Below are 46,904 nucleotides of genomic sequence, written 5' to 3'. Positions count from 1 at the left end.
ACCCCTCAGACGGGCCAGGCCACCGGCGGGAGTAGGCGGATCGGGATGGGTCGGCCGTGGGATGGGGGTCGAGGAAGGCACTCAGCCGGTATTAGGAGTGAGCGGCGGAGGCTGCGTGGGGATTTCTCCCCACGCAGTTCGGGGTCAGGCCTTGGCGAGGGTTTGGGTTTGTTTGCCTAGGCCTTGGATTTCGCATTCGACGGTGTCGCCTGGTGCTAGGTAGGGGAAGCGGCCGGAGAGGGCTACGCCTTCGGGGGTGCCGGTGTTGACCAGGTCGCCCGGGTCGAGGGTCATGTACTGGGAGAGGTCGCGGATGATGGCGGCGACCGAGAAGATCATGTCACGGGTGTTCGAGGACTGGCGGGGCTCGCCGTTGACCCAGGATTTCAGGTCGAGTGCTTGCGGGTCGGCGACCTCGTCAGCCGGTACCAGGGCCGGGCCGAGCGGGTTGAACGTCTCGCAGGACTTGCCCTTGGACCACTGGCCGCCGGATACCTCGAGCTGGAGGGCGCGTTCGGAGACGTCGTTCGACACCGTGTAGCCCGCGATGCAGGCGAGTGCCTCCTCGTCGGAGGTCAGGTAGCGGGCGGTTTTGCCGATGACGACGGCGAGCTCGACCTCCCAGTCTGTCTTGGTGGAGTCGCGGGGGATCAGGATGTCGTCGTTCGGGCCGATGACGGTGTTCGGGTGCTTGTAGAAGACGACCGGGTTCTTCGGCGGTTCGGCGCCGGACTCGGCCGCGTGGGCCGCGTAGTTCAGGCCGATGCAGACGACGGCGCCCGGCTTCGCGATCGGGGCACCCACCCGCAGGCCCTCGACCGAGGCGACCGGGAGCGAGCCGGCGTCGAGCGCGGCCCGGGCGCGGGCGATGCCGTCGGAGGCGAGGAAGGCGCCGTCGATGTCGGCGGTGACGGAGCTCAGGTCGTAGACGGTGCCGTCGGTCGAGCGCACGTACGGGCGCTCTTCGCCGACCGCGCCGAGGCGCAGCAGTTCCACAGAACTCTCCTAGAAAGAAGGGATCACATTTTGTCGAACACAGGCCGCAACCGGGCCCGTGAGGCTTCGATGTGCGCCCGCATCATCGCGGCCGCCTCGTCCGGGTCACCCTTGCGGACCGCGGCCACCACAGCCTTGTGCTCACGCAACGCCTTGGTTGCGATCCCGCCGCCGTAGTACAGGCGAAACAGGTGCAGATGGCAGTGCGTGCGGGCGAAGGACTGCCGCGCGGTCTCGTTGCCGGACAGCTCCAGTACCAGGTCGTGGAACCGCTGGTCGTGCGCAGCCATCGCCTTGTAACTGTCGTAGTCGGGACGATCCGGTACGTCGGTGTAGCTGAGCATCTCGTCCTTGAGCCGGGCCAGATCATCCGGCTCGGTCCGCTCGGCGGCGCGACCGGCCGCCCAGGGCTCGACGTGCAGCCGGTACTCGAAGAGGTCCTCGAACTCCTCCCGAGTGAGCCGGGAGGACACCCTGTACCCCCGCAGCGGCTCCTTGATGACCAGGCCGTCGGACTCCAGCCGGGCGAGCGACTCGCGGATCGGCGTCTGTGAGATGCCGAGCTCCCGGGTCAGGGCGTCGATGTTCAGCCGGGTGCCCGGCTCGACCACGCTGTCCATGATCAGGCCCTTGACGGTCTCGTAGACGTCGTCGCTCAGTACCTGTCGCTGAGGCAGGCGCGAGAGTTGCCCCGCCAGACCCGCATGCGCATCTGTCACTGTCGCTCCTCCCGAGGTCCCTATCATGCACGACTGTCCGAAACCGGCGGCCACGGTCCGAAATCGGTCTGCCGAATTCGGTGTACGCAGTCGTTACCCGGACAAGTCTTGACGCCACCAGTGTGAAGCGGCAGCATCAGCTACGCAATATCCTATAGGATCTTTGAGGAGTCAGCGCCATGACCGTCCACTCGATCTACCGGAAAACCGCCGCCGGACTGGCCGTCGTTGCGCTGGCCGCAACCGGCTGCAGCACCAAGAGCTCCACGGGCAGTGCAAGTGGCACCTCCGGCGACGATGCTTCCACCGGTACGTCGACCGGACCGGTGGAACTCAAGGACGGCTCGAGCGTCAAGCTCGCCCTCATCCCGGGCGGCGCGCACCCCTATTTCCAGCCCTGGAAGACCACCGCCGACCTGGACAAGACCGATTTCAAGCTCGGTGGTGTGACATTCAACGAAACCGGCGAGTGGGACCAGAGCAAGCAGAACAACGTGATCAACTCGCTGGCAGCCCAGGGCTACAACGCGTTCGGCATCTTCGGCGTCTCGCCGACCGACATCAACTCCACCTTCGAGGACCTGAAGGCGAAGGGGTTCGCGGTCGGCTCGCTCGCGTCCTGCCCGGCCGGTGACACCAACGCGGCCGACTTCTGCCTGTCCACGGACGTCGAGGCAGCGGCGTACAAGGCGACCCAGGCAACGATCGAGGCGATCGGCGGCGAAGGCACGATCGTGCACCTGACCGGCAACAACGTCGACTCGAACACCCAGCGCCGGATCGCCGGCGTGAAGAAGGCGATCGCCGAGACCAACGGCAAGGTGACCGAACTACCGGTGATCACCGACATCGACAAGGACCTGCAGACCGCGCAGAAGGCCGTCGCCGACCTGCTTGCCTCGAAGGGCAAGGAGATCAAGGGCATCGTCACCACCGCCTACAACCCGGCCGTCGCCGCGGCCGACGGGGTGGCCAGCAGCAAGCTTCCGATCAAGGTGGTGGCGATCGACGACGACGCCAAGATCCTGTCCGGGATCAAGTCCGGCGGCGTCGCCGCGACGGTCACCCAGAACCCGGTCGGCCAGGCGTACGTCGGTGGCTGGCTGCTCGCCCTGCTCGGCTCCAAGCAGTGCACGATGAAGACGCCCGGCGTGATCGTCGACTCCGGCTCGTTCGTCGTCACCAAGGCCAACGTCGACACCTACGACACCGAGCGCAAGGCCAAGACGACCGCGCTGCAGAAGGACTTCGCCGCGCAGCTGAGCTGCAAGTGAGTGGACTGAAGACCTTGCCCAAGACAACGATCAGCCGCGCCGAGGCCTTCCTGGTCGACCTCGAGGTGGAGACCGTCCGGACCGACGCGGTCCAGTCCTTCCTCAAGCAGGAGACGATCTTCGTCGAGCTCGAGACCACCGACGGGTACTCCGGACTCGGCTACTCCTACACGATCGGTACCGGTGGTACCGCCGTCCTCTCGATGCTGCGCGATCACCTGTTGCCGCGGCTGGTCGGCGCCGACGCCCGCAACGTCGAGGGGATCTGGTTCGACCTGTTCGCCTCCACCCGGGCGACGACGGTCGGCGCGATCACCTCGCTCGCGCTCGCCTCGGTCGACACCGCCCTGTGGGATCTGCGCTGTCGCCGGGCGGACCAACCGCTCTGGCGGCTCGCGGGTGGCTTCCGTCAGCGCGTGCCGCTGTACGACACCGAAGGCGGTTGGTTGCACCTGACAACGGACCAGCTCGTCGCCGGCGCGCTCGCCTCGCAGAAGGCCGGCTGGCCCGGGGTGAAGCTCAAGGTGGGCAAGCCGCGCGTCCACGAGGATCTCGAGCGGCTGTCCGCGGTACGGGATGCTGTCGGTCCGGCCCTCGACATCATGGTCGACGCCAACCAGTCGATGACGTACGCCGAAGCGAAGCGCCGCGCCCGTGCATTCGAGCCGCTCGACCTGAGCTGGTTCGAGGAGCCGTTGCCGGCCGACGATCTGACCGGGCACGTCCGGCTGGCCGAGTCCACCTCGATCCCGATCGCGGTCGGCGAGTCGATGTACTCGATCTCGCAGTTCCGCGAGTACGTCGCCGCGGGCGCGGCCGGCATCATCCAGGTGGACGTCGCCCGGATCGGCGGCATCACCCCGTGGCTGAAGGTGGCGCACCTGGCCGAGACCTTCAACCTCGAGGTCTGCCCGCACTTCCTGATGGAGCTCCACGTCAGCCTGACGGCCGCGGTACCGAACGGCCGGTACGTCGAACACATCCCGCAGTTGCGGGCGATCACCAAGAGCGAGATGGAGATCGTCGAGGGGCACGCCGTCGCACCCGACGAACCAGGCCTCGGGATCGACTGGGACCGGGACGCGATCGACGACCGGCGGGTCTCGTGAGCGCACCCGTCTCGGAGACCGCCACCGCGGCGCTGCAGGAACCGGACGCACCGGTCGAGCAGCCGCGCGGTGGGCGCACTCCCTGGTGGGCCAATCAGCGGATCGGCCTGCTGATCCTGGTGGTGGCGCTCTCCGCGCTCTTCGGGATCCTCCGCCCCGCGTTCTTCAACCAGCAGCTGGTGATCTTCCCGCTGCTCCGCGATATCGCGATGTTCACCGTCGTCGGCCTGGCCCAGATGTGCGTGCTGTCGATCGGCCACATGAACCTCGCCGTCGGCCGGATGGCGGCCTTCTCGATGATGATCACGGGCATCTCGTATGACCTGTGGCACTTCAGCCTGTACGCCGGTCTGCTGGTCGGCCTGATCGCCGGTACTGCGATCGGCGCGCTCGCGGGCTGGGTGATCGCCCGGACCGGCGTGAACTCCTTCGTCGTCACGCTGGCCCTCGACTTCCTGCTGCTCGGGCTGATTCCGCTCGTCTACACCGGGCTGACCGACAACGCCGCCTTCGTCACCAAGCCGCCGGGGATGCGCGAGCTGCGCAACTACTCGCTCGCGGACGTCTGCATCGGCAACGTCTGCGGCTCGCCCGCCGTGCCGCAGCTGGCCATGTTCGCGGTGATCGCCATGATCGTGGTCGGCTGGATCTACAGCCGGACCAAGCTCGGTCGCGAGCTGTTGATGACCGGTACTTCGGTGAAGGCCGCCGAGTTGTCGGGGATCCCAACCGCTCGCCGGGTGATCACGGCGCATGCCATGTCGGGCTGTCTGGCGGCGCTGGCCGGGTTCATGCTCGCGGTGAGCACCGGGTCGATCAAGGCGACGATCGGCGAGGAGTTCATGCTGCCGTCGTTCCTCGGCCCGATCCTCGGCGGGACGCTGCTGGCCGGCGGTTTCATTTCGATCTGGGGCACGTTGCTCGGTACCGCGCTGACCTCGGTGATCCGGAAAGGCCTTGATCTGCTGGGGGTCGGGCTGGAGAGCCTGAACATCTACCTCGGGCTGATCCTGCTCGTCGCGCTCTCGACCGACCGGTTCCGAACAGTGCTGTCCGACCGGCAGGGGGTGAAGGAGAGATGAAGCCGTTCGCTCTGCGGTTCGCGAAGACGACCGAGATGACTCTGCTGGTGATCGGCGTGGTGTTCTTCATCGCTTTGGTGATCGCCTCGCACGGTGACCTGCTCGAGGCGAATTCACTGCGAGTGCTCCTTCAGTTCCTTGCGGTGCCGGTACTGATCGGATTGGCTCAGATGGTGGTCTTGGCCGTGGGTCAACTCAACCTCGCCGTCGGTGCCGTCGGCGGGTTCGCCGCGTGCGCGATGGGCGTGCTGATGGCCGACCACGGCGTGCCCGTGCCGCTCGCGCTGCTGATCGGCTTCCTGCTCGCGACGCTCGCCGGCTTGGCCAACGGGCTGCTCGTCGTGCTGACCCGGATCAACGGGTTCATCGTCACGCTGGCGACGATGACCGTGCTGCTCGGCGTGCAGTACCGGCTGGTGGGCACGCGCACGATCGACGCCTATCCCCAAGGACTGAAGAGCTTCGGCTCGTACGCCGTGTTCGGGGTGCTCCCGTTGATCTTCCTGGTGGCGCTGCTGGTGGCCGGGTTGCTCGCGCTGATGTTGCGCCGGACGGTCCCTGGGCGGCAGCTGCTCGCCTCAGGCGGGAACCCCATTGCCGCAAGGCTTTCGGGGATCTCCAACGACCGCTCGGTGATCGTCGCGCACACGCTGTCCGGCGCGATCCTCGGCGTCGCGGCGGTCCTGACCATCGCGTCGTCGCCGGGCGTGAACAAGAGCATCGGCGGCGACTGGCTGCTGCCGAGCTTCGCCGCGCCGATCATCGGTGGCGCCCTCCTCACCGGCGGCTCGGCAGTCGTGCTCGGTACGGTGCTGGCCGCCTTCATCGTGCGCTTCGTCGACACGGCTCGGGCGGAGTTCTCGCTCGAGCCCAGCTGGGTGAACTTCGTCGTCGGCACCGTCGTGCTCGGCTCGGTGGTCCTCGGCCAGGTCCGAACCCGCCGCCAGGAGCGGCGTACGGTCGTCAAAGCGCCGGACGCTGCCGTGGCAGGAGGGGTCTCATGACGCTGTTCGAAGCCTCCGCTGTGGACAAGTTGTTCCCTGGTGTCCGGGCGCTCGACGGGGTGACGCTGAAGCTCGAAGCGGGCTCGGTGCACGCGTTGCTGGGGGAGAACGGTGCCGGCAAGTCGACCCTGATCAAGGTGATCACCGGGCTCTACAAGCCGGATGGCGGGCGGCTGTTGCTGGACGGCAAAGAGGTCACCTTCGGGTCGCCGCACGAATCGGCCTCGGCCGGGATCGGCGTCGTGCACCAGGAGCGCAACCTGATCCCGGGCTTCACGATCGGGGAGAACATCCTGCTCCAGAAGCTGCCGACCTCCCGCGGACTGGTGGATCGCGGCCGGATCCGGTCCGAGGCGTCGCGCTGGCTGGCCGAGCTCGACCTGGAGCTCGACCCGGATCTGCCGGTGACGGAGCTGTCCGTCGCGCAGGCGCAGCTGGTCGAGATCGCGAAGGCGCTCTCGATCGAGAGCCGGGTGCTGCTGCTCGACGAGCCGACGGCCTCGATCACGCCGAACGAGGCCGAGCGGCTCTTCCGGGTGGTCGAGAAGCTCAAGAACGACGGGCGCGCGGTGCTGTTCGTCAGCCACAAGCTCGAAGAGGTCTTCCAGATCTGCGACACCGTCACGGTGCTGCGGGACGGTTCGTCGGTGCTCGAGTCCGGCGCCTTGTCGGACCTCACGCGTGACCAGGTCGTCGACCTGATGGTGGGTCGGGTGCACGAGGCACTGACGCTCCCGCCGCGGACGGTCGCCGCCGATGCGGCGCCATTGCTGGAGCTCTCGGGAGTCGGTACTGCGACCGGCCACGTGGGCGTCGACCTCAGCGTGCGGCCGGGGGAGATCGTCGGGCTCTACGGGCTCGTCGGCGCCGGCCGGAGTGAGCTGGCCAAGGCGCTGCTCGGGCTCGACCGGATCACGGCGGGCGAAGTACGGGTGCGGGGTGAGGCGGTGCGGATTCGGAACGTGCGGGACGCGCTGAAGAACCACAAGATCGGGTATGTCACCGAGAACCGCAAGGAGGAAGGCGTCTTCCTGGAGCAGTCGGTGCAACGCAACATCGCTGTGACGGTGTGGGATCGGCTGCAGAAGCGGCTCGGGCGGGTTCCGGGGCTGTCCTACGTGCCGAAGAAGGCGGAGTCCGCTCTGGTCGCCGAGTACGTCGAGCAGCTCGGGATCCGGATCGCGTCACCGGAGCAACTCGCCGGCACTCTGTCGGGCGGCAATCAGCAGAAGGTCTCGCTGGCGAAGTGGCTGGCGGCGAAGACCGAGATCCTGATCATCGACGAGCCGACGGTCGGTATCGATGTCCGCACCAAGGACGCCTTCCACACCCTGATCTGGGATCTGGCCGCCAACGGCCTGGCCATCCTGCTGATCACTTCGGACCTGCCGGAGATGATCACGCTGGCCGACCGGGTGGTCGTCATGCGAGATTTCCGGGTCCGTGGCGAAGTCCCGAACACCCATGACTACGACACGATGAGCCACCAGGTCATCCGCCTCATCCACGCGGAAGGAACGGCCGCAGCATGAGCGGGCGAGTTGACGCGCACCACCACGTCTGGGATCTGAGTGTCCGGGAGCAGACCTGGATGGTGGGGCCGGGGCTGGATCCGGTCCGGCGGAACTTCTCGGTCGACGAGCTTGCTCCACTGGCGGCGGAAGCCGGGGTGACGTCGACGGTGCTGGTGCAGACAGTTGGCGTGGCTGCTGAGACGCCCGAGTTCCTGGAAGTTGCTACTGGCAACGAATTGGTGGCAGGTGTGGTCGGGTGGGTTGATCTCACCGCGGCCGAGGTCAACGAGGCGTTGGCGGCGTTGAAGGAGCGGGCGGATGGTGCGTGGCTGAAGGGCATCCGGCATCAGGTGCACGACGAGCCCGACCCGCGGTGGTTGTGCCGCGACGACGTACGCACAGGGCTTGCAGCGGTCGCCGATGCGGGGCTGGTCTACGACCTGCTGACGAAGACTCCGCACCTGCCGGCCGCGCTGGAGACCGCGCAGGCTCTACCGCAACTGTCATTCGTCGTCGACCACATCTCCAAGCCGGTCATCGGCGGCGACCTCGAGCCCTGGGCTTCTGAGCTCAGAGCACTCGCTGCCCTGCCGAACGTCTCCTGCAAGCTCTCCGGCATGGTGACCGAGGCATCCTGGACAGATTGGAAAGTCTCCGACCTCCAGCCCTACGTCGAGGTGGTACTGGACGCCTTCGGCCCCGACCGAGTGATGTTCGGCTCCGACTGGCCCGTCTGCCTACTCGCCGCCTCGTACGCCGAAGTAGTCCAAGCAGCCACCGACCTGACAGCCATCCTCACCACCGCCGAACGCGAGGCGATCTTCGGCAACACAGCCCGTCGCGTCTACAACCTCACCTGACTGGCCGCTCGGGTCAGGGGAGCCGGATGAAGTCCTCGGTCGCCTTGGCGGTGATGGCAGCCAAGGCGGCGGCGTCCTGGGGACGACCGCCGGTGCTGACCTCGAACATGGTGTGGGCGGTGTCGTCGATGGAGACGAAGCGGTCGACCACCAGTCGGGGCCCTCGGTTGGGGTCTGTGTAGGTGTAGGTCAGGGTGCGATGGTGGAAGATCACGCCCTGGAAGTTCGGATTGGTCGCGCGGGTGGCGCCGGTTTCGCGAGAGATCAGTTTGAAGTCCTCGGTCGAGGACGAGGTCAGCTCGTACTTGGCGTCCGCGGCGGTCTTGATCGGCTCGTCCTTGGCCGTGGCGTCCACGCGCAGGTTCCACCGGCCGTTCGGGCTGGTGAACTTCACCTCGAACGTCGACAGCTTCACCTTCTTCCAGCCCTTCGGCGCCCAGATGACGACGCCGACCTCCGTCTTCGGGTCGCCCCAGCTTTCGTGCTGGTACCTCACCTGCGCCGCCTTGAGCGCAGGCACCTTGTCGACCGGCTTCGGCTGAGTGCCGACTGGCTTCTTCGCGGCCGGCGGCCCCTTGAGGTCGCCCCCGGCGACCACATTCCACGCACCGCCACCATCAGCGGAGGAGTGCGAGCGAGCCACGGCTGCCGTGGCCAGGCCGCCGGTGGCCAGTACGGCGAGAGCTGCGCTGATGGCGGTTGCGCGGGTCAACATACCCGTTGGACGCGTTCTTCCGGGCAGAAGTTCAGGGCCGGGGGAATTCCACCCGGACGCCGAGCAGCCGGACCGGCCGGCGTAGCTCGAACTTCTCCAGCAGGACGAGTGCCGCCGCCGCGACGACCTCAGGATCCTGGGTGATCTCGGGCAGCTTCCGGCTCTTGATCGGTGTGAAGAAGGAGGTGAAGCGAACCTTCACCGCGATCCGCTGGACGCTCCGGCCCTCGGCGACGATCTCGCGGGTGACCGTGAGTGCGATCCGCCGCAACTCGCGCTCGACCTCGGCGCGGTCGGCAAGATCGACAGCGAATGTCTCCTCATGACTCCGCGACACCGGCTCGCGCGGTACGTCGGTCACCTCGGTGTCACCGAGCCCGCGCCCGAGCGCGAGATACCACGCCCCCATGTTCGGCCCGAACCGCTTCGTCAGTACGTCGACGTCGGCCGCCGCGAGCTCCGCCACGGTGAAAAGCCCCAATTCGTTGAGGTTCTGCGACATCCGGCTGCCGATACCCCACAGCTCACGCACCGGACGCTCGTGCATCACCTCGACCCAGTTGGCGGCGGTCAACCGATAGATCCCCAAGCCGCTCCCGCTGTCCCGCTTGCCGAATCCGGTGGCGAGCTTGGCCCGCACCTTGTTGTCACCGATCCCGATCGAGCACGCCAACCCCGTCCGTTCCAGTACTGCGGCCCGCAGCTCGCCGGCCAGCGCCTCCGGATCATCCGTCGAAGCACCGACGAAGCACTCGTCCCAACCCCACACCTCGACGATCACCGGGAACTCGCGCAGCGTGTCCATCACCTCGGCCGACGCAGCGTCGTACGCCGCCGGATCGGTCGCCAGGAACACCGCGACGGGGCACTTCTTCAGAGCCGCCCGCAACGGCATGCCCGAGTGCACCCCGAACTCACGCGCCTCGTACGACGCGGTGGCGACCACTTGCCGGGCCTGGGTGGGATCACCCGAACCGCCGACGACAACCGGCAGCCCACGCAGCTCAGGCCGGCGGCGGATCTCCACCGCGGCGATGAACTGATCCATGTCGACGTGCAGCAACCACCAGCCAGGTGACGTGCTCATACCCCAGAGGTATCACAGACGGCAGAACAGGTCTTGGACTACGCAGAGCGACAGACGGAGGCTGGAGAGGACAGAAAGGGAACATTCATGAAGGTATTTCTGACCGGCGGTTCCGGCTACATCGGCCGGGCGACGATCGAGGCGCTGCTCCGGCACGGACACGAGGTGACCTCGCTGGCCCGGAGCGACCAGGCGGTCGACACGGTCACCGCCCTCGGCGCCAAGGCGGTCGTCGGCGATCTGGCCGATCTCGACGTACTGCGTACTGCCGCCGCGGCCGCCGACGGGGTCATCCACCTCGGCGCGGTCAACAGCCCGGAGGCGGGTGCCATCGACCTGGCCGCTGCCGAGGCAATGCTGGCCGGGCTCGGCGGGCGTGGGGCGTACGTCCACACCGGTGGTGTCTGGGTGTACGGCGACACGGACGGGGTGATCGACGAGACGGCGGAGATGAACCCGCCGGCGATCACGGCTTGGCGGCTGGACAACGAGGCTCAGGTGCTCGCGACGGCGGCCGAAGGGTCGCGTCCGGTGCTGGTCATGCCGGGACTCGTGTACGGGCGAGGGGCCGGGCTGATCGAGGCGTTCTTCGTGGAGCCGGCCCGCGCAGCGGGCGCAGTACCGGTGATCGGTGACGGGACGAACCACACGACCTTGGTGCACGTGGAGGACATCGCCGAGCTGTATGTGCTTGCGTTGAACGCGCCTGCCGGGGCGATGTATCTCGGTGTTGCGGAGAACGTGCAGTTCGCCAAGCTCGCTCCGGCGCTGGCCGAGGCTGCTGGGCTTCCAGGCAGCGTCGAGCAGTTGACGTACGAGGAAGCTGCTGAGCGGATGGGCCCGATCGCGGCCGCGTATGCGCTCGACCAGCGGATCAGCGGCGACCGGGCCAAGCGCGAACTCGGCTGGACCCCGAAGCACCTCGATGCGGTGGCAGACCTGGCGAAGGGCTGCTAGAGCGTCTTGCGCATCTCCTGGGTGACGACCTCGTACCCGAGGGAGTCGTAGAGGCCGGTGGCGACGCTGTTGCTGCCGAAGACGTTCAGGGCGAGGCTGTCGTAGCCGCGGCTGCGGCACTCCTCCTCGCCGGCCAGCATGATCGACCGTCCGTATCCCTTGCCGCGCTGCTCCGCGCGCACCTCGATCAAGTAGACGAACGGAACCGCCTTCTGCGTGCTGATCCACAGGCTGCCGACCGGGGTGCCCTCGTGGTAGGCCAGCCAGACCAGCTGGTTCTCGGTCGTCGGCCCGTCGGTGAGCAGGGTGTCGAACTCTCGGTAGGCGGCCTCCAACGCTGCCGCGGGATCGAGCCGGCGGGCCGGGCCGATATCGGCGGCGTAGTTCTCGCAGCTGTGGGTCTTCCAGCCGTCGTACTCCTCGGCGGTCAGCGGCCGGAGGGAGACAGGCGGTGCTTTCGGGCTGCTCATCTCCGGAAGATACCGCCGCGACAGGTCTGCCGGCAGGGTGAATATCAGGGTCGACATCGCTCGGGGTCACCGTGCGGTGACCCCGAGTGCGGTAGCCTCGCGCGGGATAGATGCCACCGGCTCCTGTCCGGCGCGGGGCCGCCGCTGCGCCGCCAGCGCCAGCCCACCCAACCGATATGGGCCCAGGAGGAAGAGTGCGCTTCGAACCCGCACGGACGACGGCCATCGGGGTCTTGAGTCTCGCGGTACTGACCGGGCTCGGCCAGTTGCCGCAGTCTGTCGCCGGACCGGCTCCGGCCGACGGTGATGCCCCCAGCGGTCCGGCCGCGGTCAAGGCCGGACCGGACGAACTACCCAACGCCCTCGAGGACAAGCGCCGTGACCTGCGCGAACGTGCCTTGGCGAATGTGCTGAACGGCACGGCGAAGGTCGAGCAGCGCGGCACCAGCAAGGTGGTCAAGGTCGGCCAGGAAGTGGCGCGCCCGGCGACCAGCGCCCGGGACAAGGTCCTGGCCAAGCGCAAGGACCAGTACGTCGAGCTGGCGCGGGAGAAGACCGACAGGATCTTCGTGATCCTGGCCGAGTTCGGCGACCAGCGGCACCCGGACTTCCCGGACAAGGACACCGACCCGGACACCGACGGGCCGGCCACCTTCGACGGTCCGGTGCACAACGCGATCCCTGCGCCGGACCGGAGTACCGACAACTCCACCATCTGGCAGGCCGACTACTCACCCGATCACTATCGCCAGCTGTACTTCGGCAAGGGCGATTCGGTGAAGACGTACTACGAGAAGCAGTCGTCGGGCCGGTACAGCGTCGACGGCACCGTCTCGGACTGGGTGAAGGTGCCCTACAACGAGGCGCGGTACGGCCGGAGCAACGGCTACCCGTGCGACGACACCATCTGCGGCAACACCTGGAACCTGATCAGCGACGCCGTCGCGCAGTGGGTCAAGGGCCAGGAAGCGGCCGGCAAGACCGACGCGCAGATCAAGTCCACGCTCGCGTCGTACGACCAGTGGGACCGCTACGACTTCGATGGCGACGGCAACTTCAACGAGCCGGACGGGTACATCGACCACTTCCAGATCGTCCACTCCGGCGGCGACCAGGCCGACGGTGACCCGCAGCAGGGTGAGGACGCGATCTGGTCGCACCGCTGGTACGCCTTCAGCAACCACACCAGCGGACCGTCGGTCAACAAGCTCGGCGGCACCCAGCTCGGCAGCACGGGGTTGTGGATCGGCGACTACACGATCCAGCCGGAGAACGGCGGCCTGAGCGTGTTCGCGCACGAGTACGGGCACGACCTCGGGCTGCCCGACCACTACGACACCTCCGGGCAGCCGAGCCAGAACCCGGTGAACTGGTGGAGCGTGATGTCGCAGTCCCGCTCCGGCGCCAAGGGTGACGTCGGCATCGGGCTGAAGCCGCAGGATCTCGGTACCTGGGACAAGCTGCAGCTCGGCTGGCTCGACTACGAGACGGTGAAGGCGGGGCAGACCAGGACGGTCGACCTCGGCCCGCACGAGTACAACTCGAAGCGGGCCCAGGGCGTCGTGGTCGTCCTGCCGAAGAAGAAGGTGACGACGCAACTCGTCAAGCCTGTCGCCGGTACCAAGTCGTGGTGGAGCGGCACGGGCGACAAGCTGTCGAACACGCTCACCCGCAAGGTCACCCTGCCGGCGGGCAAGGCGTCGCTGGACTTCCAGGCGAACTGGAAGATCGAGGACTGCGGCCCGGATGCCTGCGACTACGCCTACATCGAGGTGAACGACGGGTCGGGCTGGACGGCGATCCCGGGCAGTATCACCAAGGCGGCCGAGGCGAACGGTATCGACGGGGACAGCTCGGGCTGGCAGCCGGCGAAGTTCGACCTGTCCGCGTTCGCGGGGAAGACGATCGACCTGCGGTTCCGGTACGCGACCGACGCGGCGACGCACGAACTGGGCTTCTTCGCCGATGACATCAAGCTGACGGCGGGTGGCAAGACGCTGCTCGACGACGGCGCGGAGAGCGGCGTGAACGGGTGGACGGCGACCGGGTTCGAGCCGGCCGGCGAGTCGGTGACGCGGCAGTACGACAACTACTACCTCGCGTCGAACTACACCTACAACTCCTTCAACAAGTACCTGCAGTACGGCCCGTACAACTTCGTCGGCGCACCGCGGCCGAACTGGGTCGAACACTTCGGGTACCAGGACGGGCTGCTCGTGTCGTACTGGGACACCTCCCAGTCGAACAACGAGACGGCCGTCCACCCCGGTCAGGGGCAGTGGCTGCCGATCGACGCGAACCCGGAGCCGCGGGTCCGGCTCGACGGGGCCTACTGGCGGAGCACGATCCAGAGCTACGACGCGACCTTCGGGTTGCAGAAGTCGGATTCGCTCAACCTCACCGTGGCCGGCAAGAAGAACTACGTGCGCGGCGCGGCCGCAGTACCGGCCTTCGATGACCGGAACGACTTCTGGACGTCGAAGATCCCGTCGTACGGCGTCAAGGTGCCGCACGCCGGGGTGAAGATCCGGGTGCTGACCCAGCAGGGCACCTCGATGCGGATCGTCGTCTCGAAGTAGCCGACGTTTGACGGTGGGTACTTGGTCGGGTGCCGGCGGCTATGCAGACAGCCGTCGGGAACCCGACCAGGTACGAGGTGTCTGTGATGGCTATGAAGGCCGAACGACTCCGGATCCGCCGATGAGGCGCAAGCCGCCCGCCGGGGCGGTCACCAAAGCGCCCGAGGGCCTGCCCTCCGCGATCATCGAGAACTGGGAATGGCATGATCGCGCCGCCTGCCAGGACGTGAACCCCGAGCTGTTCTTCGCCGCCGAGTCCGAACGCGGGCTGCGCAAACGCGCCCGCGAAGTACTCGCCAAATCGCTGTGCGGCACCTGCCCCGTCCGCCGCCAGTGCGCCGAGCACGCGCTGACGGTCGGCGAGATGTACGGCGTCTGGGGCGGGATCACCGAAGAGGAACGCGAACCCGCCCTGCACGGCCGGCACCACTAGCGGCGTCGGCCGGCCGGTCAGCGGTCAGCCCGGGTCAGTCGAAGAGTTCGTCGAAGAAGGACTTCTTCTTCTTGCGCTGCGGGTACTGCTGGTAGCGGTCGCGATCGTTGTCGTAGCGGCGCTTGTCCTCGTACCGCTTCTCCTCGTACCGCGGTTGCACCTGCTGGACCGGCTGCTGGACCGGTTGCGGCCCGTTGAAGGAAATCTCGGCGTCGACGAGCTTCTCCAGCTCACCCCGGTCGAGAAAGATGCCGCGGCACTCGGTGCACTGGTCGACGGTGACGCCGCTGCGCTCATACGTACGCATCGATCCTCGGCACTTGGGGCAGGTCAGGGTCTCCATCACAACACTCTAGGTGACGAAAACCCCGAAACCCCGCGAGTTAAGGGACTTCTTAGGAATCACAGAAGGACCAGCGGAAAAGTCTGCTGGTCCTTCTGTGGTGTTCGGCTGGTCAGCTGAACTTGCTGAGGAAGTTGGCGAGGATCGGGCCGGCCGCCTTGCCGCCGGAGGCGCCGCCTTCGACGATGACGGCGAAGGCCACGTCGCCGCGGTAGCCGACCATCCAGCCGTTCGTGATGACCTTGCCGTTGGCAACTAGCTCGGCGGTGCCGGTCTTCGCGCCGACCGCGCCGTAGGGGGCCAGTGCGTGGCCGGTACCGCCGGTGACGGTGGTGCGCATGAAGGTGCGCAGTGCGGCAGTCGTTGCTGCGGGCAACGGGCTGGCGGCCGGGCCGGCCGGGTCCTTGCCCGGGACGAGCACCGGCTTCAGCGCAGTACCGTGCTGAACCGTGCCCGCCACCATCGCCATCGCCAGCGGGCTGGCCGTCACGGTGCCCTGGCCGATCATCGAGGCCGCCTCGGCGACGTCGTCCTTCGGCGCCGGCACCTCACCGCCGTACGCCGGGATCGAGAGCTTGAGGTCCTGCCCGATCCCGAACATCGCCGCCGCCTTCGTCATCCCGTCGGCCTTCAACCGGGCGTGCTGGGAGATGAACGCGGTGTTGCAGGACTGGTTGAAGGCCTTCTGCATCGGCCCGCTGCCGTACGGCGCCAGGCCGTCGTAGTTCTTGAAGGTCTTGCCGAACACGTTGATCGTGTCGGTGCACGGAAGCGCGGTCGTCGCGGTCAGCCCGCTGCCGAGCAACGCGGCAGAGGTGACGATCTTGAACGTCGAGCCCGGCGCGTACCGGCCCTGGAAGGCGCGGTTGTAGCTCGTCGGGGTCGGCCCGTTCGCCGCGGCGAGGATCTGCCCGGTCGACGGCTGGATCGCGACCAGCGATGCCGGCAGCTTGCTCGTCGCCAGGGCGGCCTCGGCGAAGCGTTGCAGGTTCGGGTCGAGGGTGGTCTTGACCGGCGTACCGGCCTTGCCCTTCTGGGAGAAGACCGTCTTGATCGTCAGCTTGGTCTTGCCGTCGCGCAACGTGACCGTTCCGCCCGGCGTACCGGCGAGCTGCTGCTGGGCCGAGTACTGCAGGCCGGTGGTGCCGACCTGGTCGGTGGCCGACGCGGTCGGTCCGGCGTTCTTGAGCGTGTCGGCGGTTGCCGTCTTCATCGTGCCGAGCACCGAGCGGGCGAAGGTCGGGCTCTCCGCGAGCGACTGCGTGCCGCCCATCGTGAGCACACCGGGCAGCTTGCCCATGGTCGGCCGGAGGGCCTCCCATTCGTTCGCGCGGATCGTGATCGCGTCCACGAACTGACCGGCCGGCGCGGCGACCGCGCGGGCCTTCAGCTTGGCGCCGTCGACCTGGAGCTTGGCGGTGAAGGCCGCGTACGTCGCAGCGGTCGCGACGTTGCCGGAGGCAACCCCGACGATCACGACCGGCCGGTTGGCGGTCAGCGCCTGGCCGTTGCGGTCGAGGATCGAGGCACGGGCCGGCATCGCCCGGACGCGCTTGAGGTAGTTCGCCTCGCCCAGCCCCGGGTAGATGGTGTCGCCGGACGCCTTGATCTTCCAGGCGTCTCCGGTCTTCACCGCGGTCGCCGTACTGGTCCACTTCATCGTGCCGATACCGCGTAGGTCGGCCTCGACGGCGAGATCCTGGGTGCAGTTGTTGTCGTCGGAGCACTTCGCGTCGCCCTGCGGCGTCACGGTGACGGACTGGGCGACCAGCGCGGTATCGACCTCGTCGAGCCGCTTGCCGAACGTGGCCGGCGTGTCGGTCAGCGCCGCGGCCTCCTCCGGTTTGCCGTTCGGCGCCCAGGCTTTGACCCAGGCGGCGGCGAAGTTCTTCACCACCTCCGCCGAGGCTTGCTTCTCGTTGTTGGGGTCTGGCTTGCCCCCGTCGCCCGACTTGCTGTCGGTACAACCGGCGGTGACAAGGACGGCACTCAGACAGACGATGGCAGCAGTTCGCTTCACGTTCTCAACTCTCGCACGGCGACGGGTACACACCTGGAACAGTCTTCGGCGTGTGGCCAGCCTGCCACGAGGGGGAAAATACTCACGCGGCAGACCCTGGACACTCCTACGACGCGCGACCGGCGCCCGAAGTTGGCCTCGGGCTCGCGATTGCCTGGGTGAATCGCCTTGATTTACAGCGCGGATCGGCCGCTACGGCTGGATCAGCCGAGCTGGATGACGGCGAACCGGGCCCCTTCGGGGTCGGTCAGGACGGCTATCCGGCCGAAGTCGGTTTCCAGCGGCTCGCCGTGGATTTCCCCGCCTGACGCGGTGGTTTTGTCGACCGTTCCGTCGGTACTGGTCACGGCGAAATACGGGAGCCAGTGCGGCGGCGTACCGGCCGGGAAGTCGGGGTGGAGTTCGCCGGTGCCCGCGACGGGTTTGTCGGCCGCGTACAGGGCGGCGTACCGGCTGTAACCGCCGATCTCCTCGGCGCGATAGCCGAAGACGGCGGTGTAGAACTCGCGCGCGGTCTCGTAGTCCTCGCTCAGCGCCTCGCTCCAGACCAGCCTGCCAGGACCGGTACTACGCTCGGTACCGATGTGGTCGGTGGCCTGCCAGAGCCCGAAGATCGCGCCGTTCGGGTCGGCGGCGATCGCCATCCGGCCGTGCTGTTCGACGTCGCGCTCGAGAAGTTTCGTCCCTTGCTGCTTCGCCACGGCCGTGAGCGTGTGATCGAGCTGATCGGTGGCCAGGTAGGTGGTCCAGCGGCTCGGGAGATGCTCGGTGCCGGGCTGCTTCGGGCCGATGCCGCCGACATCCTTGCCGTCCAGCTTGCAGACCCGGTAGTCGCGGGTGCCCTGGTGCGCGCATTCCCAGCCGAACAGGTCGGCATAGAACCGGGCTGCAGCCTCGGCGTCGTCGGCTGCCAGATCCACCCAGTTCGGCGTACCAGGCGGCCAGGGCGCGCTCCGCTCGACCATTGGTCCTCCTGCTGGGAATGCGGTGTCCAGGACAGCCCCTTAACCTGCCAGGGACCACCGGCCACGTCGAGGCGATCACGGTGAGTTCGGATAACGGTTCGGTCACTGCCCGGCGTATCCTGCACGATTGTGACCCGCCTAGCACTGCACAGCCGGCTGATCCCCGGGACCGAAGAGGCCTACGAGCTCGAGCACGCCCGCGTGTGGCCCGAACTGATCACCGTCATGAACCAGGCCGGCATCCACGACTGGAGCATCTGGCGAAGCGGCCGGGACCTGTTCCACCTGGTCGAATGCGACGACTACGAAGCCGCGGTGGCCCAACTGTCCCAAGACCCGGTCGACCGCCGCTGGCAGGACCACATGAGCCAATTCGTCGAAAGCTTCGCCCAAAACCCAGAAGGCCTGGCCGGCCAGTCATTGCGCCACGTCTGGACAATGACCGACCAAACCACCTAGGTACGTCCGCGGAAGTACCCGCCCACGCGCCCTACGCCACTCGCTCCTCCGTCGTCCGCTTGGTGTGAGCGGCCGGCCGGGTCTGGAACTACTGCAGGTATTTCGCGCATCGAGTTGCCCGCGCTGCTACAAGATTGACAAGGCGTTGTGGGAGTGAGCTGCCAAGAGCCTGCATTGCTGGATCGGCGGCTGCGGTGGAGAAAGCATCTGGCACAACAGCGATGACGCTGCCGGCGCGGCTGCGAACGACGTCCTCAGGCAGCTGCAACGCCGTCGCGAGATGACGCCAGGGGCTATTGCCTGGGTTGATGCGATAGTCATTGCCAAACTTCATGGCGAGCCGCGGCTTCTGTTCGGCGATGTCATAAGGCAGTGCGGAGGCGACGTCGTAGAACGGTGCGAGGATGACCTCACGCTTGGACAGGAGCAACGAGTAGTTCTTGGCATGTGCGTCAGTGCCTGCAATCACCCAGTTCCACACAAGCGCGTCGAGAAAGGCCTCGGTGGCTTCGCGGGCAGCCGCTCGTGGCATTACTCGACGGAACAGCTCTGCGATCTCGCGAGGGCCTGGTCCGCCCTGGTTCTGATATTTGTTCTCCGGATGCACGCCGAGCGCTTGGCACAGATCTTCTTGGTGGGTGCGGATCTGCTCGTCCCCCCGGATGGAGCGATCGTAGCGGCGGACGACGATCGCACTTTGGTCCTCGAAGCGTTCGATCCAGGTTTGCACCGCTTGCAGACCTGCAGCGCGCATCGCTGACAGGCAGAGGTGTTCGTTCAGATCGTGGTCGTCCAGGCCGGTGATGGCGGGCTTGAGGATGTGCGAGGTAGCAAGAGCCCCCAGCGGCTGCCCCCATCGCTGTCCGTCGCGGAACAGCGCTGTTTTGGCCTGCGCGCCGGCCAGACTGAATCGTCCGGTCCGGCTCGCGCCGAGCCAGGCCGTGCTATCAGTCTTGAGATCCCGGAGCCGCTGGGCCACTTGCGCCTCGGTGAGCCAGTCGATGTCAGCAGCCGACGGGGGATCAGTGCGTACCGCGTCCAGTCGATCTGGCGGAATCAACTGGACAGCTCCTGGGCAGTCCTCACCCAGGGGAGTCGCAAGGAGAGCGAAGGGCGACCTGGTGGATACCTGGAATTCGCGCGCCCATCGATTCAGCACGGCGTCGTTGTCGGGAAGTAGTCCCCAAAGCCACGGGCTGATCTGACGGTCGGTGTGCACCGCGACCTGGAGTGGCATCGAGACCGAGATCGGTGTCGCCGACTTCCTTGCGACATAGCCGGAGTCGTAGGTGAAGGACAGGGAACCCGTTGGCGTCCGACTTACTGTGCCGGCGACCTCCTGGCCCAGAAGCAAGTGGAGGTCAGGCATGATCGTCGCGCCGGGAGTAGTCCTCGAGCAGGGTGTTCAGCTCGTTGGTCTCCTGCTCTGCCGACGGCGCATGCGGGTCACCGACGCGAAGTTCGACGGTGATGCCGAGTGCTGCGATGACAGCCAGGACCAGCCCGAGTTCGACCGTGGGCTTGCCTCGTTCGAACTCGGTCAGCCACGCTCTGGAAACGCCTGCGGCTTCGGCCAAGGCTGCCTGGGTCAAGTGCAACCTTTGGCGCTGACCGCGCGCGGTTGCCCCGAAAGCCTGTGGGGTGTGGATCTCCACGCTTCGCCCCTCTGCTGACGTACGTTGACATGTCTATTTTGTCAGCGTACGTCGACACAGATAGAATGTAAACGTACGGCGACATCATAGGTATGTCGACGTACGTTGACACTTGTCTCGCGGTGGTAGGAATGCCGGATGGATGAAGCCCAGGCCTCTGCTTGGCGTGTGACCGGAGCTGGGTGGAAGGGCGGGGTTGCTCAGCTTGAGTGGGCGGGAAATGGGCAGGGGAGTCCACTGCGGCTTGGGACTGAGCTGTCTCGTGTTTGGGCGCGATCGGCGTTGTGTGGGCATTTGGCGGGCGGGGCGGCGGTTGGAGTGTTCTACGCGGACTGTGCTGGCGGCGGGTGGGCGTAGTGGGCAATGTGCTGACTGTCATGCGATGGAGCGGAGCAACTCGGTTGCCACGGATACGCGGTTGGATGATCCTCGGCGGTACTCCGTCTATCTCGCCCACCACGGGAGCGTGATCAAGGTTGGAATCACCGCCGTCGAGCGGGGTGAGGCGCGGTTGCTGGAGCAGGGGGCGTTGGCCTCGACGATGATTTCGGCCGGCAGTCTGGTGGGTGCCCGGCGGGTGGAGATTCTGCTCGGCTCGACGCTCGGTCTGCCGGATCGGGTCAGTACAAGTCGGAAGCGGGTGGCGCGGACGCGGCCGGGGGGCGTGGCGGAACGTAGTACCGGGCTCTTGTCCGTCGTTGAGCGAACGGCCGAGTTGGCCTGGCCCGATGGGCAGGTTCGGTGCGAGCCGCGAGTGAGTGATCATGTCGCGCGCTACGGACTGCCCGAGGATGGGTTGCGCGCCGAGGTGGTGATGGCTGGGCCGGTGGCCGGCGGTGTGATCGTCGGGCGGATCGTCAGCGCGATCGGGACCGATCTGTACCTCGACACGAGGGCCGGGCTGCTCCTGCTCGACACTCATCTGCTGGCCGGGTGGACGCTCGGACGGGCGCCTGCGGATGCCGAACTCACCGTCCGGCTGGAGAAACTCGACCCAGCGCCACGGCAGGACGACCAAGAGGCTCTGTTCTGACGCGATCGGGGAGACTGAGCGTATGACTGTCGAGATCCGACGGGCCGACGACCGATTCCGGACGCAGAGCGACTGGCTGGATTCGCGGCACTCGTTTTCGTTCGGGCCGTACTACGATCCCGCGAACGTCGGCTTCGGGCTGTTGATGGTCCACAACGACGAAGTGGTTGCCCCCGGCACCGGGTTTGACACGCATCCCCATCAGGACGTGGAGATCGTCACCTGGGTACTACGGGGAGCCCTGCTGCACCAGGATTCGGAGGGGCACAGCGGGCTCATCTACCCGGGCCTCGTCCAGCGGATGAGCGCGGGCAGCGGCATCCAGCACTCCGAACGCAACGACGCCGGCGACCCGGTTCGCTACGTGCAGATGTGGGTCCGCCCCGGCGAGTACGACCTGACGCCGTCGTACCAGCAGGCCGAGGTCGCCGAGTCGCTCGCAACCGGCGAACTCGTCCCGATCGCCTCCGGCCTCCGGAAGCACAAAGGCACCACTGCCATCACCATCAACCAACCCCGAGCAGGCCTCTCCGTCGCCCGACTTGCGCCAGGCCAGTCGACCCAGCTCCCACCGGCGCCCCACGCCCATCTATTCGTTGCTCTTGGCAACATCGCCGTAGAGAGTGCCGGCCACCTCGCCCACTCCGACGCGGCACGGATCACCAACGCCGACGGCCAACGCGTGACGGCAGGCCCCGAAGGCGCGGAAGTCCTGCTCTGGGAGATGACGGACTAGTAGTAGCCCGTCTCGCCGTCGAGGAGTTCGCGGATGGTGTCGAGGTGGCCGACGTGGCGGGCTGTTTCCTCGATCATGTGGAGGATCATCCAGCGCAGGGTGGCCTGGGCGGAGCCGAAGTCGGGGTGTTTGCCGGTGTCGTCGAGGGAGTGGGCGGCGGTGATCTCGTTCGACTGGGCGCATTGGGCCTCGAAGTCGTCGAGAAGCTTCGCCAGCGGTACGCCGGGGACCATCATGTCGAGGTCCTCGGGCTCTTCCTTGAACTGAGGGTTGTGCTCGAAGGACTCGCCCAGGAACAACACGTTGAACCAACAGTGCTCAGTCCAGCGCATGTGCGAGACCAACCCGGCCACCGTCATCAGCGGCGAGGTCGGCAGTACGACGCGTTGCTCGTCCGCCTCGGCGAGACCTTCGCACTTCCAGCGCACCAGCGCCCGCTGCTGATCCAGCCAGCCGACCAGCTGAGTCCGCTCATCCGCAACAAAGGGCGGCCGTTCCCGAGACATCGTCATGCGCCCGGACGCTAGCGCCTTTGGGCCTACCCCCGCACCACAATTCCCTGTGGCGGGTTTCCGACATGTCGTGGCGGCCCGATGGGTCAACCTCTACCGTGAGACATACGAAAGGTCTTTGCTTATTAAATGGGAGTGGCCATGAACCGACGGGTCGGCTTTGCGCTCGCGAGTGCCATTGCAACCGGGATGCTCCTCGCGTCGGCCGGGCTGGTGGCCCAGGCCGGCCAGTCGTCGGTACAAGTGGCGTGCACCGCTCCCGCGTGGGCCGAGGGGGTCACCTATGCAGTGGGCGCCAAGGTGACGTACCAGAACCGGTCGTACCAGGCTCGGGCCGCGCATACCGCGCATCCTGGCGCCGGCTGGAACCCCGTCGCGGCGCCCTCGTTGTGGCTCGACATCGGCGCTTGCGACGGCGCGCCACCCACCACTCCGCCGACGACGCCACCCACGACCCCTCCCACCACGCCCCCGACGACTCCTCCCGCCACGCCACCCACGACTCCGCCGACCACGCCGCCGACAACCCCGCCGCCTGGGTCGACGACCTGCCCGGTGAAGTCCAGGCCGGCCGGCAAGGTGCTGCATGGCTACTGGGAGAACTGGGACGGCGCCTCCAACGGTGTGCATCCGCCGTTCGGCTGGACTCCGATCACCGACTCGCGGATCGGGCAGCACGGCTACAACGTGATCAACGCGGCGTTCCCGGTGATCCTGTCCGACGGAACGGTGAAGTGGGAGGACGGCATGGACGCGACCGTGAAGGTCGCCACCCCGGCCGAGATGTGCGCAGCGAAGGCAGCCGGCCAGACCATCCTGATGTCGATCGGTGGCGCCACTGCCGGGATCGACCTCAGTTCGTCCACCGTCGCTGACCGGTTCGTAGCGACCGTGGTGCCGCTGCTCAAGAAGTACAACTTCGACGGTATCGACATCGACATCGAGACCGGCCTCACCGGCAGCGGCAACATCAACCAGCTGTCCGCCTCCCAGGCCAACCTGATCCGGATCATCGACGGGGTGCTGGCCCAGATGCCATCGAACTTCGGCCTGACGATGGCACCCGAAACGGCCTACGTCACCGGTGGCAGCGTCACCTACGGCTCGATCTGGGGTTCGTACCTCCCGATCATCAAGAAGTACGCCGACAACGGCCGGCTGTGGTGGCTGAACATGCAGTACTACAACGGCAGCATGTACGGCTGCTCCGGCGACTCGTACTCCGCGGGCACAGTGCAGGGCTTCGTAGCCCAGACCACCTGCCTCAACACGGGCCTGGTAATCCAAGGCGTCACGATCCGCGTCCCCTACGACAAGCAGGTCCCCGGCCTCCCAGCCCAATCCGGCGCCGGCGGCGGCTACATGTCCCCATCCCTGGTCGCCCAGTCCTGGAACACCTTCAACGGAGCCCTCAAAGGCCTGATGACCTGGTCCATCAACTGGGACGGCTCCAAGAACTGGACCTTCGGCGACAACGTCAAGTCCCTCCAGGGCCGCTAACCCACCCGCTTCCAACGTCCAGAGCCAGGGAGTCCCAGTCGAGCGGCAGGTAGGTCTGCCGCCTCGCCTGGGACTCATCGCGTCAGCTACAGGCGAGATCCGCTACCTGCTCACGAACCTGCTCGTCTACACGCAACGCGCTATCGGACACCGCCTGCCGGTCCAGAAACCGGTGGCAGGCAACGGCTTCATGGGCGATGCTGCTTAGGCCGGGCACGGGTGGCGCTGATCCGAGAAGACTCAAGGTCGTCCTCAAATATCAGCCCGAACTCTCCAGGCTTGCAGTCATCACCTTGATGTAGGCAGACAGGCCCATCGGGCTGCCGCCGCTCAAATGGGTCGCCGTAGCGGCGCCGGTCGACGGCCGAGTGCTCGCTTTGCCTCATTGGTCGACACGGCTGCGGAGTGCCCGGCTGCCTGTACTCGCAGCCTGGAGCGGCTTCGCAATGGCGAGTGGCCTAGTACTCGCGGAGTGGGCGACGTAGGAGCCCGCGATCTGGGTGGGTGGGAGCGGACGTCGGAGGGCGCGTGGGGCGTAGTACTGGGCGCAGAAACGGGACTGCGGCCGCTCGGTGGGCGGTCGCAGTCCCTATCTGGGTGGTGCTCCGCCGCCCCCGGGGGGGTGAGGGACGACGGAGGTTGGGGGTCAGCCGGTCGGGTTTCCGTTGTCGGAGCCGAGTTTGGCCTTGATTTGCTGGGATTTGCCGGCGCGGGTGAAGGTGATGGTCACTTCATCGTCCGGGCGGTGCGAACGGACCGCGGCGACCAACGCGTCCCCTGACGCGATCACCTTGCCGTCGATCGCGGTGACTACGTCACCGGTCTTCAGGCCGGCCTTGTCCGCCGCACCGCCGGACGTCACCTCGCCGATCGTCGCTCCTTGCTGGAACGCCGCGGAAGACTGCGCGTTGCCGACGCCAACTCCGAGCCGTGCATGTGTGGCCTTGCCCTTGGCCACCAGCTCGTCGATGATCGGCTTGGCCTGGTCGATCGGGATTGCGAAGCCCAGGCCGATGTTGCCGCCTTCGGATTGTCCCGATCCTCCGGCGGTCTTGATCGCGCTGTTGATTCCGACCACTTGGCCGGCGAGGTCGATCAGTGCGCCGCCGGAGTTCCCCGGGTTGATGGCGGCGTCAGTCTGGATTGCTGGGAAGACGGTCGTACTGTCCTGCTGCTCGTCGCCCGAGGTGACCGGGCGGTTCAGCGCGGAGACGATCCCGCTCGTCACGGTCGCCTCCAGCCCGAACGGCGAACCGATCGCGACGACACCCTGGCCGACACCCAGGTTGCCGCTCTTGCCGAGTACGGCCGGGGTCAGGTCCTTGGCGTCCGCCCGGATCACCGCGAGGTCGGTCAGCGGGTCGGTCCCGACGATCGTCGCGTCCAGGGTCCGCCCGTCGTTGAGCATCACCTGGATCTTGCCGCCGCTGCCGGCGCCGGCCACCACGTGGTTGTTGGTGACGATCAGGCCGTCCTTGCTGATCACGATGCCCGATCCGGTGGCTGCGCCCTGGGAGGTCGTCACGCCGATCTTCACCACGCTCGGCAGCACCTTGGAGGCCGCGTTCTGCACCGAACCGTCCGGCGCGGAGATCGGGGCCGCCTGGCCGCCGTTGAGCGGAGCGGTCACCGACGTGTTCGAAGTAGTGGAGTCGTTGGTCGCCGAGTAGACAGCCGCGCTGCCGATTCCGCCGGCGGCACCGACCAGCAACGCGGTGGCTGCCACCAGAGCCAGACCTCGCCGCTTCGGCGGCTTCGGGGGCTCTGACTGGGCCGGTTGCGGGCCGAACGGCCAGTTCGGGCCCGGTGACGCCCCCTGATGCGTCCCGGACATCCCGAACTGCCCGCCCTGTTGGTAAGCACCACCACCGCCCGTGGGGTGCTGCCCTGGCCGCTGCTGCCCACCCTGCGGCGCGTACTGCTGCTGCTGATGCTGGCCGTAGCCACCCATCGGCAGCTGTTGCGTGCGCTCAGGTGAGCCCGAGCCGTATGTCGGCAACGCGGGCTGCGGTGGTTGGTTCGCAGGCTGGTTGCCGAGCGTCGAACCCTGCACCGGAGTCTCGTCACCGGGCTGGTTCTGCGGCTGGGGCGGCTGGTTCTCGGTCATGGGTCAACCTTGGGGGCTGCACCTGAGAACCCGCTGAAGATCCCGTCAGAGCTGGCGAAGAACTCCATGAAGATCCGCTGAAGATGTTGTCGGCCGGCGCACACTCCTCAGACTGGGAGTTCCTCCATCACCTGGGCGGCGAGCTTCGGGGCGGTACGTCCGTACTGCGCGGCCAGTTGCCGGAACAACTCCTCCGCGCGGATCGCCGGCCAGTCGCCGGCCAGCAGGCTGGCCGGCAGGTGCGGGTCCTGGCGGACGAGTTGCAGCCAGTCCGTGTGCAGGATCAGCTGGCGGGCGAAGTCGTCGGGCAGCTCCTTCAGCGGGGAGCCGACGGCCCAGCGGGCCAGGAACTCGTTGTACCGGCCGGCGATCGCATCCGTGTCGAACGCCTTCCGGACCAGGTCGGCGGACTCCGTCGGCTTGGCCGGCTGGGCGATGAAGACGGTGACGTCCCCGGTCAGTCCAAGCTCGGCCGCGATGGTGGCCGCGTCCCGCGTGCCCGGCGCGATCCACAGTCCGTTCTGCAGCAGACCGAATCCCGCCCAGACGAGCCGCGATCGCAGGTCGTGCCGCTCGTTGCGCCGGCTGTCGGGCATGGAGAAGCCGACCAGCGTCCAGCTTCCGTCCCAGTCGCGGTTCACCACTCCGGTCCGCCAGATCCGTTCGGCGCCGTCCTGGAGTACCTCGGTCGCGTGCGGGGTGAGGCCCAGGTAGACCTGGCGGCCGTCTTTGTGCCGGGTCAGCATCCCGCGCTTGACCATCCGGCTCAGCGTCGAGCGGACTGCCTCTTCCGTGACGCCGACCCGGCCGAAGAGCTCGATCACGCTGCCGGAGGACACCGCGATGTCCCGGCCGGCCAGGTAGATGCCGAGAAAGCTGAGCATCAACGACTGCGGCCGTGCGGAGTAGGTGAGCGCACTGTCGTCCTCGGACTTCACACCGTCAGCGTAGACGGGCCGGCCGGAAGAACTAATAGCCGTCGAAATATTGACGGCCGTCACAAAACCGCCCTATGTTGATCGGGTCGCCACGCAGTGGAAGGAGCGGACCTGATGGACCTACGAGGCAAGGTCGCGGTGGTCACCGGAAGCGGTCGGGGGCTGGGCCGCGCGTACGCCGAGGCGCTGGCCGCGGCCGGTGCGGCGGTGATCGTCAACGATGTCGACGCCGAGGCAGCCGCCTCGGTGGTGAAGGGAATCGGTGCGACCGGTGGCCGGGCCACCAGCGTGGTCGCTCCGGTCGGCCAGGCCGAGGTCGCCGATGAACTCGTCGCCAAAGCGGTCGCCGAGTTCGGCCGGCTCGACGTCATGGTCACGAATGCGGGCATCCTGCGGGACAAGGTGCTCTGGAAGATGTCCGACCAGGATTTCGACGCCGTGATCGATGTGCATCTCCGGGGCACCTTTACCTGTGCCCGCGCCGCGGCCACCCGGATGCGCGAGCAGGGCACCGGCGGGCGGCTCATCCTGATCTCCTCCCCGGCCGGCCAGCGCGGCAACTTCGGCCAGACCAACTACGCCGCGGCCAAGGCGGGAATCGTCGCCATGGCCCGTACCTGGGCACTGGAACTCGCCCGGGCCGCGGTCACCGTGAATGCGGTGGTCCCGATCGCGGCGACTGAGATGACCCGAACCATCCCCGCGTTCGCGCCGATCATCGAGGAGGCCGAGCGGACCGGCGAGCCGTTCCCGGACTGGCTGCGCCGCGACGAGGGCCTCGGTACGGTCGAGGACGTCGCCTCGTTGATCGTGTACCTGGCGTCCGACCAGGCCGCCGAGGTGACCGGCCAGGCGATCGGCATCGGCGGCGACCGGCTCGCGCTGTGGTCCCATCCGCAGGAGAAAGCGGTCGCCTTCGCCGAGGGCGGCTGGACCGCCGACACCATCGCAGCCTCGTGGAATGCGGGCGTCGGCGCCGAGCCCGAGAGCTACGGGATCCCCGCTCCTGCCGCGCCGGGGAGCTGAGATGAGCCCGCGGATGAGGGTCGACGATCTGGTGGCCATCGACGTCCATACGCATGCCGAGATCTCGGCGTCCGGACACGGGTCGCTCAGTCCGCTCCTGATGGGAGCCTCGGGAAAGCACTTCGGCGGGAAGGGCCATCGGCAGCCGGCCATCGCCGAGATGGCCGCCTACTACCGCGAGCGCCGGATGGCCGCGGTGGTGTTCACGGTGGATGCCGAACATGCCACCGGCCATCCGCGGATCGCCAACGAAGAGGTCGCGCAGGAGTGCGCCGAGCACGGGGACGTGCTGATCCCGTTCGCCAGCGTCGACCCCTGGAAAGGGCGCGCCGGGGCTCGGGAGGCGCGCCGGTTGCTCGAGCAGTACGACGTCCGCGGGTTCAAGTTCCATCCGAGTCTGCAGGGGTTCTCGCCGGATGACCGGATGGCCTATCCGCTGTACGAGGTGCTGGAGGAGTTCGGCGTACCGGCGTTGTTCCACACTGGGCAGACCGGGATCGGCGCGGGGCTGCCGGGCGGTGGCGGGATCCGGCTGAAGTACTCGAATCCCTTGCTGGTGGACGATGTGGCGGTCGACTTCCCCGAGTTGCGGATCATCCTCGCGCATCCGTCCTTCCCGTGGCAGGACGAGGCGCTCGCCATCGCGACGCACAAGCCGCACGTCTACATCGACCTGTCCGGCTGGTCACCGAAGTACTTCCCACCGCAGCTGGTGAAGTACGCCAACTCGCTGCTGAAGGACAAGGTGCTGTTCGGTTCGGACTACCCGCTGATCAGCCCGGATCGCTGGCTGGCGGACTTCGCCGAGCTGGAGATCAAAGCCGAGGTACGCCCCAAGATCCTGAAGGACAACGCGGTGCGGCTGCTCGGCCTCGCCGTCGACGAGAAGGAGGAGTCATGAACGAAGTGATCGAGATCGAACGGATCCAGGACCTCGCGGGCCGGGACCTGGGGTACAGCGACTGGCGGGAGATCAGCCAGCATCAGATCCAGCAGTTCGCCGACGCGACCGGCGACCAGCAGTGGATCCACGTCGATCCCGAACGCGCCGCCGCCGGGCCGTTCGGGGGCACCATCGCGCACGGCTACCTGACGCTGGCGCTGATCATCCCGCTGTTCGGCGAGCTGCTGGAGGTACGGGGGGTCCGGATGAGCGTGAACTACGGACTGGAGAAGGTGCGCTTCCCGAGCCCGGTCCCGGTCGGCAGCAAGCTCCGGCTGGGCGGCCGGGTCGTCTCGGTCGAGAGCGTCGCCGGTGACGGCGTGCAACTGGTCCTCGACTTCGTCGTCGAGATCGACGGGCAGGACAAGCCCGCCTGTGTCGCCCGCGCTGTCTACCGGCACTACGCGTGAAGCCGGGGACCCCGCCATGTCCGCCACGCGCACCCACGATCCGGTCCAGCTCCGCCGCGCCGTCCTGTCGAGCTATCTCGGCAGCGTGATCGAGTACTACGACTTCCTCCTCTACGCGACCGCCTCTGCGATCGTCTTCAACAAGGTCTTCTTCTCCTCGCTCGACCCGTTGGTGGCAACGGTCGCCAGCTTCGGCACGCTCGCCACCGGGTACCTCGCCCGGCCGCTGGGTGGCGTGATCTTCGGCCACTTCGGTGATCTGCTCGGCCGCAAGCGGATGCTGCTGCTGAGCATGACGTTGATGGGCCTGGCCAGCTTCCTGATCGGACTGCTCCCGACCTATCAGCAGATCGGTGTCCTCGCCCCGGCCGGACTGGTCCTGCTGCGCGTCGTCCAGGGAATCGCCGTCGGCGGCGAATGGGGCGGATCGGTCCTGATGTCCGCCGAGCACGCGACCAGCCGGCGAGGTCTGTGGGCGAGCTTCACCAATGCCGGCGCGCCGAGCGGCGTCGTCCTGTCCACCGCGGCGCTCACCGGGACCGCCGCGATCGTCGGCGACAAAGCCTTCCTCGACTGGGGGTGGCGGATCCCGTTCCTGGTGAGCATCCTGCTGCTCGCCGTCGGGTTGTTCGTCCGGCTCAAGGTCGAGGAGACACCTGCGTTCAAGGCCGCCCGCCGGGAGAGCCCGGTACGACGGGTCCCGGTACTCGAAGTGTTGCGTGACCGGCCACGGACCCTGCTGCTGAGCGTGGGTGCCGGGATGGCGGCCTTCGTCGCTCAGGCGACTCTGACGATCTTCATCCTGGCTTATGCGGTCCGGGTCGGCCACAGCCGCCAGGAGGTCCTGAACGCCCTGACCACGTCGTCGGCCTGTGCGATCGTCAGCATCATCGCCTGGTCGGCGCTGTCGGACCGGGTCGGCCGGCGCCCGATCGTGATCAGCGGCGCGCTCGCCATGGCGGCGTACAGCTTCGCGCTCTTCCCACTGGTGAACAACGGCAGTACCGCGGTCCTGGTACTGGCCTTGATCGTCGGCCAGGCGGTGATCCATCCGATGATGTACGGACCGCTGGCTGCGCTCTACACCGAGTTGTTCAGCACCGAGAACCGGTACACCGGAGCGTCGCTGGGCTATCAGCTCGCCGGCCTGGGCGCTGGCTTCACACCCTTGCTGTTCGCGCAGATCCAGCAGGCCACCGGTGCGACGAACACCTTCTTCATCTCCTGCACGATGGCGGCGTTCTGCCTGCTCGCGGTCGGCTGCGTCCTGGCGCTCAAGGAGACCCACCAGCGAGACTTGAGCCCGGAGACCGCTTCGGAACGCCAACCCGCCACCGGTGTCGTCGATGCTGGTGAGGCGACGAGCGTCGCCGGCCTCGCCTGAGAGGAGTCAGTCCGATGCAGAACGCGGGACTCGGTGGTTGGCCTTACCGGCGGGCGCAGTTGTCGCCCGCCCGGACGGCCCTGGTGTTCGACGGCTTGTCCATCAGCTACGCGGAGCTTGCGGTGCGGATCAGCAGGCTGGCCGACCAGCTCCGGTCGGCCGGGGTCAGGGCCGGGGATCGGGTCGCCTACCTGGGGCCGAATCACCCCGCGTTCGTCGAGACGATGTTCGCCACCCATGCGCTCGGCGGCATCTTCGTCCCGCTCAACTTTCGGCTCGCCGCGCCCGAACTCGATTACCTGCTGTCGGATTCGGGCCCGGCGGTCCTCGTCTACGCGCCATCCTGCGAGCCGGTGGTCCGAGCGCTGTCCCAGCCACCTGCCTGCAGGGTCGCATTGGAGCAGCCGGGTGCGGGCGAGGCGCAGTACGAGGAGTGGCTGGCCGGCGGTGCCCCGGCACCGATCGATGTGCCGGTGGCGGTGGACGACGTCGCGCTGATTCTCTACACGTCCGGCACCACGGGCCGTCCCAAGGGCGCGATGCTCACTCACGCCAACCTGATCTGGAACACGGCCAACCTGCTGATCGGTGTCGATGTCGCCGCCGACGAGGTCACCCTCGTCACCGCGCCGCTGTTCCACGTCGGGGCGCTCGGCCAGACCTTGCTGCCGACCTTCGCCAAGAGCGGCTGCGCCGTGCTCACCTCGTCCTGGGATGTCGACGGGTGCTTCGACCTGATCGAGAAACACGGCGTCACCTGGATGTTCGGCGTCGCGACCATGTACGCCGAACTGGCCCGCTCACCAAGATGGACGGGCGCCGACCTCACCTCGTTGCGCAGCCTGATGTGTGGCGGAGCGCCGGTGGCCGAAGCGCTGATCCGGACATACCAGGAGCGCGGTCTGGTGTTCTGCCAGGGCTACGGGCTGACCGAGACCGCCCCCGGGGCGACCTTCCTGGAGGCCGGTGAGAGCACTCGCAAGGCCGGATCGGTCGGGGCGCCGGTGTTCTTCGGGCAGGTGAAGGTGGTCCGGCCCGACCTGACCGAGGTGGCCCAGGGTGAGCCGGGCGAGGTACTGATCCGCGGCGCGAACGTGACACCGGGGTACTGGAACGCGCCGGAGGCGACGGCCGCGGCGCTGACCGAGGATGGGTGGTTTCGCTCCGGTGATGTCGCGACCGTCGATGAGGACGGCTACCTGTACATCGTCGACCGGGTGAAGGACATGTTCGTGTCCGGCGGGGAGAACGTCTATCCGGCTGAGGTGGAGAAGGCGATCAGCGGCCATCCCGCTGTTCTCGAGGTGGCCGTGGTCGGTGTTCCGGATGACAGGTGGGGCGAGGTCGGGCGGGCGTTCCTGGTGTGTCGCGCGGGCGCGGAGCTCACCCTGGACGGGCTTCGGGAGTACCTGGGCGGACGGCTGGCGAAGTACAAGATCCCCGTCCATCTCGACCTGATCGGCAGCTTGCCGAAGACCGGGTCCGGGAAGATCCAGAAGTCCGGTCTGCGGAAGCTGCCGCTGTCCTAGTTGCCTGTCCTGACTCAGCGGGACTGGGTGGCGGCGTGGGGGAGCCAGAGCGTGAACTGTGCTCCGGCGCCGGGCGCGTTGCGCGCGTAGATCATGCCGCCGTGCTGCTCGGCCGCGTGCTTCACGATCGCCAGACCCAGGCCCGAGCCCGGCCGGCTACGCGCTTCGCTGGAGCGGTAGAAACGCTCGAAGACGTGCGGCAGATCAGCGTCGGCGATACCCGGTCCGCTGTCAGTGACGGTCAGTACTCCGTCCAGCAGGCGCACGGTGACCCGCCCGAGCGGTTCGCCTTCGTGCGGTAGCGCGACCGAGTCGTCGGGGATGCTGTACTTCGCCGCGTTGTCGAGCAGGTTCGTCACGGCCCGGCCGAGCAGTCGCTCGTCGCCCCAGACGGGGAACGGTGACAGCTGTACGTCCCACTCGACGCCCGAGGCGCGGCGACGGACCTTGATCAGGGCGTCCTCGACGACGTTCGACATCTCGATCAGCTCGGCGTCGCGGACCTGCGGGGTGTCGCGGGCCAGCTCAGTCAGGTCGCCGATGAGCGTGGTCAGCTCGTCCATCTGGGCGCGTACGTCGTCGAGCAGCTGCTGCCGGTCTTCCGGGCGCAGGCCGCCGCGCTTGTCCGCCTGGGCGAGCAGATCCAGGTTGGTACGGATGCTGGTCAACGGCGTCCGCAACTCATGCCCCGCATCGCCGACCAGCCGCCGCTGCCGATCCTGGGATCGCGCCAAGGCGGCCAGCATCGCGTTGAACGCGAACGCCAACCTGGTGATCTCGTCCGAACCCGTGACCGGGATCGGCTTCAGCTCCTCGGTCCGGGCGATGTGCTCTGCCGCGCCGGTCAGGCGTGCCAGCGGCCGGAGCCCGGACTGGGCGATCGCGTTGCCGGCCAGAGCCGCCCCGATCACCCCGAGCAGTCCGACGGCCCAGAGCACAATGCCCAGGTTGTGCAGCGTCCGGTCGACCGGCCCCAGCGACTGCGCCACGACCAGGGCCGCGGGCTCATACTGGTCCTCGTCGCACTCCCGCTGGCCGGGCAGGGGACAGAACGGAGCCGCTACCGCGATCACCCGGTAGTGGGGGCCGTTACGTACCCCGACCGTCCGGATGCTGGGCTCGCTGCTCTGATTCTCGGCGATTGCCAGCTCGGGCGGGCCCATCGGCGGCATCGTTCCCTTCGCGCCGTACTGCAGACCATCGGCGGTCAGCAGGCCGAGCTGGATGTCGCTCAGTCCGAGGGCCTCCGGCGGTACCTCCTGGAGGATGGTCGGGTTGGTGAGCGCGCCCTTCTTAGCGGCCTGCCCGGCCCGGTCGGACAAACTGCTGTCCAGGTTCCGGTACATCTGCTGTCGGACTGTCATGTAGGCCGAGACACTGACGAAGGCGACCGCCAGGCCAACGGCCACGGCCGCGAGCAGCGTGACCCGGGCGTGCAGACTCAGCTTGTGGAGCTTCTCCTGCCACCAGTCCTGTGTTCGGCTGGCTGTCGCCACGACCACATTGTTGCCGTTGCCGTTGCGCTGCGGGCCCGGAGGGGCGCCCGGTCCGTCCGGGGCGGAACCCTGGCTCGGCCCGGTGGGTCGAGGTCCGCTCCGCGGGGCTTGGGGCCCAGGGCGCCGACGAGGGGTCCCAGTCTGCACCGGCTGACCGGACGGCTGTGGCCGGTTGTGGTTCGGGCCGATCTCGAGGGTTTCCTCGTCCGAAGTACCGGTGTACTTCGGGAAGTCGTCGGGTGGGGGTTGGGTGGTCACGGTGGGGTGTCCCTGAGGACGTAGCCGATGCCGCGGACCGTGTGGATGAGGCGGGGCAGGTTGTCGACCTCGGTCTTGCGGCGGAGGTAGCCGATGTAGACCTCGAGCGAGTTCGCCGTGGTCGGGAAGTCGTAGCCCCAGACCGCGTCCAGGATGACCGCGCGCTCGAGCACCCGGCGCGGGTTGCGGATCAGCAGCTCCAGCAGCGAGAACTCGGTCCGGGTCAGCGGGATCGGGGTCGTGCCGCGGTGCACCTCGTGCGCATCCACGTCGACCACCAGGTCGGCGTACTGGAGGACCTCGCCGCGCGGGCCGCCCTCACCCGGCGTCGTACTGCGGCGGAGCAGCGCGCGTAGTCGCGCCAGCAGCTCCTCGAGCGCGAACGGTTTGGTCAGGTAGTCGTCGCCACCCGCGTCCAGCCCGTCGACCCGGTCGGCCACGGCGTCCCGGGCGGTCAGCACCAGGATCGGCACGTTGTTGCCCGCGGCCCGTAACGCCTTGGTCGTCTCCAGCCCGTCCAGGCGGGGCATCATCACGTCCATCACGATCACGTCGGGCTCGACGTTGCCGATCACCGCGAGCGCCTCGGCGCCGTCGGAGGCCGTCACCACCTCGAAGTCGTTGAACTCCAGCGAACGGCGCAGCGAATCCCGGACCGCCCGGTCGTCGTCCACCACCAGTACCCGCATCTCGCGCTCCCGCTCGCCCACAGTCTCCGAGGTGGAGCCCGAGTGAGCTCCGCCTCCCGACGATATGCGGTCTGTTTGAGAATCCGCTGAGAACCCGCTGATCAGTCGCGAAGGAGGTATCGCCGGACGTAGATTTCCAGCGTGGACATCGTCGAATTCACCCCGGACAGCGAGCAGCTCACCTGGACCTTCGGCGGTGCGGCACCGCTGCGGCGGGTGAAACCCGGTACGGCGATGCGCCTGTGGACCGAGGACGCGTTCTGCGGCCGGCTGCGCAGTACGGCGGATCTGGCCAGCGCGAGGCTCAACATGCCGTTCGTGAACCCGCAGACCGGGCCGTTCTACGTCGAGGGCGCCGAGCCCGGCGACACGCTCGTGCTGCACTTCGTCGAGCTCACCCCGGCCCGCGGCTGGGGCGCGTCGGCGACGATCCCGTTCTTCGGCGGCCTGACCAGCACGGACCGGACCGCGACCCTGCAGGACCCGCTGCCGGAGCGGACCTGGATCTACGAGGTCGACACCGAGCGGCAGACGGTCGGGTTCCAGGCGCAGGGCAGCGACCTGGAGATCGCGCTGCCGATCGAGACGATGCTCGGCACGGTCGGGGTGGCGCCGGCCGCCGGCGAGGTCCGCTCGTCGCTGGTACCGGACATGTTCGGCGGCAACATGGACACGCCCGAGATGAAGGCCGGCGCGACCTGCTTCCTCCGGGTCAACGTCGAGGGTGCGCTGTTCTCCGTCGGCGACGGCCACTACCGCCAGGGCGAGGGCGAGTCCTGCGGTACCGCGGTCGAGGGCGCGATGAACGTCGTCCTCATCGTCGAGCTCCTCAAGACGCCCGGCCCGGCCTGGCCCCGGATCGAGAACGACGCCTACCTCGCCGTCGTCGGCTCCAGCCGCCCGCTCGAAGACGCCTGGCGGGCCGGTCAGGTCGACATGGTCGGCTGGCTCGGCGAGCTGTACGGCCTGGACAAGCTGGACGCTTACCAGCTCCTCAGCCAGATCAGCGAGGTCCCGCTGGCCAACGTCGTCGACGCCAACTACAGCGTCGTCACCAAGGTCCCCAAGCGCCTCCTCCCCAAAGTCGATGCCTACAGCAACATCCACACCCACCTGCGCGACCTGGCCGCCACACTCTGAGCTAAGAGAAGGCCGGTACTACGTCGGCCGCGAACCGCTCGAGTGGTTCGTGGTCGTAGGCGACGCCTGGGATGTAGATGATCACGTACTGGATCCCAGCCTCCTCCAATTGCTCCAACCGCCTCCGGATCTCTTGCGTGGAAGCGATATCGGCCAGCGCACCTGAGCCGCCGCCCGATCCGATCTCGCGGAACTCGTCGACGGTGTAGCGGCCGCGTGCCTTGGCGGTGGCGGTGACCGGGTCGTCGCCGGGGCCGATCGGGAAGAGGTTGAGGCTGGTCGACTTCACGATCTCGTCGTAGTCGCGGCCGACTGCGTCGCAGTGCTTACGTAGTACTGACAGCTTGTGCTCGATGACGTCGACCTGGCCGGTGCCGAAGTTGCAGGCGTCGCCGTGCTGCGCGACGAGCTTGAGCGTCACCTGTTCGCCGCCACCGCCGATCCACAGCGGCGGTTTGCGGCGCGGCTCGACATACGGCTTGTCCACCGAGTGGTACTTCCCGTGGAAAACCACGTCCTCCTCGGTCCACAGCCGGTGGATCAGCTCGACCGACTCACGGAACGAGCCCATCCGGTCCTTCAGGCTGGTCCACGGATAGCCATAGGCCGTCCACTCCTCCTCGGACCAGCCCGCGCCCAGCCCGGCGTACAGGCGGCCGTTGCTCGCGACGTCGACGGTGGCGGCGATCTTCGCGTAGAGAGCGGGGTTGCGGTAGCCGTTGCAGCCGACCAGTTGGCCGATCTTGACCCGCTTCGTGTCGCGGGAGAGCGCGGCGGTCGCCGTCCACGCCTCGAAGACCGTCTCGCGCACCGGCTCGGGCACGGTGTGGAAGTGGTCGAACAGCCAGATCGAGTCCCACGGCCCGGCATCGGCGGCCCGCGCGACAGCCGTCATCGCCTCCCACTGCTCGACCGGGTCAGCCAACTCGACCAGATCCATCCGCCAGCCCTGCGGCACGAAGACCCCGAACTTCATCAGGCTTCCCTTCTCGCAGTAGAGCGTCCGGTACGCCGGGAGATCGCGACCCCGGCCAGGCAGAGTGCGCCTCCGACGAGAGCGAGCCGGGCGGGTGTTTCGTCCAGGAGGAGCCAGGCGAGTGCGATGGCCACTACTGGGACGGCGTAGACCGTGACGCCCATGCGGCCGGCTGTGGAGCGGCGCAGCGCGTAGGCCCAGGTAGTGAAGCCGAGAGCGGTGGGGAAGGCGCCTAGGTAGATGACCCACCAGATGGTGCCTGCGCTCGCGGTACGGAGCTCAGTGGTCAGGGTGGGCGCGTACGGGAGGCAGGCGACGGTGCCGATCATGCAGGCGAGCCAGGTGACCTGTGCAGCGGGGAGGCGGGTCAGTAGCGGCTTCTGGGCGACCACACCGACGGCGTACGAGATGGCGGCGACGAAGCAGAGGATGACGCCCCAGGTCTCGGCGCGGCCGGTGGAGGTCGCCGTACCGATCAGCACTACGCCGCCGAACGCGACCAGGCTGCCGATGACGAGTTGCCGCGGGAAGCCCTCGCCCAGCGTCAGGCCGGCGAGCAGGGCGATCAGTAGCGGAGCGATGTGGACGAGCATGGCCGCAGTACCGGCGTCCAGGCGGCGCTCGGCTGCGTTGAGGGCGACGTTGTAGACGCCGAACCAGAGCAGGCCGCAGGCGAGTAGTGGCGGCCAGTCGCGCCTGGCCGGCCAGCTGGCTCTGGTGGGGCGCTCACGGAAGTACAAGTAGGTGCCGAGGAGCACGCTGCCGACCAGGAGTCGGGCGAGCGACATCGAGCCGGCGGAGAACTCGGTGCCGGCGTGCCGGATGGCCACGAAGGATGAGCCCCACAGCAGCACGGACACCGCGGCGGCGCCGGTCACCAGGAGGGTTTTGGGGGAAGCTTCCACAACGGTTGTCACGCTGATTAGCCTAGGAAGCAGATTGTCGCCGCGACATGGCGAAATGAGTCAGAAAGGCGAGAGATGGTTTCCGAAGCGAATGCGATTGCGGCCTTGAGCCTTCAGACCGAGAAACCGGCCCTGGATGAGCTGAATATCCGGCTGCTGACCGAGTTGTCGGCCGACCCGCGGCTGCGGACGACCGAGCTGGCGCGCCGCCTCGGGGTGTCGGCGCCGACGGTCCGCGAGCGGGTCGCCCGGCTGGAGGAGTCGGGCGTGATCCGCGGCTACCGGCTCGAGATCGACCCGGCCGCGCTGGGCCTGCCGGTTGCCGCCTGGGTCCGCCTCCGGCCCGGTCCAGGTCAGATCCCGGGCATCATCGAGCTCGCCGAACGAACCCCCGAGGTCGTCGAGTGCCACCGCATCTCCGGTGAGGACTGCTTCCTGATGCGCGTCCAGGTAGCCGCCATCGCCGGCCTCGAAGACGTCCTCGACAAGTTCCTCCTGCACGGCCAGACCACCAGCTCCTTCATCGTCTCCACCCCCATCGAACCCCGCCCGGTCCCGCTGCCCAGCCGTCCCTAGCGGTCCCACTGTCCGAAAGCTGAACCCCAACCAGCGCTCGGAGTGGTCTGCATCACTACGCTGAGAGCGACTTCAGTGACCTCCGGAAGGACCCTGACCATGGCTGCCGACAAGTCTGTCCGCAGAGTTGCCCTTCTCACCGCGGGCGGGCTCGCCCCCTGCCTGTCGTCCGCCGTCGGCGGGCTGATCGAGCGTTACACCGAGGTAGCGCCCGACGTGGAGATCATCGCCTACCTGAACGGGTACCACGGTCTGCTCAGCGGCCGGCACCTCGACGTCACCCCCGAGGTCCGGGCCAAGGCGGGTCTGCTGCACAAGTTCGGCGGCAGCCCGATCGGCAACAGCCGGGTGAAGCTGACCAATACCGCCGACCTGGTCAAGCGCGGCCTGATCGCCGACGGCCAGAACGCGCTCCAGGTCGCGGCCGAGCGGCTGGTCGCCGATGGCGTCGACGTCCTGCACACGATCGGCGGCGACGACACCAACACGACCGCGGCCGACCTGGCGGCGTACCTGCAGGAGCACGACTACGACCTGACCGTGGTCGGCCTGCCGAAGACGATCGACAACGACGTGATCCCGGTCAAGCAGAGCCTGGGTGCCTGGACCGCGGCCGAGCAGGGTGCGATCTTCGCCCGCAACGTGATCGCCGAGCACAGTTCGAACCCACGGATGCTCGTCGTCCACGAGGTGATGGGGCGTAACTGCGGCTGGTTGACCGCGGCCACCGCGGCGGAGTACCGCAAGTGGCTCACGGCACAGGAGTGGAACCCGGGCATCGGTCTGGAGCAGGGCGGCTGGGATGTGCACGCGGTTTATGTGCCTGAGGCAACGATCGACCTGGACGCCGAGGCGGAGCGGCTGAAGGCGGTGATGGACGAGAACGACTGCGTGACGATCTTCCTGTCCGAGGGCGCCGGCGTACCGTCGATCGTGGCCGAGCTGGAGGCGCGCGGCGAGGACGTGCCGCGCGACCCGTTCGGGCACGTGAAGCTCGACGCGGTCAACCCGGGCGCGTGGTTCGCCAAGCAGTTCGCCGAGCGGATCGGCGCGGAGAAGACGATGGTGCAGAAGAGCGGCTACTTCAGCCGTTCGGCCGCTGCCAATGAAGCCGACCTCGAGCTGATCAAGCAGTGCACCGACTACGCGGTCGATGCGGCGCTGCGCGGTGAGAGCGGCGTCGTCGGCCACGACGAGGAGCGCGGCGACGAACTGCGCGCGATCGAGTTCCCGCGCATCGCCGGCGGCAAGGAATTCGACCCGAGCGTGGAATGGTTCGCCACCCTCCTATCCGCTATCGGCCAGACCAGCTGACCCAGCCACCGGGTGCGAGCCCACCACTGGTGGGCTCGCACAACCAGCGGTGGTTAGGTTGTCAGGCGGTCGACCCAGCGGTCGGCCGCCTTCTCGATCTGATCGAGGACGTCGTCGAAACCGGCGTCGTCGCCGTAGTACGGGTCCGGTACGTCCTCGTCGGCGAACAGCTCGACCGGTACTGCGAGGTCGTCGCCGCCGCGTCGGAGCAGCGCGGTCAGGTGGCCGGTGTCCATCGCGAGCACCAGGTCGCGCTCGGGGAACCAGTTGCTGCGGAACTCCTGCGCCCGGTGCGCGCTCCCGTCGTACCCGCGTCGGGCGAGTGCGGCGGCCGCGCGGGAGTCCATCGGGTCACCGATGTGCCAGCCGCTGGTACCGGAGCTCGTCACCACGACGTCGTCGACCCGCGCGTCGGCGAGCTTCGCGCGCAGCACTACCTCGCCGATGGGGGAGCGGCAGATGTTGCCCGTGCAGACGACCTCGATGTGCCTCACTGCGGAACTCACCGAGGGTGCGGCGGCTCGGACCGGCCCACCAGCCGGCTCACCGGATCTCGGCCTGGTCCGGCAGTACGGCGTTCAGCAGCATGCCGACCAGGGTGATGACGAGGGAGCCCAGCAGCGCGGCGCCGAACCCGCCGACGTGGAACTGGACGTCGAGCTTGTCGGTGATCCACGAGGTGAGCAGCAGCATCAGCGCGTTGATCACGAAGATCAGCAGGCCCAGGGTCAGGATGATGAACGGCAGTGAGATCAGCTTCGCGATCGGCTTCACCACCGCGTTCACGATGCCGAAGATGGCGGCCACGATCAGCAGCGTCAGCACCCGGCGTCCGGTGGTCGCACCCTGCAGCGTGATGCCGCTGACGACCCAGCTCGCAACCGCCAGCGCCACCGCGTTGGCGAGCAACTTGATGATCAAGTTCTTCATACACCGATCCTGCCACCCCGGGGTTCATCACACCCTTCCCACGCCGCAGACGGATCCAGCAGGATCATCACCGCGTCCGACGGGAGATGCCTTCAGGAGGGTGGGGTGGCGATGGCCTCGAGGAGAGATTCCTCGGCGCCGGCCAGGTGGCGGCGGAGTTCTTCCACGCATTCGTCCAGGTCGCCCTTCTCCAGCAGGCGGACGAGTTTGCGGTGCGAAGCGACCTGTTGTTTGGCGTCCTGGCGGAGTGCGTCGACGCGGGCGAGGGCGAGCCTGGCCTCGCCGGTGATCGAGTCGGCGGTCGCGGTCAGTCGTTCGCTGCCGGTCAGGGCGACCAGACTGCGGTGGATGGCCAGGTGGGTCTCGGTCATCGCTTCGGGGTCGGCACCTTCCTTGGCGGTGGCGGCGAAGGTGCGCATCGCAGTGCGGACGCGTTCGCGGGCCACCTCGTCGGCGTCGAACCAGGCCCTGACCCCGGCCGACTCGAGCACGAACCGGGCCCGGCAGATGTCGGCTACCGCGGCCGGGTGCAGGATCGCGACGCTGACGCCCTTGTTCGGCTCCCGGACCGCCAGTCCCTCGGTGACCAGCATCGTCATCGCTTCGCGGACCGTACTGCGAGCGACGCCGAGCGCCTCGGCGAGTGGTTGCTCGCGCAACGGCGTACCGGGCTCGAGGTCGCCCGCGAAGAGGGCAGCGCGGAGCGCGTCGACCACTCGGTCCACCGTGGTCGATCGGTCTACCCGCAGCCGTTCGTACATGCAGCGATTGTCGTCCAGTCAGCCGCCGTTGTCGCGCGCGGCACCCGCGTCGGGGCCGGTCGGCGGTCAACCTGTGGATAACTCTCGACATAATGACCTCGTTTTCGGGCAGTCTTTGACGCAGTGGCCACCCGTCCGCCCGGTCCGCCGATGGTCACAGCAAGGAGAGCACCGTGGGTGACAGCAAGGCTCTGCCGATCATCGGTGGCGTCATGCTCGTGCTCGTCCTGCCACTGATCATCATCATCGCGATGATCGTCGGCGTCCTGAGCAGCATGGACACCGCCGCGGCCTGCACCCCGAGTACGGGGACCGAGACCTCGATGGCCTGGCCGACCGACAAGCACCAGGCCGACCAGGGCTGGGACGACGAGGGCGAGGAGACCCACAAAGGCCTCGACTTCGTCGTCGCCTTGGGCAGCCCGGTGTACGCGGTCGAGGCCGGCGAGGTGAAGTCGGTCGACGAAGAGTGGATCAAGATCAGCCACGGCGAAGGCCTGGAGACCTGGTACCGGTTCTTCGACAGCCAGAAGGTCAAGAAGGGCGACAAGGTCACCCGCGGCCAGCAGATCGGCACGTCGGGCGAGGGCAACGAAGCCGCCCCCGGCAAGAGCGGCGCCCACCTGCACTTCGAGGTCTGGGCGCAGGCGGGCGAAGACGGCGGCTCGCTCGAGCAGACCGACCCGGCCCAGCTCTTCTCGAGCGCCGCCTCATCGGGTGGCGGCGGCTGTGCCTGCGGTGGCAGCGGCGGACCGCTGGTCGGTGGCAACAACCAGGAGAAAGCGTTCAACTTCCTGGTCTCGAACGGCTACACCCAGGAGCAGGCGGCCGGTGTCGTCGGCAACATGATCCACGAGTCGAGCGTCGAGCCCCAACGACTCAACGGCACCGCCGGGGGCACGAAAACGCCGGCCGCGTCGGCCGTCGGGCTGGACAAGGCCTGGGGCATCGTCCAGTGGTATCCGGCCGGCAAGGTCATCGAGGCGGGCCGCCAGATGAACGCCCCCGACAGCCAGATCGAGACGCTGGAGTTCCAGCTCAACTTCCTCATCCACCAACTGGACGGCAGTGGCAAGGTGCCGCTGCCGACCGTCGGTACCGCGCTGAAGGCGACGAAGACGGTCGACGAGGCGGCGTACCTGTTCGCCGAGAAGTTCGAGATCTTCACGACCAATCCGAACGACCCCGAGTACGGCCGGCGGCAGGCCACCGCCCGCGAGGTGCTCAAGACCTTCGGTAACGGCACCGAGCCCGGCAAGCCCGGGACGGGGCCGTCGACGGCGTGCGGGGCCGGTAGCGGCAACATCGTCGCGGTCGCGATCTCGCTCGCCTGGCCCGAAGGCGGGCACGGCAGCCAGCAGGGTGATGCGACTCCGGCGTACCAGGCCGCACTGCCGAAGTACAACAGCAGTAATGGCGACCGGGTGTGGAGCGACTGCGGGCGGTTCGTGGCCACCGTCATGCGGATGAGCGGTGCCGATCCGGACTATCCGATGGTGTCCACCGGCGTTCAGGACGATTATCTGCGGTCCTCTCCGAAGTACGACGTGATCGACGACATCACGGAGAGCCAGCTGCAGCCGGGGGACATCTTCATCGGGGAGGGGCACACGTACCTGTTCGTCGGCAAGTACGGCAAGTACAACTCGGTGGCCGCATCGCTCGGCGGCCATGTCCCCGAGGCCGGGTACGCGTACAACGTGGGCAAGAAGTACCAGTTCGCCGTCGCCCGGCTGAAGAACCAGGCGCCGGCGCCCGAGAAGACGCCCTGATGTCCCGCCCAGGAAGTAGGAGCAGCTGATGGAGGAGGACGGCCGGCGAACGCTGGTGATCGGCGCTGTCGCCCTGCTGGTGATCGTCGTGCTGATCGGCGGGTTCCTGATCTGGCGGCACGATCCCAAGGCGGAGCTGACGGTGAAGTCGATCCCGAACGACCTGACCCTGACGCTGGACGGGCAGCCGATCGCCGCCAACGGCACCACCGAGGTGCGGCCCGGGTCGTACACGCTGGAGGCCAAGCGGAACGGCTTCCAGAGCTACTCGCAGCCGCTCGTGGTGCGGGGCAAGGATCCCGTCGACGTGAAGATGTATCTCTACGCCAACGGGCCGGTCGGCGTTGCCTGGGGCAAGAACAACCCGGAGCAGGAGCTCGAGGCCGAGGCCGAGGCCGGCCGCCGGTACGACGAGATCCAGGACCGGCTGGCGGCGAAGTACCCGATTCTCGCCCAGTTGCCCTATATCGGGATCGGCTTCAAGGCGACCTACGAGAAGTCGAAGTCGGACCCGAGGAACCCCGAGGCGATCTCGGTCCGGATCTACAGCTACCTCCCGGACGGCAAGGAAAAGGCTCTCCAGTGGATCGCCGGCAACCGCTGGGATCCCGCCTCGCTGGACCTCATCTACGCCACCAGCTGAGGTAGCGAAACTCAGGTTGACGCGATCCTCGCGGCCCTGCACACTGACTGATTGTCGGACAATCCGGGGATCGGGCAATGTCGCCGGTCGTGAGCGCATCGAGGTGTACACATGGGTCAGCCGCTGGGGTGGGGTCGCCGCTATCTGATGGTCCGGCCGGACCATTTCCGGATCGACTACGTGATCAATCCGTACATGTCGACCCAGGACCAGCCCGACCCCGAGCTGGCGCTCAAGCAGTGGGACTCGCTCCGGCAGGCGATCGTCGACGCCGGTGGTGAGGTCGAGGTGCTGGCCCAGCGCGAGGACTCGCCGGACATGGTCTACGCGATGAACCTGGGCTTCGCCACCGCGCAGGGCAAGGCGATGCTGTCGCACATGCGGTTCGAGCCGCGCCGCAAGGAGTCGCTGACCGCGGCCGAGTGGTTCATGGGCCACGACTACGAGCTGAAGCGGACCGGCGGTGACGGCGTCGGCCCGCACTTCGAGTCCGGCGACGCCTTCGTCTTCGGCGACAGCCTGGTGGTCGGCTACGGCCCGCGGACCGAGGCCGGCGCGCTCGAACACCTGGCGACCGAGTGGAACATCCGGGTCCGCGGCCTGCGCATCCAGCACGAGGGCATGTACCACCTCGACCTGCCGTTCTGCCCGGTCGACAGCACCCACGCGATGGTCTACCCGCCGGCCCTCGACGCCGCCGGCCAGGCCGAGCTGTTCGGCATCGTGCCGGACCCGATCGTGCTCACCGACGAGGAGGCGTTCGCGTTCAGCGGCAACTCGATCGTGGTGAACGAGACGATCATCATGCCGGCCTGCTCACCGCGGCTACGCGAGATCCTGACCGGCCTGGGCCTGAAGATCGTCGTCCTCGACCTGTCCGAGTTCCACAAGGGCGGCGGCTCGGGACGCTGTATGACCAACCCACTCGACTTCGACCTCACCGCCATCACCGTCGCCGGCGGCGAGGTCATCCTGCCCGGCTAGGTTTTGGCCCCACCCGTGCTCGTCTTGCGAGCTGGAGCGTGGCGCCCACCCGAACCTCTGGGCGAGCGGGCGCATTGGGTTTGGTGAGGCGCTGGGGTGGCGGGTCCGGCAAGACAGGGTGGCCCGTCGCCGCCACCCTGAACGCCACCGAACCGTGGCCCCAGAGCTCCTCTTGGCGGGGTTCGCCCGCCGCCACGCCAGGGGCCGGACCGCGCATCTGAGGGGTTAACCCCGCAGTCGGTGGGTTGCCTGGTCGGATTCTGGACGGGCAACCCACCGTCTGAGGGGACAACCCCTGAGACGGCCCGGAGGCGGGCCGGGCAGCTCGCTGCGCTGCTCGTGCACCACTCGACTGGACGTCACTCAGCAGCGGGATGCGATGCGGGTCGGATGCCGCGTTGTTTGTGGTTTGGGTGGGGTCGATGCGTCAGCCCGACGAGCGAGTACGGGTGGGGGATGGTCCTGCTCAGGGTTCGGGTTGTTTGGTAGACGAATGGGTTGGTCTTCGGCCATTTTGCCGTCTGCGCGGCGAACCGATTCGGGGCTCGTTGAGCAATTTGTCCAGTGCGGTTCTGTGGGGTTCTAAGCCGGCGAGGTTGGGGCTAGCCTGCCGCCATGACCGCAGACGATGAGGTCCGCTTCCGTTCCGTCCTGGACGACGTCGCGGCCTACAAGCCGGGCAGGCCACCGGAGCGCGCCGACGGCCGCCCGACGTTCAAGCTGTCCAGCAACGAGAACCCGTATCCGCCGCTGCCGGGCGTGCTTGCCGCCGCCACCGAGGCTGCCGGGAACATGAACCGGTACCCCGACATGGGCGCGCTGCCGTTGCTCGAGGCGCTGTCGGAGCGGTTCGACGTACCGGTCACCGATCTGGCCATCGGGACGGGCTCGGTCGCCGTGCTCTACCACCTGCTGCAGGCCGCCTGCAGCGAAGGCGACGAGGTCGTCTACGCGTGGCGGTCCTTCGAGGCCTACCCGATCGCGGTGCAGTTGACCGGCGCGACCTCCGTCCAGGTCCCGCTGACCGAGGACGCCCGGCACGACTTCAAGGCGATGGAAGCCGCCCTGACCGACCGCACCCGCGTCGTCGTGGTCTGTACGCCGAACAACCCGACCGGGCCGGTCGTCCGGCGCGACGAGCTGATCGCGTTCCTCGACGCCGTACCGGGCAACGTTCTCGTCGTACTCGACGAGGCGTACCGCGAGTTCGTCCGCGAGCCGGAGGCGCCGGACTGCACCGAGATGTACCGCGAGCGGCGCAACGTCGTCGTCCTGCGGACCTTCTCCAAGGCCTACGGGCTGGCCGGTTTCCGGATCGGCTACGCGATCGGCCACGAGCCGGTGATCGCCGCGATCCGTAAGTGCGCGCTGCCGTTCGGGGTCAGCGAGGTCGCCCAGGCGGCCGCGGTCGCGTCATTGCGCGCGGAGAAGGAGCTGCTGGACCGCGTCGAAGCCCTCGTGGTCGAGCGGACCCGGGTAGTCGGCGAGCTTCGCGCGGCCGGGTGGGACGTCCCCGAGACGCACGCGAACTTCGTCTGGATGCCGCTCGGCGAGGAGACGCTGGCCTTCGCCGAAGCCGTCCAGGCCGAGGGTGTCTCGGTCCGGCCGTTCCCGGGCGAGGGTGCCCGGGTGACGATCGGCGAGCGTGAAGCGAACGACCTCTTCCTCACGATCGCGTGCGCCTGGCGCCAGTGAGGAACCTGATCTGGATCTCAGGCGCATCTTCCGGGATCGGGGCTGCGCTGGCAGTCAGTACGCCGTACGCGGATGCGCGGGTGATCGACCTGTCCCGGAGGGGTGGAGTGGTCGAGCACTTCGCGGCCGATCTCGCCGACCCGGCGGACTGGGTGCGGGTCGAGGAGCATTTCGCCGCGGAGCTGGCCGGGTTCGACGGTGAGCGGGTGATCTTCGTGCACAACGCCGGCACGGTCGTACCGATCGGGCCGGCCGCGAAGGTTGATGCCGAGGCTTATGCGAAGGCGGTGCTGCTGAACTCGGCGGCGCCGCAGGTGCTTGGCCGTGCGTTCCTGCGGGCGACTGCCGGGCTCGAGTGTGAGCGGCAGTTGGTGCTGCTGTCGTCGGGTGCCGCGACCAAGGCCTA

46 protein-coding genes (1 of these 46 only partly in view) are annotated in these 46,904 nt (G+C 67.7%); 26 read left to right on the top strand and 20 right to left on the bottom strand.

The window, feature by feature from the left end; genetic code table 11:
* Nucleotides 1–144: 144 nt before the first annotated feature.
* Nucleotides 145–996 (bottom strand): fumarylacetoacetate hydrolase family protein, encoded by an 852-nt coding sequence (locus G3I17_RS31740; RefSeq protein ID WP_164601481.1) that lies wholly within the window; start codon nt 994–996, stop codon nt 145–147.
* A 23-nt stretch (nt 997–1,019) separates the two neighbouring features.
* Nucleotides 1,020–1,715: a GntR family transcriptional regulator gene (locus G3I17_RS31735; protein ID WP_164601479.1), complete on the bottom strand. Its 696-nt coding sequence runs from the start codon at nt 1,713–1,715 to the stop codon at nt 1,020–1,022.
* 179 nt (nt 1,716–1,894) lie between these two features.
* On the opposite strand from G3I17_RS31735, the gene G3I17_RS31730 reads away from it, so the two are divergent.
* The 6 genes from G3I17_RS31730 to G3I17_RS31705 are packed head-to-tail and all read left to right on the top strand — an operon-like array spanning nt 1,895 to nt 8,558.
* On the top strand, nt 1,895–2,989 hold the full coding sequence (locus G3I17_RS31730; protein WP_203591029.1) for a substrate-binding domain-containing protein: 1,095 nt from the start codon (nt 1,895–1,897) through the stop codon (nt 2,987–2,989).
* Nucleotides 2,986–4,098 carry a mandelate racemase/muconate lactonizing enzyme family protein gene (locus tag G3I17_RS31725; RefSeq protein WP_164601477.1) on the top strand — a complete coding sequence of 371 codons (1,113 nt, stop codon included), beginning with the start codon at nt 2,986–2,988 and terminating at the stop codon, nt 4,096–4,098. The genes G3I17_RS31730 and G3I17_RS31725 overlap by 4 nt, the downstream gene beginning before the upstream one ends.
* Before the next feature lie 32 nt (nt 4,099–4,130).
* Complete coding sequence (locus G3I17_RS31720; RefSeq protein ID WP_164601504.1) at nt 4,131–5,180, top strand: ABC transporter permease; 1,050 nt, start codon at nt 4,131–4,133, stop codon at nt 5,178–5,180.
* On the top strand, nt 5,177–6,184 hold the full coding sequence (locus G3I17_RS31715; RefSeq protein ID WP_164601475.1) for an ABC transporter permease: 1,008 nt from the start codon (nt 5,177–5,179) through the stop codon (nt 6,182–6,184). Before G3I17_RS31720 ends, G3I17_RS31715 begins: the two co-directional genes overlap by 4 nt.
* The gene (locus G3I17_RS31710) at nt 6,181–7,716 is read left to right on the top strand and encodes a sugar ABC transporter ATP-binding protein (protein WP_164601473.1); all 1,536 of its coding nucleotides are present in this window, start codon (nt 6,181–6,183) and stop codon (nt 7,714–7,716) included. Before G3I17_RS31715 ends, G3I17_RS31710 begins: the two co-directional genes overlap by 4 nt.
* Entirely contained in the window at nt 7,713–8,558 is an 846-nt protein-coding gene (locus G3I17_RS31705; RefSeq protein WP_164601471.1) for an amidohydrolase family protein, read from the top strand. Before G3I17_RS31710 ends, G3I17_RS31705 begins: the two co-directional genes overlap by 4 nt.
* A gap of 13 nt (nt 8,559–8,571) precedes the next feature.
* On the opposite strand, the gene G3I17_RS31700 is transcribed toward G3I17_RS31705, so the two are convergent.
* Nucleotides 8,572–9,273 carry a hypothetical protein gene (locus G3I17_RS31700; protein ID WP_164601469.1) on the bottom strand — a complete coding sequence of 234 codons (702 nt, stop codon included), beginning with the start codon at nt 9,271–9,273 and terminating at the stop codon, nt 8,572–8,574.
* 31 nt (nt 9,274–9,304) lie between these two features.
* Nucleotides 9,305–10,360 carry a DNA polymerase IV gene (locus G3I17_RS31695; protein WP_164601467.1) on the bottom strand — a complete coding sequence of 352 codons (1,056 nt, stop codon included), beginning with the start codon at nt 10,358–10,360 and terminating at the stop codon, nt 9,305–9,307.
* A gap of 87 nt (nt 10,361–10,447) precedes the next feature.
* Between G3I17_RS31695 and G3I17_RS31690 the strand changes: the two genes are divergently transcribed.
* Entirely contained in the window at nt 10,448–11,317 is an 870-nt protein-coding gene (locus G3I17_RS31690; RefSeq protein WP_164601465.1) for an NAD-dependent epimerase/dehydratase family protein, read from the top strand.
* Here G3I17_RS31690 and G3I17_RS31685 read toward each other — a convergent pair.
* Nucleotides 11,314–11,787 (bottom strand): GNAT family N-acetyltransferase, encoded by a 474-nt coding sequence (locus G3I17_RS31685; protein WP_164601463.1) that lies wholly within the window; start codon nt 11,785–11,787, stop codon nt 11,314–11,316. The genes G3I17_RS31690 and G3I17_RS31685 overlap by 4 nt on opposite strands.
* Before the next feature lie 194 nt (nt 11,788–11,981).
* On the opposite strand from G3I17_RS31685, the gene G3I17_RS31680 reads away from it, so the two are divergent.
* Nucleotides 11,982–14,366, top strand: coding sequence for an immune inhibitor A domain-containing protein (locus tag G3I17_RS31680; RefSeq protein ID WP_164601461.1), 2,385 nt, complete (start codon nt 11,982–11,984; stop codon nt 14,364–14,366).
* A 121-nt stretch (nt 14,367–14,487) separates the two neighbouring features.
* Nucleotides 14,488–14,799: a WhiB family transcriptional regulator gene (locus tag G3I17_RS31675; RefSeq protein WP_164601459.1), complete on the top strand. Its 312-nt coding sequence runs from the start codon at nt 14,488–14,490 to the stop codon at nt 14,797–14,799.
* A 34-nt stretch (nt 14,800–14,833) separates the two neighbouring features.
* Here G3I17_RS31675 and G3I17_RS31670 read toward each other — a convergent pair whose 3' ends face one another.
* The 3 genes from G3I17_RS31670 to G3I17_RS31660 form a co-directional block, all read right to left on the bottom strand.
* Nucleotides 14,834–15,133 carry a zf-TFIIB domain-containing protein gene (locus G3I17_RS31670; RefSeq protein ID WP_203591048.1) on the bottom strand — a complete coding sequence of 100 codons (300 nt, stop codon included), beginning with the start codon at nt 15,131–15,133 and terminating at the stop codon, nt 14,834–14,836.
* A 121-nt stretch (nt 15,134–15,254) separates the two neighbouring features.
* Nucleotides 15,255–17,162 (bottom strand): penicillin-binding transpeptidase domain-containing protein, encoded by a 1,908-nt coding sequence (locus G3I17_RS31665; RefSeq protein WP_164601455.1) that lies wholly within the window; start codon nt 17,160–17,162, stop codon nt 15,255–15,257.
* 203 nt (nt 17,163–17,365) lie between these two features.
* Nucleotides 17,366–18,127: a VOC family protein gene (locus G3I17_RS31660; RefSeq protein WP_164601453.1), complete on the bottom strand. Its 762-nt coding sequence runs from the start codon at nt 18,125–18,127 to the stop codon at nt 17,366–17,368.
* Nucleotides 18,128–18,256: 129 nt separating this feature from the next.
* Between G3I17_RS31660 and G3I17_RS31655 the strand changes: the two genes are divergently transcribed.
* Nucleotides 18,257–18,586 (top strand): L-rhamnose mutarotase, encoded by a 330-nt coding sequence (locus G3I17_RS31655; protein ID WP_164601451.1) that lies wholly within the window; start codon nt 18,257–18,259, stop codon nt 18,584–18,586.
* Nucleotides 18,587–18,674: 88 nt separating this feature from the next.
* Here the strand turns inward: G3I17_RS31655 and G3I17_RS31650 are convergent, their stop codons facing one another.
* Both G3I17_RS31650 and G3I17_RS31645 read right to left on the bottom strand, forming a co-directional pair.
* Complete coding sequence (locus G3I17_RS31650) at nt 18,675–19,955, bottom strand: type II toxin-antitoxin system HipA family toxin (protein WP_164601449.1); 1,281 nt, start codon at nt 19,953–19,955, stop codon at nt 18,675–18,677.
* The gene (locus tag G3I17_RS31645) at nt 19,948–20,241 is read right to left on the bottom strand and encodes a helix-turn-helix domain-containing protein (RefSeq protein WP_164601447.1); all 294 of its coding nucleotides are present in this window, start codon (nt 20,239–20,241) and stop codon (nt 19,948–19,950) included. Before G3I17_RS31645 ends, G3I17_RS31650 begins: the two co-directional genes overlap by 8 nt.
* Nucleotides 20,242–20,503: 262 nt before the next feature.
* On the opposite strand from G3I17_RS31645, the gene G3I17_RS31640 reads away from it, so the two are divergent.
* Nucleotides 20,504–21,274 (top strand): DUF2797 domain-containing protein, encoded by a 771-nt coding sequence (locus G3I17_RS31640; protein ID WP_343238482.1) that lies wholly within the window; start codon nt 20,504–20,506, stop codon nt 21,272–21,274.
* Nucleotides 21,275–21,296: 22 nt separating this feature from the next.
* Nucleotides 21,297–22,010: a pirin family protein gene (locus G3I17_RS31635; protein WP_164601442.1), complete on the top strand. Its 714-nt coding sequence runs from the start codon at nt 21,297–21,299 to the stop codon at nt 22,008–22,010.
* On the opposite strand, the gene G3I17_RS31630 is transcribed toward G3I17_RS31635, so the two are convergent.
* Complete coding sequence (locus tag G3I17_RS31630) at nt 22,007–22,522, bottom strand: DinB family protein (protein WP_164601440.1); 516 nt, start codon at nt 22,520–22,522, stop codon at nt 22,007–22,009. The two genes, G3I17_RS31635 and G3I17_RS31630, sit on opposite strands and share 4 nt — an antisense overlap.
* Before the next feature lie 141 nt (nt 22,523–22,663).
* On the opposite strand from G3I17_RS31630, the gene G3I17_RS31625 reads away from it, so the two are divergent.
* On the top strand, nt 22,664–24,022 hold the full coding sequence (locus tag G3I17_RS31625; protein WP_164601438.1) for a glycosyl hydrolase family 18 protein: 1,359 nt from the start codon (nt 22,664–22,666) through the stop codon (nt 24,020–24,022).
* A 646-nt stretch (nt 24,023–24,668) separates the two neighbouring features.
* Here G3I17_RS31625 and G3I17_RS31620 read toward each other — a convergent pair.
* On the bottom strand, nt 24,669–26,129 hold the full coding sequence (locus G3I17_RS31620) for a trypsin-like peptidase domain-containing protein (protein WP_164601437.1): 1,461 nt from the start codon (nt 26,127–26,129) through the stop codon (nt 24,669–24,671).
* 107 nt (nt 26,130–26,236) lie between these two features.
* A complete protein-coding gene (locus G3I17_RS31615) occupies nt 26,237–27,067 on the bottom strand; it encodes a PaaX family transcriptional regulator C-terminal domain-containing protein (RefSeq protein WP_343238481.1) in 831 nt (276 codons plus the stop codon).
* 114 nt (nt 27,068–27,181) lie between these two features.
* Here G3I17_RS31615 and G3I17_RS31610 point away from each other — a divergent pair, with 114 nt between their 5' ends.
* From G3I17_RS31610 to G3I17_RS31590, 5 genes are read left to right on the top strand one after another with little or no spacing between them, the layout of a single operon-like run.
* On the top strand, nt 27,182–28,093 hold the full coding sequence (locus G3I17_RS31610; RefSeq protein ID WP_164601435.1) for an SDR family NAD(P)-dependent oxidoreductase: 912 nt from the start codon (nt 27,182–27,184) through the stop codon (nt 28,091–28,093).
* 13 nt (nt 28,094–28,106) lie between these two features.
* Nucleotides 28,107–28,994, top strand: coding sequence for an amidohydrolase family protein (locus tag G3I17_RS31605; protein ID WP_164601433.1), 888 nt, complete (start codon nt 28,107–28,109; stop codon nt 28,992–28,994).
* A complete protein-coding gene (locus tag G3I17_RS31600; RefSeq protein ID WP_164601431.1) occupies nt 28,991–29,446 on the top strand; it encodes a MaoC family dehydratase in 456 nt (151 codons plus the stop codon). Before G3I17_RS31605 ends, G3I17_RS31600 begins: the two co-directional genes overlap by 4 nt.
* Nucleotides 29,447–29,462: 16 nt before the next feature.
* The gene (locus G3I17_RS31595) at nt 29,463–30,830 is read left to right on the top strand and encodes an MFS transporter (protein ID WP_164601429.1); all 1,368 of its coding nucleotides are present in this window, start codon (nt 29,463–29,465) and stop codon (nt 30,828–30,830) included.
* A 14-nt stretch (nt 30,831–30,844) separates the two neighbouring features.
* A complete protein-coding gene (locus tag G3I17_RS31590) occupies nt 30,845–32,359 on the top strand; it encodes a long-chain fatty acid--CoA ligase (RefSeq protein WP_164601427.1) in 1,515 nt (504 codons plus the stop codon).
* Between the two features lie 14 nt (nt 32,360–32,373).
* Here G3I17_RS31590 and G3I17_RS31585 read toward each other — a convergent pair whose 3' ends face one another.
* Complete coding sequence (locus G3I17_RS31585) at nt 32,374–34,113, bottom strand: HAMP domain-containing sensor histidine kinase (protein WP_203591028.1); 1,740 nt, start codon at nt 34,111–34,113, stop codon at nt 32,374–32,376.
* The gene (locus tag G3I17_RS31580; protein WP_164601425.1) at nt 34,110–34,802 is read right to left on the bottom strand and encodes a response regulator transcription factor; all 693 of its coding nucleotides are present in this window, start codon (nt 34,800–34,802) and stop codon (nt 34,110–34,112) included. The genes G3I17_RS31585 and G3I17_RS31580 overlap by 4 nt, the downstream gene beginning before the upstream one ends.
* Nucleotides 34,803–34,943: 141 nt before the next feature.
* Here G3I17_RS31580 and G3I17_RS31575 point away from each other — a divergent pair, with 141 nt between their 5' ends.
* Nucleotides 34,944–35,942, top strand: a complete 999-nt coding sequence (locus G3I17_RS31575) for an acetamidase/formamidase family protein (protein WP_164601423.1) — start codon at nt 34,944–34,946, stop codon at nt 35,940–35,942.
* 1 nt (nt 35,943) lies between these two features.
* Here the strand turns inward: G3I17_RS31575 and G3I17_RS31570 are convergent, their stop codons facing one another.
* Nucleotides 35,944–36,918, bottom strand: coding sequence for a TIGR03560 family F420-dependent LLM class oxidoreductase (locus tag G3I17_RS31570; protein WP_164601421.1), 975 nt, complete (start codon nt 36,916–36,918; stop codon nt 35,944–35,946).
* The gene (locus G3I17_RS31565) at nt 36,918–37,835 is read right to left on the bottom strand and encodes a DMT family transporter (protein WP_343238480.1); all 918 of its coding nucleotides are present in this window, start codon (nt 37,833–37,835) and stop codon (nt 36,918–36,920) included. Before G3I17_RS31565 ends, G3I17_RS31570 begins: the two co-directional genes overlap by 1 nt.
* Before the next feature lie 93 nt (nt 37,836–37,928).
* On the opposite strand from G3I17_RS31565, the gene G3I17_RS31560 reads away from it, so the two are divergent.
* Together G3I17_RS31560 and G3I17_RS31555 are read left to right on the top strand one after the other, a co-directional pair.
* Complete coding sequence (locus G3I17_RS31560; RefSeq protein ID WP_239063097.1) at nt 37,929–38,399, top strand: Lrp/AsnC family transcriptional regulator; 471 nt, start codon at nt 37,929–37,931, stop codon at nt 38,397–38,399.
* 99 nt (nt 38,400–38,498) lie between these two features.
* A complete protein-coding gene (locus tag G3I17_RS31555) occupies nt 38,499–39,713 on the top strand; it encodes a pyrophosphate--fructose-6-phosphate 1-phosphotransferase (protein WP_164601417.1) in 1,215 nt (404 codons plus the stop codon).
* 53 nt (nt 39,714–39,766) lie between these two features.
* Here G3I17_RS31555 and G3I17_RS31550 read toward each other — a convergent pair whose 3' ends face one another.
* The 3 genes from G3I17_RS31550 to G3I17_RS31540 form a co-directional block, all read right to left on the bottom strand.
* Entirely contained in the window at nt 39,767–40,207 is a 441-nt protein-coding gene (locus tag G3I17_RS31550; RefSeq protein ID WP_164601415.1) for a low molecular weight protein-tyrosine-phosphatase, read from the bottom strand.
* A 49-nt stretch (nt 40,208–40,256) separates the two neighbouring features.
* A complete protein-coding gene (locus G3I17_RS31545) occupies nt 40,257–40,643 on the bottom strand; it encodes a phage holin family protein (protein WP_164601413.1) in 387 nt (128 codons plus the stop codon).
* A gap of 92 nt (nt 40,644–40,735) precedes the next feature.
* A complete protein-coding gene (locus tag G3I17_RS31540; RefSeq protein WP_164601411.1) occupies nt 40,736–41,404 on the bottom strand; it encodes a GntR family transcriptional regulator in 669 nt (222 codons plus the stop codon).
* 173 nt (nt 41,405–41,577) lie between these two features.
* Between G3I17_RS31540 and G3I17_RS31535 the strand changes: the two genes are divergently transcribed.
* The 5 genes from G3I17_RS31535 to G3I17_RS31515 all read left to right on the top strand — a co-directional run.
* Nucleotides 41,578–43,176 (top strand): phage tail tip lysozyme, encoded by a 1,599-nt coding sequence (locus tag G3I17_RS31535; protein WP_164601409.1) that lies wholly within the window; start codon nt 41,578–41,580, stop codon nt 43,174–43,176.
* A 28-nt stretch (nt 43,177–43,204) separates the two neighbouring features.
* The gene (locus tag G3I17_RS31530) at nt 43,205–43,819 is read left to right on the top strand and encodes an S-layer protein (protein ID WP_164601407.1); all 615 of its coding nucleotides are present in this window, start codon (nt 43,205–43,207) and stop codon (nt 43,817–43,819) included.
* A gap of 111 nt (nt 43,820–43,930) precedes the next feature.
* Nucleotides 43,931–44,803, top strand: coding sequence for an arginine deiminase family protein (locus G3I17_RS31525; protein ID WP_164601405.1), 873 nt, complete (start codon nt 43,931–43,933; stop codon nt 44,801–44,803).
* Nucleotides 44,804–45,418: 615 nt separating this feature from the next.
* Nucleotides 45,419–46,498, top strand: a complete 1,080-nt coding sequence (hisC, locus tag G3I17_RS31520) for a histidinol-phosphate transaminase (protein WP_164601403.1) — start codon at nt 45,419–45,421, stop codon at nt 46,496–46,498.
* Nucleotides 46,495–46,904 carry the 5' portion of an SDR family NAD(P)-dependent oxidoreductase gene (locus tag G3I17_RS31515; RefSeq protein WP_164601401.1) on the top strand. Its footprint extends 370 nt past the window's final position, so only the first 410 of its 780 coding nucleotides appear in the window; its start codon is at nt 46,495–46,497; its stop codon lies off the right edge, out of view. The genes hisC and G3I17_RS31515 overlap by 4 nt, the downstream gene beginning before the upstream one ends.

Source organism: Streptomyces sp. SID13031, from assembly GCF_010548305.1.
GTDB lineage: Bacteria > Actinomycetota > Actinomycetes > Propionibacteriales > Kribbellaceae > Kribbella.
Note: the sequence above shows the minus strand (reverse complement) of the source record. Positions and strands in the feature narration are given on the sequence as shown.

What these genes read in the sequence shown, in the direction of transcription:
- G3I17_RS31625 (WP_164601438.1), top strand. Translation starts at nt 22,664, where the DNA reads ATGAACCGACGGGTCGGCTTTGCGCTCGCGAGTGCCATTGCAACCGGG.
- G3I17_RS31635 (WP_164601442.1), top strand. Translation starts at nt 21,297, where the DNA reads ATGACTGTCGAGATCCGACGGGCCGACGACCGATTCCGGACGCAGAGC.
- G3I17_RS31650 (WP_164601449.1), bottom strand. Translation starts at nt 19,955, where the DNA reads ATGCCTGACCTCCACTTGCTTCTGGGCCAGGAGGTCGCCGGCACAGTA.
- G3I17_RS31600 (WP_164601431.1), top strand. Translation starts at nt 28,991, where the DNA reads ATGAACGAAGTGATCGAGATCGAACGGATCCAGGACCTCGCGGGCCGG.
- G3I17_RS31730 (WP_203591029.1), top strand. Translation starts at nt 1,895, where the DNA reads ATGACCGTCCACTCGATCTACCGGAAAACCGCCGCCGGACTGGCCGTC.
- G3I17_RS31595 (WP_164601429.1), top strand. Translation starts at nt 29,463, where the DNA reads ATGTCCGCCACGCGCACCCACGATCCGGTCCAGCTCCGCCGCGCCGTC.
- G3I17_RS31580 (WP_164601425.1), bottom strand. Translation starts at nt 34,802, where the DNA reads ATGCGGGTACTGGTGGTGGACGACGACCGGGCGGTCCGGGATTCGCTG.
- G3I17_RS31590 (WP_164601427.1), top strand. Translation starts at nt 30,845, where the DNA reads ATGCAGAACGCGGGACTCGGTGGTTGGCCTTACCGGCGGGCGCAGTTG.
- G3I17_RS31690 (WP_164601465.1), top strand. Translation starts at nt 10,448, where the DNA reads ATGAAGGTATTTCTGACCGGCGGTTCCGGCTACATCGGCCGGGCGACG.
- G3I17_RS31570 (WP_164601421.1), bottom strand. Translation starts at nt 36,918, where the DNA reads ATGAAGTTCGGGGTCTTCGTGCCGCAGGGCTGGCGGATGGATCTGGTC.
- G3I17_RS31610 (WP_164601435.1), top strand. Translation starts at nt 27,182, where the DNA reads ATGGACCTACGAGGCAAGGTCGCGGTGGTCACCGGAAGCGGTCGGGGG.
- G3I17_RS31605 (WP_164601433.1), top strand. Translation starts at nt 28,107, where the DNA reads ATGAGGGTCGACGATCTGGTGGCCATCGACGTCCATACGCATGCCGAG.
- G3I17_RS31675 (WP_164601459.1), top strand. Translation starts at nt 14,488, where the DNA reads ATGAGGCGCAAGCCGCCCGCCGGGGCGGTCACCAAAGCGCCCGAGGGC.
- G3I17_RS31620 (WP_164601437.1), bottom strand. Translation starts at nt 26,129, where the DNA reads ATGACCGAGAACCAGCCGCCCCAGCCGCAGAACCAGCCCGGTGACGAG.
- G3I17_RS31630 (WP_164601440.1), bottom strand. Translation starts at nt 22,522, where the DNA reads ATGACGATGTCTCGGGAACGGCCGCCCTTTGTTGCGGATGAGCGGACT.
- G3I17_RS31530 (WP_164601407.1), top strand. Translation starts at nt 43,205, where the DNA reads ATGGAGGAGGACGGCCGGCGAACGCTGGTGATCGGCGCTGTCGCCCTG.
- G3I17_RS31710 (WP_164601473.1), top strand. Translation starts at nt 6,181, where the DNA reads ATGACGCTGTTCGAAGCCTCCGCTGTGGACAAGTTGTTCCCTGGTGTC.
- G3I17_RS31705 (WP_164601471.1), top strand. Translation starts at nt 7,713, where the DNA reads ATGAGCGGGCGAGTTGACGCGCACCACCACGTCTGGGATCTGAGTGTC.
- G3I17_RS31545 (WP_164601413.1), bottom strand. Translation starts at nt 40,643, where the DNA reads ATGAAGAACTTGATCATCAAGTTGCTCGCCAACGCGGTGGCGCTGGCG.
- G3I17_RS31685 (WP_164601463.1), bottom strand. Translation starts at nt 11,787, where the DNA reads ATGAGCAGCCCGAAAGCACCGCCTGTCTCCCTCCGGCCGCTGACCGCC.
- G3I17_RS31660 (WP_164601453.1), bottom strand. Translation starts at nt 18,127, where the DNA reads ATGGTCGAGCGGAGCGCGCCCTGGCCGCCTGGTACGCCGAACTGGGTG.
- G3I17_RS31555 (WP_164601417.1), top strand. Translation starts at nt 38,499, where the DNA reads ATGGCTGCCGACAAGTCTGTCCGCAGAGTTGCCCTTCTCACCGCGGGC.
- hisC (WP_164601403.1), top strand. Translation starts at nt 45,419, where the DNA reads ATGACCGCAGACGATGAGGTCCGCTTCCGTTCCGTCCTGGACGACGTC.
- G3I17_RS31700 (WP_164601469.1), bottom strand. Translation starts at nt 9,273, where the DNA reads ATGTTGACCCGCGCAACCGCCATCAGCGCAGCTCTCGCCGTACTGGCC.
- G3I17_RS31715 (WP_164601475.1), top strand. Translation starts at nt 5,177, where the DNA reads ATGAAGCCGTTCGCTCTGCGGTTCGCGAAGACGACCGAGATGACTCTG.
- G3I17_RS31525 (WP_164601405.1), top strand. Translation starts at nt 43,931, where the DNA reads ATGGGTCAGCCGCTGGGGTGGGGTCGCCGCTATCTGATGGTCCGGCCG.
- G3I17_RS31695 (WP_164601467.1), bottom strand. Translation starts at nt 10,360, where the DNA reads ATGAGCACGTCACCTGGCTGGTGGTTGCTGCACGTCGACATGGATCAG.
- G3I17_RS31540 (WP_164601411.1), bottom strand. Translation starts at nt 41,404, where the DNA reads ATGTACGAACGGCTGCGGGTAGACCGATCGACCACGGTGGACCGAGTG.